At 50.2% G+C, this 46,851-nt stretch carries 51 protein-coding genes; 50 read left to right on the top strand and 1 reads right to left on the bottom strand.

Annotated elements, in window-relative coordinates; translation table 11 throughout:
- A partial coding sequence (locus tag M891_RS23990) for a UPF0236 family transposase-like protein (protein WP_198032038.1) occupies positions 1–213 on the bottom strand: 213 nt, incomplete at its 3' end.
- 561 nt (positions 214–774) lie between these two features.
- Here M891_RS23990 and sucC point away from each other — a divergent pair.
- The 50 genes from sucC (at position 775) to M891_RS0114600 (ending at position 46,752) form a co-directional block, all read left to right on the top strand.
- The gene (sucC, locus tag M891_RS0114845; protein ID WP_028539396.1) at positions 775–1,935 is read left to right on the top strand and encodes an ADP-forming succinate--CoA ligase subunit beta; all 1,161 of its coding nucleotides are present in this window, start codon (positions 775–777) and stop codon (positions 1,933–1,935) included.
- A 54-nt stretch (positions 1,936–1,989) separates the two neighbouring features.
- The gene (gene sucD, locus M891_RS0114840; protein ID WP_028539395.1) at positions 1,990–2,919 is read left to right on the top strand and encodes a succinate--CoA ligase subunit alpha; all 930 of its coding nucleotides are present in this window, start codon (positions 1,990–1,992) and stop codon (positions 2,917–2,919) included.
- A gap of 98 nt (positions 2,920–3,017) precedes the next feature.
- On the top strand, positions 3,018–4,106 hold the full coding sequence (gene dprA / locus M891_RS0114835; RefSeq protein ID WP_028539394.1) for a DNA-processing protein DprA: 1,089 nt from the start codon (positions 3,018–3,020) through the stop codon (positions 4,104–4,106).
- A gap of 109 nt (positions 4,107–4,215) precedes the next feature.
- The gene (gene topA / locus M891_RS0114830; RefSeq protein WP_028539393.1) at positions 4,216–6,315 is read left to right on the top strand and encodes a type I DNA topoisomerase; all 2,100 of its coding nucleotides are present in this window, start codon (positions 4,216–4,218) and stop codon (positions 6,313–6,315) included.
- Between the two features lie 68 nt (positions 6,316–6,383).
- Positions 6,384–7,706: an FADH(2)-oxidizing methylenetetrahydrofolate--tRNA-(uracil(54)-C(5))-methyltransferase TrmFO gene (gene trmFO / locus M891_RS0114825; protein WP_016312453.1), complete on the top strand. Its 1,323-nt coding sequence runs from the start codon at positions 6,384–6,386 to the stop codon at positions 7,704–7,706.
- Between the two features lie 176 nt (positions 7,707–7,882).
- Complete coding sequence (gene hslV / locus M891_RS0114820) at positions 7,883–8,425, top strand: ATP-dependent protease subunit HslV (protein ID WP_016312452.1); 543 nt, start codon at positions 7,883–7,885, stop codon at positions 8,423–8,425.
- 35 nt (positions 8,426–8,460) lie between these two features.
- Positions 8,461–9,864, top strand: coding sequence for an ATP-dependent protease ATPase subunit HslU (gene hslU / locus M891_RS0114815; RefSeq protein WP_028539392.1), 1,404 nt, complete (start codon positions 8,461–8,463; stop codon positions 9,862–9,864).
- A 392-nt stretch (positions 9,865–10,256) separates the two neighbouring features.
- Positions 10,257–10,664 (top strand): flagellar basal body rod protein FlgB, encoded by a 408-nt coding sequence (flgB, locus tag M891_RS0114810; protein WP_016312450.1) that lies wholly within the window; start codon positions 10,257–10,259, stop codon positions 10,662–10,664.
- Positions 10,665–10,670: 6 nt separating this feature from the next.
- A complete protein-coding gene (gene flgC, locus M891_RS0114805) occupies positions 10,671–11,120 on the top strand; it encodes a flagellar basal body rod protein FlgC (RefSeq protein ID WP_028539391.1) in 450 nt (149 codons plus the stop codon).
- 44 nt (positions 11,121–11,164) lie between these two features.
- Positions 11,165–11,473: a flagellar hook-basal body complex protein FliE gene (gene fliE, locus M891_RS0114800; RefSeq protein WP_028539390.1), complete on the top strand. Its 309-nt coding sequence runs from the start codon at positions 11,165–11,167 to the stop codon at positions 11,471–11,473.
- A 31-nt stretch (positions 11,474–11,504) separates the two neighbouring features.
- Positions 11,505–13,088, top strand: a complete 1,584-nt coding sequence (gene fliF / locus M891_RS0114795; protein WP_028539389.1) for a flagellar basal-body MS-ring/collar protein FliF — start codon at positions 11,505–11,507, stop codon at positions 13,086–13,088.
- Between the two features lie 11 nt (positions 13,089–13,099).
- Positions 13,100–14,116 carry a flagellar motor switch protein FliG gene (gene fliG, locus M891_RS0114790; protein WP_028539388.1) on the top strand — a complete coding sequence of 339 codons (1,017 nt, stop codon included), beginning with the start codon at positions 13,100–13,102 and terminating at the stop codon, positions 14,114–14,116.
- A complete protein-coding gene (locus M891_RS0114785) occupies positions 14,109–14,963 on the top strand; it encodes a FliH/SctL family protein (RefSeq protein WP_016312445.1) in 855 nt (284 codons plus the stop codon). Before fliG ends, M891_RS0114785 begins: the two co-directional genes overlap by 8 nt.
- Positions 14,944–16,263, top strand: a complete 1,320-nt coding sequence (gene fliI, locus M891_RS0114780) for a flagellar protein export ATPase FliI (protein WP_016312444.1) — start codon at positions 14,944–14,946, stop codon at positions 16,261–16,263. Before M891_RS0114785 ends, fliI begins: the two co-directional genes overlap by 20 nt.
- A gap of 10 nt (positions 16,264–16,273) precedes the next feature.
- Positions 16,274–16,717, top strand: a complete 444-nt coding sequence (gene fliJ, locus M891_RS0114775; RefSeq protein WP_009223006.1) for a flagellar export protein FliJ — start codon at positions 16,274–16,276, stop codon at positions 16,715–16,717.
- Between the two features lie 41 nt (positions 16,718–16,758).
- On the top strand, positions 16,759–17,697 hold the full coding sequence (locus M891_RS0114770) for a MotE family protein (RefSeq protein ID WP_028539387.1): 939 nt from the start codon (positions 16,759–16,761) through the stop codon (positions 17,695–17,697).
- Positions 17,698–17,737: 40 nt separating this feature from the next.
- Entirely contained in the window at positions 17,738–19,162 is a 1,425-nt protein-coding gene (locus M891_RS0114765; protein WP_028539386.1) for a flagellar hook-length control protein FliK, read from the top strand.
- Positions 19,163–19,196: 34 nt separating this feature from the next.
- The gene (locus M891_RS0114760) at positions 19,197–19,700 is read left to right on the top strand and encodes a flagellar hook assembly protein FlgD (protein WP_028539385.1); all 504 of its coding nucleotides are present in this window, start codon (positions 19,197–19,199) and stop codon (positions 19,698–19,700) included.
- Positions 19,697–20,077 (top strand): TIGR02530 family flagellar biosynthesis protein, encoded by a 381-nt coding sequence (locus M891_RS0114755; RefSeq protein ID WP_028539384.1) that lies wholly within the window; start codon positions 19,697–19,699, stop codon positions 20,075–20,077. Before M891_RS0114760 ends, M891_RS0114755 begins: the two co-directional genes overlap by 4 nt.
- A gap of 92 nt (positions 20,078–20,169) precedes the next feature.
- The gene (locus tag M891_RS0114750) at positions 20,170–20,994 is read left to right on the top strand and encodes a flagellar hook-basal body complex protein (RefSeq protein WP_009223011.1); all 825 of its coding nucleotides are present in this window, start codon (positions 20,170–20,172) and stop codon (positions 20,992–20,994) included.
- Between the two features lie 81 nt (positions 20,995–21,075).
- Complete coding sequence (locus M891_RS0114745; protein ID WP_016312439.1) at positions 21,076–21,300, top strand: flagellar FlbD family protein; 225 nt, start codon at positions 21,076–21,078, stop codon at positions 21,298–21,300.
- On the top strand, positions 21,297–21,770 hold the full coding sequence (locus M891_RS0114740; RefSeq protein WP_016312438.1) for a flagellar basal body-associated FliL family protein: 474 nt from the start codon (positions 21,297–21,299) through the stop codon (positions 21,768–21,770). Before M891_RS0114745 ends, M891_RS0114740 begins: the two co-directional genes overlap by 4 nt.
- Positions 21,771–21,813: 43 nt before the next feature.
- A complete protein-coding gene (gene fliM / locus M891_RS0114735) occupies positions 21,814–22,815 on the top strand; it encodes a flagellar motor switch protein FliM (RefSeq protein ID WP_016312437.1) in 1,002 nt (333 codons plus the stop codon).
- Complete coding sequence (gene fliY / locus M891_RS0114730; RefSeq protein ID WP_028539383.1) at positions 22,802–24,058, top strand: flagellar motor switch phosphatase FliY; 1,257 nt, start codon at positions 22,802–22,804, stop codon at positions 24,056–24,058. Before fliM ends, fliY begins: the two co-directional genes overlap by 14 nt.
- A gap of 27 nt (positions 24,059–24,085) precedes the next feature.
- Positions 24,086–24,451, top strand: coding sequence for a response regulator (locus M891_RS0114725; RefSeq protein WP_009223016.1), 366 nt, complete (start codon positions 24,086–24,088; stop codon positions 24,449–24,451).
- Between the two features lie 8 nt (positions 24,452–24,459).
- The gene (locus M891_RS0114720) at positions 24,460–24,996 is read left to right on the top strand and encodes a flagellar biosynthetic protein FliO (RefSeq protein WP_028539382.1); all 537 of its coding nucleotides are present in this window, start codon (positions 24,460–24,462) and stop codon (positions 24,994–24,996) included.
- Positions 24,993–25,760 (top strand): flagellar type III secretion system pore protein FliP, encoded by a 768-nt coding sequence (gene fliP, locus M891_RS0114715; RefSeq protein ID WP_016312434.1) that lies wholly within the window; start codon positions 24,993–24,995, stop codon positions 25,758–25,760. The genes M891_RS0114720 and fliP overlap by 4 nt, the downstream gene beginning before the upstream one ends.
- Before the next feature lie 37 nt (positions 25,761–25,797).
- Positions 25,798–26,067, top strand: coding sequence for a flagellar biosynthesis protein FliQ (gene fliQ / locus M891_RS0114710; RefSeq protein ID WP_009223019.1), 270 nt, complete (start codon positions 25,798–25,800; stop codon positions 26,065–26,067).
- A gap of 12 nt (positions 26,068–26,079) precedes the next feature.
- Complete coding sequence (gene fliR, locus M891_RS0114705; protein ID WP_009223020.1) at positions 26,080–26,868, top strand: flagellar biosynthetic protein FliR; 789 nt, start codon at positions 26,080–26,082, stop codon at positions 26,866–26,868.
- 14 nt (positions 26,869–26,882) lie between these two features.
- Positions 26,883–27,974, top strand: a complete 1,092-nt coding sequence (gene flhB / locus M891_RS0114700) for a flagellar biosynthesis protein FlhB (RefSeq protein ID WP_016312433.1) — start codon at positions 26,883–26,885, stop codon at positions 27,972–27,974.
- 21 nt (positions 27,975–27,995) lie between these two features.
- Entirely contained in the window at positions 27,996–30,032 is a 2,037-nt protein-coding gene (gene flhA, locus M891_RS0114695; protein ID WP_016312432.1) for a flagellar biosynthesis protein FlhA, read from the top strand.
- Positions 30,029–31,435 (top strand): flagellar biosynthesis protein FlhF, encoded by a 1,407-nt coding sequence (gene flhF / locus M891_RS0114690; protein ID WP_028539381.1) that lies wholly within the window; start codon positions 30,029–30,031, stop codon positions 31,433–31,435. The genes flhA and flhF overlap by 4 nt, the downstream gene beginning before the upstream one ends.
- Entirely contained in the window at positions 31,432–32,319 is an 888-nt protein-coding gene (locus tag M891_RS0114685; protein ID WP_016312430.1) for a MinD/ParA family protein, read from the top strand. The genes flhF and M891_RS0114685 overlap by 4 nt, the downstream gene beginning before the upstream one ends.
- Positions 32,320–32,350: 31 nt before the next feature.
- Positions 32,351–33,841: a protein-glutamate methylesterase/protein-glutamine glutaminase gene (locus tag M891_RS0114680; RefSeq protein ID WP_036700616.1), complete on the top strand. Its 1,491-nt coding sequence runs from the start codon at positions 32,351–32,353 to the stop codon at positions 33,839–33,841.
- 72 nt (positions 33,842–33,913) lie between these two features.
- Entirely contained in the window at positions 33,914–35,998 is a 2,085-nt protein-coding gene (locus M891_RS0114675; RefSeq protein WP_028539379.1) for a chemotaxis protein CheA, read from the top strand.
- A 33-nt stretch (positions 35,999–36,031) separates the two neighbouring features.
- Positions 36,032–36,493, top strand: a complete 462-nt coding sequence (locus M891_RS0114670; protein ID WP_016312426.1) for a chemotaxis protein CheW — start codon at positions 36,032–36,034, stop codon at positions 36,491–36,493.
- Positions 36,494–36,497: 4 nt separating this feature from the next.
- Positions 36,498–37,127: a chemotaxis protein CheC gene (locus M891_RS0114665; RefSeq protein ID WP_016312425.1), complete on the top strand. Its 630-nt coding sequence runs from the start codon at positions 36,498–36,500 to the stop codon at positions 37,125–37,127.
- Entirely contained in the window at positions 37,117–37,614 is a 498-nt protein-coding gene (locus M891_RS0114660; RefSeq protein WP_028539378.1) for a chemotaxis protein CheD, read from the top strand. The genes M891_RS0114665 and M891_RS0114660 overlap by 11 nt, the downstream gene beginning before the upstream one ends.
- Positions 37,615–37,616: 2 nt before the next feature.
- Complete coding sequence (locus M891_RS0114655; protein ID WP_028539377.1) at positions 37,617–38,039, top strand: hypothetical protein; 423 nt, start codon at positions 37,617–37,619, stop codon at positions 38,037–38,039.
- Positions 38,040–38,054: 15 nt separating this feature from the next.
- A complete protein-coding gene (locus tag M891_RS0114650) occupies positions 38,055–38,843 on the top strand; it encodes a FliA/WhiG family RNA polymerase sigma factor (protein WP_016312422.1) in 789 nt (262 codons plus the stop codon).
- Positions 38,844–38,884: 41 nt separating this feature from the next.
- A complete protein-coding gene (locus M891_RS0114645; protein WP_028539376.1) occupies positions 38,885–40,294 on the top strand; it encodes a DUF342 domain-containing protein in 1,410 nt (469 codons plus the stop codon).
- Between the two features lie 65 nt (positions 40,295–40,359).
- Positions 40,360–40,683 carry a hypothetical protein gene (locus M891_RS0114640; protein ID WP_028539375.1) on the top strand — a complete coding sequence of 108 codons (324 nt, stop codon included), beginning with the start codon at positions 40,360–40,362 and terminating at the stop codon, positions 40,681–40,683.
- 35 nt (positions 40,684–40,718) lie between these two features.
- Positions 40,719–41,336: a hypothetical protein gene (locus M891_RS0114635; RefSeq protein WP_028539374.1), complete on the top strand. Its 618-nt coding sequence runs from the start codon at positions 40,719–40,721 to the stop codon at positions 41,334–41,336.
- Positions 41,333–41,950, top strand: a complete 618-nt coding sequence (locus tag M891_RS0114630) for an endolytic transglycosylase MltG (protein ID WP_028539373.1) — start codon at positions 41,333–41,335, stop codon at positions 41,948–41,950. The genes M891_RS0114635 and M891_RS0114630 overlap by 4 nt, the downstream gene beginning before the upstream one ends.
- A gap of 219 nt (positions 41,951–42,169) precedes the next feature.
- Positions 42,170–42,868, top strand: coding sequence for a 30S ribosomal protein S2 (rpsB, locus tag M891_RS0114625; protein ID WP_016312417.1), 699 nt, complete (start codon positions 42,170–42,172; stop codon positions 42,866–42,868).
- A gap of 199 nt (positions 42,869–43,067) precedes the next feature.
- Positions 43,068–43,718 carry a translation elongation factor Ts gene (gene tsf / locus M891_RS0114620; protein WP_016312416.1) on the top strand — a complete coding sequence of 217 codons (651 nt, stop codon included), beginning with the start codon at positions 43,068–43,070 and terminating at the stop codon, positions 43,716–43,718.
- Positions 43,719–43,812: 94 nt separating this feature from the next.
- On the top strand, positions 43,813–44,541 hold the full coding sequence (pyrH, locus tag M891_RS0114615) for a UMP kinase (protein WP_016312415.1): 729 nt from the start codon (positions 43,813–43,815) through the stop codon (positions 44,539–44,541).
- Positions 44,541–45,095 (top strand): ribosome recycling factor, encoded by a 555-nt coding sequence (gene frr / locus M891_RS0114610; RefSeq protein ID WP_016312414.1) that lies wholly within the window; start codon positions 44,541–44,543, stop codon positions 45,093–45,095. The genes pyrH and frr overlap by 1 nt, the downstream gene beginning before the upstream one ends.
- Before the next feature lie 72 nt (positions 45,096–45,167).
- Positions 45,168–45,935 carry an isoprenyl transferase gene (locus tag M891_RS0114605; protein WP_016312413.1) on the top strand — a complete coding sequence of 256 codons (768 nt, stop codon included), beginning with the start codon at positions 45,168–45,170 and terminating at the stop codon, positions 45,933–45,935.
- 19 nt (positions 45,936–45,954) lie between these two features.
- Positions 45,955–46,752, top strand: a complete 798-nt coding sequence (locus tag M891_RS0114600; RefSeq protein WP_028539372.1) for a phosphatidate cytidylyltransferase — start codon at positions 45,955–45,957, stop codon at positions 46,750–46,752.
- Positions 46,753–46,851 lie beyond the last annotated feature (99 nt).

Genomic DNA, 46,851 nt, shown 5'->3' with positions numbered 1-46,851 from the left:
CCGCTTAAAGCGCACATTCCCGAACACTGTGTTGACGCTTGTTTCACGCTCGTCCTTTACTCGATAACGCTCTCGGTCCCGTTGCTCCAGGATCTGCTGATCCAGCGCCTCCAGTACCTGCTTCATCGCACGAGCGAATTCCTCCTGCATTTTCCGGAAAATCCATTGCTCAATCTCTTTCATCGTCGGCATTGTTGTGGTAAAGTGGCTCACAGGAGCTTCCTCCTTCTTGGTGTGTTGTGCGTCAAACATCACTTTACCAAGGGAGAAGCTCTTTTTCTATATCCGCTTTTTCCAATTCCTACACCCACAGAGATTTTACACTATCAACCTACGCTGCTAAGGCGAAGCAGGGGAGGTATCAGAATGTGATTTCGGGAGGAAGCTGGCAAGCATTTTTCTCACAACCTAAGATATTTTCATAAATTGCTGAAATTCGTCGAAATCCATCTCATGATGAGATGCGTGGGGCGCAGTGTCAATTTTGGGCTGAACAAATTGGCGCGAGTTTTTCCTGTCCCTGCAACTCCTTGAAACTTTGAAAGCGATTCATTGCACTTTGGCCATTCTCCCCTGCTGCGTCAATTATTCATCTCAACTTGAGATGAAAATGATATAAAAAAGTTGTGTATAAATGATGAACTTTTTGAGGAAAGCGTTTCAAAAAAGTGGTACAATAATCTGGGTTTCAGCTGATATTTTCGAGAAGGGGGACCACAAGCCGCAGGTTTTGGACCCTCTAAAATACCGCCTGTTGATAGGAGGATTTTACGCATGAATATCCATGAGTATCAAGGAAAAGAAGTCCTAAAGCAGTACGGTGTGGCCGTTCCTGAAGGACGCGTGGCGTTTACGGTCGAGGAAGCTGTCGAAGCGGCTCAAGCGCTGGGGACCTCGGTTGTCGTGGTCAAGGCGCAAATTCATGCCGGGGGCCGCGGTAAAGCCGGCGGCGTCAAAGTGGCCAAAAGCTTGGATGAGGTGAGAACCTATGCTCAGGAACTCCTCGGCAAGGTACTGGTCACCCATCAAACGGGACCAGAGGGGAAAGAGGTTAAACGCCTCTTAATCGAGCAAGGCTGCGATATCAAGAAGGAGTATTACGTTGGCGTTGTCGTGGACCGTGGTACAGGCCGCGTGACGATGATGGCCTCTGAGGAAGGCGGGACGGAAATTGAAGAAGTGGCAGCCGCAACTCCGGAGAAAATTTTCAAAGAAGTGATTGATCCGGCTATTGGCTTGACGTCGTTCCAGGCCCGCAGATTGGCTTACTCCATTAATATTCCAAATGAACTAGTAGGCAAAGCCACGCAATTTATGATGGCTTTGTATGAAGCTTTTGTGGACAAAGATTGCTCCATCGCGGAGATTAATCCGCTTGTCGTCACTGGAGATGGCAACGTCCTGGCGCTGGATGCGAAGCTGAATTTCGATTCCAATGCGCTGTTCCGTCATAAGGACATTTTGGCGTTGCGTGACTTGGAAGAAGAGGACGAGAAGGAGATTGAAGCTTCGAAGTACGACCTCAGCTACATTGCGCTTGATGGGAACATCGGCTGCATGGTGAACGGGGCCGGTCTGGCGATGGCGACGATGGACATCATTAAATATTATGGCGGAGACCCGGCGAACTTCCTCGATGTTGGGGGAGGTGCGACGGCAGAGAAGGTCACGGAAGCCTTTAAAATTATTTTGTCGGACGCTAAGGTGAAAGGGATTTTTGTAAATATTTTTGGCGGCATCATGAAATGCGATGTGATTGCTTCAGGGATCGTGGAAGCCGCGAAGCAGGTTGGTTTGGACCGTCCGCTCGTTGTGCGCCTTGAGGGTACGAACGTTGATCTTGGCAAGCAGATTCTTGCTGAATCGGGTCTGGCAATTGTTTCGGCCGACTCGATGGCAGATGGCGCTCAGAAGATCGTTTCGCTCGTTTCGTAATTTAGAGTGGTACCTCACATTGCAATCACCTATCCATAAGGGGAGGCTCGAAATATGAGTATTTTGGTCGATAAGAATACGAAGGTCATCACCCAGGGAATTACCGGGAAAACCGCATTGTTCCACGCCAAAGGAGCGCTTGACTACGGCACGCAAATGGTCGGGGGAACGTCTCCAGGCAAAGGCGGCACGAAGGTAGATATTACGTTGGAGAACGGCGAAACCGTCAGCCTGCCGGTGTTCAACACGGTTCGCGAAGCGAAGGAAGCGACGGGGGCTACTGCCAGCGTGATTTACGTACCGCCGGCATTTGCAGCCGATTCGATCCTGGAAGCCGTAGAAGCGGAATTGGATCTGGTCATCTGCATCACCGAGGGAATTCCGGTCCTCGATATGGTGAAGGTGAAGCGTTATATGGAAGGGAAAAAGACCGTGCTGATCGGTCCAAACTGCCCAGGCGTCATTACTCCAGGCGAATGCAAAATTGGCATTATGCCGGGCTATATCCATTTGCCTGGTCATGTCGGCGTCGTGTCGCGCAGCGGCACGTTGACGTATGAAGCGGTGCATCAATTGACGACTCGCGGCATCGGACAATCTTCGGCGGTTGGTATCGGCGGCGATCCGGTGAAGGGCTCGGAGTTTATTGATATTTTGCGCCGGTTTAATGACGATGACAACACGCATGCCGTGATCATGATCGGGGAAATCGGCGGAACCGCTGAAGAAGAAGCCGCCGAATGGATCCAAAAAAATATGACGAAGCCTGTCGTCGGCTTTATCGGCGGTGTGACGGCTCCTCCAGGGAAACGGATGGGTCATGCCGGTGCGATTATTTCCGGCGGGAAAGGAACGGCGAAGGAAAAAATCGCGAAGCTGGAGTCCTGCGGCATTAAAGTCGCGCCGACCCCATCGGAGATGGGCGCAACACTGGTCAGTGTTCTGGAAGAACGCGGCCTTTTAGAATTGTGCACGACACGATAAGCTATTTTTGATATAATCATATCCAAAGGTAAGCAACCTTCTTAGCCATACATGGCTCGAGGAGGTTGCTTTTTTTATTTTTCAAGGAGGGATTCGTTGTGGAGAAGAAATGGGTACTCGCGGGATTACATGAATTCCCCGGGGTAGGCTGGAAAACGCTGCAGCAAATCGTTGCATATGATGAGGACTGGGAGCATGCCATCGAGTTTACGGCAGCGGATTGGAGGAAGCGGGGACTGGGCCCAGGGCTGTCACTTCGGCTGTCGGAGCGGTTCACATGGGACTGGATTGAGGCCCAAATGGAACAGTATGAAGGTAAAGGGATACAGGTGATTACAAGGCTGGATTTGGAGTATCCTATTTTAATGAAGGAGACCGCTCAGCCGCCATGGGTTTTGTATTCACTGGGTGATACTAGGTTGCTGAACGGTCTTAATATCGCGATGGTAGGTACGCGGACGCCAACCGCCTATGGTCGAAAGGTAGGAGCCGCCTTAGCCGCTGACCTTAGCTCCTTCGGAGTAACGATTGTGAGCGGGATGGCCCGCGGGATTGACGGGGTTTGCCATGAAGCGGCTTTACAGGCAGGAGGAAGTACCATCGCCGTATTAGGTACGGCGATTGACGTAGCTTATCCACCGGAGCATGCCTCCATGTATCGACGAATCGCCGAGCAAGGGCTGGTCATCTCGGAATATCCGATCGGTACCCCTGGTCACCCTGGGATGTTCCCGCAGCGCAATCGGATCATTGCGGGAATTTCTTATGGTACGGTGGTTGTAGAGGCCGACGCTCGCAGCGGGTCCTTGATCACGGCGGATGAGACGCTGGATGCGAATCGTGACCTGTTTGCAGTCCCTGGGCCAATTACGTCGCCGAAGAGTCAGGGAACCCTGTCGCTTTTGAAGCAGGGAGCCAAACTCGTCACCGAAGCCAAGGATATTTGGGAGGAATATCAGGCCTTATTGCCTGTCGCGGAGGAGACGAAAAAGGAAGCGGTAACAGGAAACAAGTTGACAGATGAGGAGCGCCGCATATACCATATGTTGGAGCAGGGCATCACGAGTTTTGATGATCTGCTCGTACAAACCGGGTGGGATTTTGGACATTTACATTCAGTTCTGTTATCTTTAATCATGAAAAAAACGGCGGTTCAACTCCCCGGCTCAGTATACCAGCTAATATAGTCCATTCCTAACCGAGAGTGGCTTGAATATATGACTATATGAGTATTTTACCTGAATACAAGGAACACCAGTTTTAGAGTTTCGTATTGTTTGAGAGGAGGACGAACCTGTGGCGGATTCACTCGTCATCGTGGAATCGCCTGCCAAGGCGAAAACGATTGGCAAATACTTAGGCAGCAAATACATCGTGAAAGCCTCAATGGGTCATGTTCGCGATTTGCCCAAGAGCCAAATTGGGGTTGAAGTAGAGAACGACTTCAGTCCGAAGTATATTACAATCCGTGGGAAGGGTTCTGTATTAAAAGAATTAAAGGATGCCAGCAAAAAAGTGAAAAAAATCTATCTGGCAGCCGACCCCGATCGCGAAGGAGAAGCGATTGCCTGGCATCTGGCCCATGTGCTGGACGTGGATGAGAAGGATACATGCCGCGTCGTATTTAATGAAATTACGAAGCAAGCGGTTAGAGACGCCTTCAAAAATCCGCGCCCCATCAATATGGATCTGGTGAACGCGCAGCAAGCCAGACGGATTTTGGATCGGCTGGTTGGTTATAAAGTCAGCCCGCTGCTGTGGAAGAAGATCAAAAAAGGGTTGTCATTTGGCCGCGTGCAATCCGTAGCGGTGAAAATCATCTTGGACCGGGAGAACGAAATCTCTGAATTTGTTCCGGAAGAATACTGGAGTATTACGGCGAAGCTGAAGACGGGAGCCTCTTCGTTCGAAGCGAAGTTTCACCAGTACAAAGGTGAGAAGATCGAGCTAAAGAACGAACAGCAGGTACAGGAAATTCTGAAATCGATCGAGAAGGCCAAATTCAGCGTGGTCGATGTGAAGGAGAAGGAACGTCTCCGCCATCCGGCGGCGCCGTTTACAACCAGTTCCCTGCAGCAGGAGGCAGCGCGAAAACTGAATTTCCGGGCAGCCAAGACGATGTCGATCGCTCAGCAGCTGTATGAGGGGGTTGACCTTGGCAAAGAAGGGACCGTTGGTCTGATCACGTATATGCGTACAGACTCGACGCGGATCGCTACTTCCGCCCAAGAGGAAGCCAAGCAATATATCCTTGATAAATTTGGTGAAGCCTACGCGCCTGAAACGCCGCGTCAATATTCCAAGAAGGCCGCCAGCGCGCAGGACGCCCATGAAGCGATCCGTCCAACATCGGCGATGCGAGATCCGGAATCGGTGAAGGAGTTCACCACCCGGGATCAGTATCGGCTGTACAAATTGATTTGGGATCGTTTTATGGCCAGCCAAATGACTTCTGCCGTGCTGGACACGATGTCAGTGGATATTGCCGCTGGCGAAGCAACGTTCCGCGCGGTTGGGTCGAAGATCCGCTTCCCTGGCTTTATGAAGGTGTACGTGGAAGGCAACGATGATGGCAACGCCAATGAGGACGACAAGTTTTTGCCACCCCTGACGAAAGGGGAAGAACTGGCGAAAGAGTCGATTGAACCGAAGCAGCATTTTACCCAACCCCCGCCTCGCTATACGGAGGCGCGTTTGGTGAGAACTTTGGAGGAGCTCGGCATTGGACGTCCGAGTACGTACGCGCCAACCCTGGAAACCATTCAAAAACGCGGCTACGTAGCGATTGAGGACAAGAAGTTTGTCCCAACTGAGTTAGGCGAGCTCCTCATCGAACAGACGGAGCAATTCTTCCCGGAAATCCTTGATGTGGAATTTACCGCCCATATGGAAGAGGACTTGGACCATGTTGAAGAAGGTTCCGAGGATTGGGTAAGAGTGCTGAGCGAGTTTTATAAATCGTTTGAGAAACGTCTTCGGGTTGCCGAAGAGGAAATGAAGGAAGTCGAAATCGAAGACGAAGTCTCCAATGAGATTTGTGAAAAATGCGGAAGACCGATGGTCTATAAATTGGGACGTTTCGGGAAGTTTTTGGCTTGCTCGGGTTTCCCGGAATGCCGGAATACGAAACCGATCGTTAAGGACATCGGTGTCACCTGTCCGAAATGTAAGGAAGGGCATGTGGTCGAACGCCGGAGTAAAAAGGGACGGGTCTTCTATGGCTGCGACCGTTATCCGGAATGCGATTTTGTTTCGTGGGATAAGCCTTCACCAAAGCCTTGTCCAAAATGTGGTTCAATGCTCGTAGAGAAGCGAAATAAGCAAGGCGGGAAGCTGCAATGTACCTCCTGCGACTACGTAGAAGCCATTGAAGAAAGCGACGAAACAGATGAATAAGTTGAGCCCGCCGTTTGTGCGGGTTCTGAGACAGCTAAGAAATTCAGCATGAGATTTAGTAGGGGGACATGAACATGACGAATAAAGTAACGGTCATCGGCGCGGGATTGGCCGGCAGTGAAGCGGCATGGCAAATCGCGAGCCGCGGCATCCCCGTGGTGTTGTACGAAATGCGCCCGGTTGTGAAGACACCGGCGCATCATACCGATAAATTTGCCGAGTTGGTCTGCAGTAACTCTTTGCGAGCCAACGGGTTAACGAACGCCGTTGGCGTTCTCAAAGAAGAGATGCGAATGCTGAACTCGCTGGTGCTGGGAGCGGCGGATCGCAATGCGGTACCGGCCGGCGGTGCGCTCGCCGTTGACCGGGACGGGTTCTCGGGGGAGATCACCCGGACGCTGAGAGAGCATCCATTGATTGAAGTGGTGAATGAGGAAATCAAGGAGATCCCGCAGGACGGGATTGTCGTGATTGCCACCGGGCCGCTGACATCTCCTGCCCTTTCAGAGCAAATTAAGCGGTTGACCGGCGAGGACTATTTTTACTTTTACGATGCTGCCGCTCCGATTGTGGAGAAGGATTCCATCGATATGAGCAAAGTGTACCTGGCTTCCAGGTACGATAAAGGCGAAGCGGCCTACTTGAACTGCCCGATGACGGAAGAGGAGTTCGATGCTTTCTACGATGCGTTAATTAACGCGGAGGTAGCTCAGCTGAAGGACTTCGAGAAGGAGATTTACTTTGAAGGCTGTATGCCAATCGAGGTGATGATGCGGCGCGGCAAGCAGACAGCTCTGTTTGGGCCAATGAAGCCGGTGGGTCTCGTCAATCCGCACACCGGCAAGCTCCCATATGCTGTGGTGCAGCTTCGTCAGGATAACGCGGCCGGGACACTCTACAACTTGGTAGGCTTCCAGACCCATTTGAAATGGGGGGAGCAGAAGCGCGTCTTCTCGATGATTCCAGGCTTGGAGAACGCGGAGTTCGTCCGGTACGGCGTAATGCACCGGAACACCTTTATCAACTCGCCGAAGCTGCTCATGCCAACCTATCAGTTGAAAGCACGGCCATCACTCTTCTTCGCGGGTCAGATGACCGGTGTTGAAGGTTACGTGGAGTCCGCTGCGTCCGGTCTAATCGCAGGAATTAACGCAGCCCGAGCTGCCGCAGGTCAGGAGGGGATCGTATTCCCTGCAGACACTACTCTGGGCAGTATGGCACGCTATATTACCACTGCTGATTTCGAACACTTCCAGCCGATGAACGCCAACTTTGGTTTATTTCCGAAGCTGGATACCCGCTACCGCAAAAAAGCAGAGAAAAACGAAGCGCTTGCGAAGCGCGCGTTAAATAGCTTACGCTCCTTTATGGCAGAAGAACGGTTGGGTTAATCCACCGTTTTTTTGCAATCTAGGGGGGATACGGGTTATGCTGAAAACAAGGACGTTCATATGATAGAACTGGCCCATTAATATACGTAGTACTTGAACCCAATGCCTCAGTCCCTCCTGCGTATATCTAAAACGTAAGGGCTGAGAACCTACGAGAGAGGAAGGCGAAGTAACACATGGAGCTATCTTTTCACGCTACAACGATTTGCGCGGTACGCCACAATGGCAAGGGCGCCATTGCCGGTGACGGGCAAGTCACATTTGGGCAGAACGTCGTGATGAAGCAAACGGCGAAGAAAGTCCGCCGGTTGTACCGCGGTCAAGTGGTTGCGGGGTTTGCCGGTTCGGTCGCCGATGCCATCACGTTATTTGAGAAATTTGAGGGGAAGCTGGAAGAGCATTCAGGGAACCTGCAACGGGCAGCGGTTGAATTGGCCAAAGATTGGCGCCAGGATCGTGTGCTGCGTAAGCTCGAGGCTTTGATGATTGTCATGGATAAAACCGGGATGCTGCTGATTTCCGGCGGCGGGGAAATCATTGAACCGGATGATGATGTACTGGCGATCGGATCAGGGGGCAACTTTGCGCTATCGGCTGCGCGGGCGCTGAAACGGCATGCCACGGGGTTGGAAGCGAAGGATATCGCCCGTGAAGCCCTGCAGATTGCTTCGGAAATCTGCGTATATACGAACAACAACATTATAGTTGAGGAGCTTTGAGTATCGTTGATACTATCGTGTCAGGGGGACGAATCATGACCGAAAGAAACTTAACGCCAAGACAAATTGTAGCCGAACTGGATAAATATATCGTAGGACAGAAACAAGCGAAAAAATCGGTTGCTGTTGCCTTACGGAACCGTTATCGGCGAAGCTTGCTGCCGGAGGAGGTTCAGGATGAAATTGTACCCAAGAACATCCTGATGATCGGACCGACCGGGGTGGGGAAGACGGAAATTGCTCGTCGTCTCGCCAAGCTGGTTGGTGCTCCTTTTGTTAAGGTGGAAGCCACGAAATTCACTGAAGTTGGTTATGTAGGCCGGGACGTTGAGTCGATGGTACGTGATCTCATCGAAACGGCGATCCGTACCGTCAAGCTCGAGCGTACCGAGAAGGTGAAGGATAAAGCGGAGGAGCTTGCGAATGAACGTCTAGTTCAGATCTTGGTCCCTTCCGAAAATAAAGCCAAAGGCGTTCGTAACCCGTTCGAGATGTTGTTTGGGGGCGGTAACGGAGCAGGCTCCACCGCTCAGGAGCAGCCGGAGGAAGACAGTGCGCTGACCGAACGCCGGCGTCAGGTGCGCTTTAAATTGTTGTCTGGTCAGATGGAGAACGACATTGTGGAAGTTGAAGTTGAGGACAACACGCCAACGATGATGGATATGTTTGCCGGTCAGGGCAACGACCAGCTTGGCATGAACATGCAGGAAATGTTTGGAAGTCTCTTACCGAAACGGACCAAGAAGCGGAAGCTGACCGTCAAGGAAGCTCGTAAAGTGTTGACGCAGGAGGAAGCGGCGAAGCTGATCGATCAAGATGATTTGATTCAGGAAGCGATCACACGGGCAGAGCAATCCGGGATCATCTTTATCGATGAAATCGATAAAGTTGCCAGCCGGGGACAGGGCTCCGGTCCCGACGTCTCTCGCGAAGGCGTACAACGCGATATTTTGCCGATTGTGGAAGGCTCGACGGTGATGACCAAATACGGTCCCATCAAAACAGATTATATTTTGTTTATTGCGGCAGGAGCTTTCCATATTGCCAAGCCATCTGACTTAATTCCTGAGCTCCAAGGGCGGTTCCCGATCCGGGTCGAGCTTGACAGTTTATCGCTGGAGGACTTTGTGTCGATCTTAACGGAACCGGAGAACGCCTTAACGAAACAGTATATTGAATTGCTGCGCACAGAGGATCTGGAAATCGAATTCTCGGACGCCGCAATCCATGAAATCGCTCGTATTGCGGCCATGGTGAATGCAAATACGGAGAATATCGGTGCCAGACGCTTGCATACGATCCTTGAGAAGCTCCTGGAGGATCTCTCCTTTGAAGCACCTGAACTGACGTTGGATAAAATGGTCATCACTCCGGAATATGTGCGGGAGAAACTAGGAAATATTGCCCAAGATCGAGATCTGAGTCAATTCATTTTGTAATGAGAATCGTAAATTGTGGGTTAAAGCCTTGTTCTCCAAGGACCTAATCCATTTTCACAATTTTGACAAAAAATAGGCCACTCTGCCGTAATGGCGGGTGGTCTTTCTTTTTGGATTTTGCTGGATGATGGCGATAATTATGTAAAAAATAGTTTTTTGACCAAAAAACGAGATAAACAATTGAAAGATAGGGCTTTTTTCTTATTGTAAATATGTCGAATCTCCATGAAACTTAGGATATATGACATTATTAAACAGATTTCATGCTAGGACGTAAGAAAGACAAAAAGAAAGACAATAAATAACAATAAATTGTCGAAAAAAGAGGAATTATTCATTGTTTGTAGAATCATTAATGATTAAGATCGAATGAGACTAAGGGGGGAATTAAAGTGCAGTTGTTGAACGGACTGGGATTTGACAGGCTTGAGACTGCTATCCAGGCCGCAAATCTCCGGCAAGGGGTCATCGCTAACAATATTGCGAATGTGGACACCCCTTACTTTAAGCGATCCAGCGTGTCCTTTGAAAGCATGTTACAAGCGGAAATGAACGGTAATATGCCGGCGCTCCAAGGAAGGAGAACGGATGTAAGACATTTCGTTATAGGACCAATGACCGAGGTTCCTGAACCGGTGGTTAGTGTGGATCAGACGACAGCAATGAACAACAACCAAAATAATGTCGATATCGACAGTGAGATGACCAAACTTGCCGAAAATCAGTTGAGATACAATGCGTACATCGAACAATTGAACTATATGATCAAAATGAAACACACCGTCGTGGAAGGGAGATAATCGGACTTGAATATCAGTAATAGTTTTGGGGTTAGTTCTTCCGCCTTAACCGCACAGCGTCTTCGCATGGATGTGATTTCCTCCAACATCGCGAATGCTGAAACAACCCGGGCTAAGATTGTAGACGGCAAGGCCGTTCCTTACCGACGCAAAACGGTAGTCATGGCCCCCAAGGAAATGGATTTCGACAGTGCCTTGAATTCAGTAATGGGTAAGGAAGTGAGCAGTCAAGGGGTGAAAATTACCAAAATTCAAGAGGACCCCTCACCGCTTAAACCGGTTTACAATCCAACCCACCCTGATGCGGACAGTGAAGGATATGTCTATATGCCTAATGTTGATATTTTGAAAGAAATGGTAGATATGATTTCGGCAACTCGCTCTTATGAAGCAAACGTAACGGCGCTTAACGCCAGTAAGGCGATGTTTACCAAGGCCTTGCAAATCGGGAAATAGCCCAGAAGTAAACTTACATAAATTGTGATTGGGAGTGTTGCACGTTGATCGAGAGAATGAGTTTTGACTCCTTGAAGCCGCTAACCGGGATGCAGACGTCCGGTAATGAACAGAACCTCACGCCTGCGCAAGCGATAAAGCAATTTAGCTCCTATCTAAACAATGCTCTAGAAGGAGTTGCTGCTCAGGAAGCCAATGCCCAACAAGTGAACAATCAGTTCCTGTTAGGGAAAGTCAATGCCGACGAGATGATGATCGCCTCGGAGCAAGCCTTGTTAAGTTTGCAGTTAACTACGCAAGTCCGGAACAAAGTGATCGAAGCTTACCAAGAGATTATGCGTACGCAAATATAAGGATTGAAACATGCTCGGATGAGGTGACATTGTGAATGAGAGAATTACACAGTACCGGGATCGATTGTTAGGGTACTGGAACCAATTTAGTAAAAAACAAAAAACGTTATTAGTCTCGACGGCGACTTTTATCCTGCTCGCGATCATCTTGCTGACGATTCAATTTTCCAAAACGGAATACGATGTAGCCTTTACGGGTCTCGATTCGACTGATGCGGCAGGGATCATCAATTACTTGGAATCCAGCGGAATCTCGTACAAGCTTGGACCTGACGGTACAACCATTTCGGTTCCTAGCAAAGACGCAGCACGAGTTAAGGTTGATGTTGGTTCCCAAGGAATCGTCCAGAACGGTTCGATCGGATTGGAAGCTTTTAATGAGAGTTCTTCCTTGATCGGAATGACGGACAACGAATTTAACGTCAAGTACAAAAACGCCATTAACGGTGAGGTCGAACAGCTGCTAAAGAGAATGCAAGGCGTTAACGATGCCAAGGTTCTCATTAACTTGCCGGCAGAAAACGTGTTCGCCAGCCCGGATGAACAGGAGAAAGCGACGGCATCGATCGTCCTTACGTTCAAGCCGGGATATCGTCCAAATCAGGAAGCCGTTGATGGATATTTCAACTTGGTTAAAACGTCGGTCCCTAACTTGCCGGTGGAGAATATCTCGCTATCCTCGAGTGATGATACGATCTTACTTCCAAGCGGTCAAGGCGGGACGACAGGCTCTCTGACTTCGGCGGTTCAAGAGAACATGGCGTTGCAGAAGAAGTTTGAAAGCGACGTACGCCAAAGTGTAAAGCAATTCCTATCCAGACTGACCGGGCCGGATAAGATTGAAGTATTAGTCGCTTCCAAGTTGAACTTCGACCAGGTTAGCCAGAAAGACAATCTGGTCACTCCGGTGGATACCGAAAACATGAAGGGTATCGAGATCAGTGCACAAAAAGTGCAGAAAAGCTACACCGGATCGGCAACCCCAACGAGCGGGGTACCAGGAACTGGGGAAGAGGATGTTGTTAACTATCCTTCGTCGGAAACAAACGGCGGGTCTTCATCGGAAGAAAGTTCGTCGACGATTAACTACGAGGTTAATCGAATTACGAAGGACATTATCGCCAGTCCCTATGTTATTAAAGATTTAACCATCAACGTGGCCGTTGAACCACCCGAAGGTCAGGAAACTTTGGATGAAAATACTCGGTCTGCGATCGAAAATATTCTGAAAAATATCGTTGGATCCTATTTGGCTGACTCTGGTACTACATATACAGACGAAGAATTGCAGAGAAAAGTTTCAGTGTTGTCTCAGCCATTTCATTCGGATACTGTCCAAAAGGCTGGGTTGAGTTTATCGAGCCCGCTGGTATGGGGAGTGGGAGGCGCTGCTCTGTTGGCGCTGGCCGGCCTTGGGATCGTCTTGTTCCGCCGCCGCAAGCAAGCGCAAGAAGAGGAAGAAGAAATCGCGTTGCCTCTTACGCCTGAGTTTCCATCGATTAATTTGGATACAGTCACGAATGAGAACCAAGTGCGTAAACAACTGGAAACGTTGGCCAAGAAGAAGCCTGACGAATTCGTTAACTTGCTTCGCACCTGGCTGGCTGAGGAATAGAGGTGAATGTATTGTCCAAAACATCGAGTCCGGTTTTGACCGGGAGACAAAAGGCAGCCATTTTATTAATTACGTTAGGACCGGAAGTATCGGCTCAAATCTTCAAACATTTACGGGATGATGAAATTGAGCAGCTCACCCTGGAGATTGCTAACGTCCGTAAAGTCGACAGCGCCGAGAAAGATATGATTATGGCGGAATTCCACCAAATCTGTTTGGCGCAGGAGTATATCACCCAGGGGGGCATCACTTACGCCAAGGAAATTTTGGAGAAAGCGTTGGGCCAGTCCAAAGCGGTGGACATTATCAACCGTTTGACGGCAACCCTTCAGGTGCGTCCGTTCGATTTTGCCCGTAAGGCTGATCCAAATCAAATTCTGAACTTTATCCAGAACGAAAACGCGCAGACGATCGCTCTGGTGTTGTCCTACTTGCAATTTGAACAGGCGGCAGCGATCTTGTCTTCACTGCCTCAGGAGAAGCAAGCAGAAGTTGCACGGAGAATCGCGATGATGGATAGCACGTCGCCGGAGGTTATCGCTCAAGTTGAACGTGTGCTGGAGCAGAAGCTATCTGCTACGGTAACCCAGGATTACACCAGCGCCGGCGGCATCGAATCGATCGTCCAAATCTTGAATGGTGTCGACCGGGGGACGGAACGAACGATTCTCGATTCGCTCGAAATTCAGGATCCCGAGCTGGCTGAAGAAATCAAGAAGCGGATGTTCGTCTTCGAGGATATCGTCAATATCGACAACCGTTCCATTCAGCGGATTATCCGCGATATCGAGAACAGCGACTTGCAGCTTGCCCTCAAAGTGGCCAGCGAAGAAGTTCGCGAGGCGGTCTTCCGCAACATGTCGAAGCGGATGTCCGAGACGTTCAAAGAAGAAATGGAATACATGGGGCCGGTGCGGCTGCGTGACGTGGAAGAAGCACAAACCCGCATCGTAGCTACTATTCGCAGGTTGGAAGAAGCGGGTGAAATTATTATCGCCCGCGGCGGAGGAGATGACATCATTGTCTAATTTGATCAAGGTGTCTCAATACGTGCCGGTTGAAATCTTGAAGCAATTGAATGTAGCCAAGGTTCATCCGACAACCGAGGACCCGTCATCTGATCACGCCGAGAATCCGGTTATACAAGGTCCTTCCGCTGAAGATCTTGCGGCCGAAGAGACGAGACGTCAGATGTTGGCGGATGCGAAAGAGTTCGCCGAACGTCAAGTTAGGGAAGCGGCGGAGCAAGCGGAACGCATGCTGGAAGAAGCACAGCAGCAAATCGACACCTGGTGGCAGGAGCGCCGTGAGCAGGATGAACAGATGATTGAAGCTGTCAAAGCGGAGGGCTTCACTCAAGGTTACGAGGAAGGGAAAGCGCAGGCAGAAGCAACGATGCGCGCCAAAATTGAAGAGATGATGAATGAAGCGAGTTCCGTTCTCCAGCAGGCTTATGAGGAGAAAGAACGTATCATTCTGGAAGCCGAGCCGTTTCTGGTCGAGTTAAGCTGTGCGATTGCCGAGAAAGTCATCGATAAGCAGCTTGAGCTGAAACCGGAATACGTTATCGAGCTGATCAAGAAGAGTCTGGCGCGTAAACGCGAGCAAGGAACCTTGACACTGTGTGTTTCACCAAAGGATTTTGCGTTCGTGCAGGCGGCCAGGGAGGAGCTTAGTCTTGCAATTGACTCGCAGGCAGAACTTCAAATTTTGCCGGACCCAACCGTCAAAGATCGCGGTTGTGTTATCCGTTCTTCCTTCGGCAGTGTAGACGCCAGAATTGATACCCAATTGACGGAGATTAAGAAGGAATTGTTGCGGGTTTCTCTACAGATGGAGGAGCGGGGGCAAGCGAATGACGAGTTTGAAAGCTGAACGTTACATTGATCATCTCAGACAGCTTGATCCGATCCGAATCAACGGGAAGGTGACACAAGTCATCGGACTGATGGTTGAATCCGAGGGCCCTGATGCCAGCATCGGCGATCTTTGTTATATCTATCCGAGTAAAGGGGCTCAGCCTTTGCAGGCGGAGGTCGTCGGTTTTCGCGACAACAAGGTATTGCTGATGCCGCTCGGTGAACTGCAGTCGATCGGACCTGGTTGTGACGTTGTTGGGACCGGTAAACCTTTGACGGTACAGGTGGGGTCGGAGCTCCTAGGTAAGGTGCTGGATGGCTTGGGGCAACCGCTAGACGGTTCGTTGCTTCCTTCTCGGATGGGTCACTACTCGACCTATAATAAGCCGATGAATCCACTGGATCGTCCGCGAGTCTCCGAACCAATCGGCATAGGTGTACGAGCCATCGATGGTTTGCTCACGATCGGTAAAGGTCAGCGGGTGGGGATTTTTGCTGGCTCTGGGGTTGGGAAGAGCACCTTGATGGGGATGATTGCCCGCAATACCTCGGCCGATGTGAACGTGATTGCCCTCGTTGGGGAGCGGGGACGTGAGGTGCTTGACTTTATTGAACGGGATCTTGGTCCTGAAGGGTTAGAGCGCTCGGTTGTCGTGGTTGCAACCTCCGATCAGCCAGCATTAATTCGGATGAAGGGGGCGTTGATCGCCACAACTATCGCAGAGTATTTTCGGGATCGCGGGCTTAACGTCATGCTGATGATGGATTCCGTCACTCGTTATGCGATGGCATTGCGTGAGGTGGGGTTGGCTGTAGGCGAACCTCCTGCGATGCGGGGGTACACCCCTTCTGTATTTGCCGCTTTACCGAAGCTGATGGAGCGGGCAGGGACTGGACCAACCGGTTCAATTACCGCCTTCTATACCGTGCTCGTTGACGGTGACGATATGAACGAACCAATTGCGGATGCTGTCCGCGGGATCTTGGATGGACATATCGTTTTGAACCGCGGGATCGCCAATAAAGGGCACTTCCCGGCGATTGACATTCTAGCCAGCATTAGCCGGGTAATGAAGGATATTGTTTCGGATGAGCAAAATGAGGCAGCCGAAAATCTGAAACGGTTGATGGCTGTTTATAAGGATTCCGAAGATTTGATTAATATCGGCGCTTACCAACCCGGATCGAACCCGGATATTGATGAAGCTATTGGCGCCATTCAGCAGATCTGGAGCTTTACGAAGCAGAAGGTGAATGAGAAGGTGACGCTCGCCGAAGTTCAGGAACGGCTTATTTCCGAATTCGCAAGGAGATGAAACGTAGAGAATGAAGTTCCGTTACGTGTATCAGAAAGTAGTTGATTTGAAATCCAACGAAAAAACGCAGGCCGAATGGATGTTATCTGCAGCTATTGGGCGATTGCAGTCAGAACAACGCTCGTTGGAGCAGTTGCTGGAGGAGAAAGCCAATACCGCAGCGGTAATCGCTGCCGAAGCGGAGAGTACTGCCTCCATGATCAAACTGCAGGAACTTCAGCGATACATGGATTTTCTTGACCAAGCGATTGAGCGGAAGCTGGCGGATATTCGCGCAGCGGAGGTCAACGTCGAGCATAAGAAGACGATTTTGAAGGGGAAAATGCTGGACGAAAAGGTATGGCTTAAAGCGAAAGAGAAGGCCATGGATAAATTTCGGCACGAAATGCTTCTTCGGGAACAAAACGAGCTGGATGAAATGGCTACAGTCCGGTTCGCCATGAGAGCCCGATAAAGTAACGGGCGCCCATACGGTTGTTCGAAGGAGGGATAGAGATGGCAAAAACGGTGGTGGACGAAGAATTGGATGAGGAGACAGGGGGCGGATTTTCACGCTTTCTGTTCTTCATGACGCCTATTCTTTTTACGGTTGTTCTGCTAGGGGTGTTATTAACCTTATTTAATATCGACTTTCGTAACACCATGATTGATTGGGGGAACCGGATTCCGCTGGTGAAAAACCTGGTTCCGGATCCAATTGCTCCAGAGGGTGAAGCAAAGGATGCTGCGAAGGAAGAGCAGAAGCAGCGGGAGAGCACTGAAGCTACTGTGAAGGAACTAAAGGAGCAGTTGGCTAAGCAGCAAGCTGAGCTGCAAACCGCGAACCAACAAGCAGCCGAACAGCAGGAGAAGGTAAAGGAGCTGCAGGAGCAACTGGCTTCCGTTCAGCAGAAAGAGAACGATCAGCAACAAGCGGCAGAATTGGAGGCCTATCAGAAGGAAGTTAAGAAGCTGGCCAATCTGTATGCGGAAATGAGTCCTAGCAAAGCGGCAGCGATTTTTAATAAGTTGACAACGGAAGAGTCGCTGCAGATGTTAAGCGTTATGAACAATGAGAGTAAAGTAGCCATTCTAGAGAAGATGGATCCGCAAAAGGCAGCGGATATTTCGATTAAGCTGAAGGATGTGAAGACGTCCGAGGACTTGGCGATCGCCGCGCTGCAATCGAGACTCAAAATGGAATCAACAGCGGATACAGCAGCTGCTGCAAAAGGAGCAGGGCTAAGCGATACGGAGCTGGGGCAAACCTTCTCCTCGATGGCTGCAGCAGACGCCGCCAAGCTGGTGCTTCAGACGTACAAGCTAAGTCCCGAGAAGGGGCTGAAAATTCTGAAATCGGTAAACGGAACTGCTCGTTCTAAGATTTTGACGGAAATGGCGAAGTCCGACGAGAAGACATCGGTAAAGATCCTGAATCAGCTGGTAAGTAAGTAATATAATGAAGGTATTTAGTCTTGAAAGGAGGTGAAATAAAATGAATTCATCCATTTCGCAAATAAATGCAAGCAAAACCGGAACGGTAAACTCGTTGTGGTACGGATCGGCTGGCAAGGCGGAAACGGGGCAAGCGGCTGCTTTGTCATTTGATCAGAAGCTTCTCGCCATGTTGCTTGGTAATGCCCAGCCGCAGGAAGGACAAGCCTCAGCACAGATGATCTCGTTAGCTGGATTGCCAAGTGGTACGGAAGGTACATCTTCCGAAGCGACTGAAAATACGCTTGTCGCGACAATCGAAGGATTGTTGGAGCAATTGTCTAAATTGGACGATGCACTTCAAGCGGATCCTGCGTTGTTTTCGTTATTGCAAGGTTGGTTGCAAAGTGTTCAACCCCTATTGCAACAGGCAGGTTTGTCTGACAATGCGAGTTTAGGAGCTGAGGGCGACAACGCCCTGCCTGTGCTAGCTCAGCAGCCGGAGACGATGCGGTTTGCGGTTCAGGATACTCTTGTTCAACTATTAGCAGTTGCGGAGTCGAACGGAGGTGCCGCTAAGCTGACCGCAAGTGCACAGGGGCAAGCCGTTACTATGCTGGATTCTCTACAACAAGTGCTAGATGCAATATCGGATTCGGCGGAGGCGAAGTCTAATGGCGGAAAAGGGACGGAAGCAACAGGATTACAACCTCGTACCTTCACGACAGATCCAGGTGCAACAGCTAGCCAACAAGGACGTGCAGGCCAAAATGGGGACATGCTGAACAGAGGAGATGCTCGTGCTGTTCAATCGAGTTCACAATCTAGCAATTCGGCAGCATTCCGCGTCAATGATCTGGCATTCGAAGCCGATCCGGCAGTTGACGGGGGGACCTCGGAAGCTAAAGTACATGAAGATCCCGTTCAAACTGGTCAAGTCGTGACCGCAGGACAACTGGCACTCCGGGACAGTGGAATTAAGTCCGTGAAACATGTTGCCAAACCGGTACCAGTTGAAAATTTCGCGAAAGAAATGAGCGGTTTCCTGGTCAATAAACTGGAGATCGTGAATCTGAAGGGTGTGTCCGAGGCGAGAATTTCACTGTATCCGGAGCATTTGGGCCAGGTTGACGTACGCATTACGATGCAAAATGGCCAATTAACTGCCCAATTTATGACGGAGCACGCTTTTGCTAAGGAATCGCTGGAACAACAAATGGCACAACTTAGATCGGCATTGCAATCTCAGGGTCTTCAGGTTAACAAACTGGAGGTTACACAAAATACATCATTGTCGTCCCACATGTACCATGATGGCCGGCAATCCGGCGGAGGCACAGGACAACAACAAAGCGAAAAACGTCGTCCCGTAACAGAGGACGAAACCCTGGCCATCCATGACTTGAACGAAGAATGGAACGAATGGGTAGCTGAAGTCAGAGCCAAAGAGCAAAGCTACGGCAGTTCCTTTGTTGCTCGGGCTTAAATCACCTTTTATTTCGCAGAAAGGAGGTACCTCCGTGGCTGACACGTATTTTTCTTCGGTGTCGTGGCCGAATTACTCGCAAAATAACATTCAGAAGGCCAGTACGAAAAACAACGAGTTGGGTAAAGATGCTTTCCTTAAACTCATGATCGCCCAGATGCAAAATCAGGATCCGTTGTCCCCAATGGACAATACGCAAATGGTTGCACAAATTGCCCAGTTTACTTCTGTCGAGCAGTTGACTAACATTTCAGAACAGATAGCTGCATTGGGAGAGTCCTTAGGCAATGATTCCGGACTGATCGGAAAAGAAGTGACATGGGTGACTGAGACCAAAACAGGTAATTACGATGTTTCCACAGGTAAAGCTGAAGTCATTATTGAGAAGGAAAGTGGCATTGTAGAATCCATTATCGTTCGCAGTGGTGTCCACTACGTGAAAGTAGGAGATAAGGAGATTAAAATCTCCGATATTGAACAAGTAGGCGTACCTGCTGACGCGTCTGACGGCGCTGGCCAAGGAGCGGATCTGTTATGAACGAGCCGATCCGAGTAGGCCAGCTATATGCGGGCAGAATCGGGCCTAATGCACTAACGGCAAATAAAAGCATGCCGCTAAATGCTGCAAAAAGTAACTTTAAGGAGATGCTGGAGGATCGACTGGTCCATTTCAGCAACCATGCGGTAAAACGTTTGGAGCAGCGCGGAATCGAGCTGAAGCCGGAGCAGTTAAACAAGATTGAATCGGCGATTGACAGCGCGGCGGCTAAAGGAGCGAAAGAGTCCCTTATTTTATTGAAAGATATGGCCCTGATTGTGAACGTCCACAATCGGACCGTCGTTACCGCGATGGACGGAAGCAGCATGAAGAATAACGTATTTACTCAAATCGATAGCGCCGTCATCATTTCTTAAAATTGGCTGGACCGGTTACGGGAGCCAATCGGCTGCGGATCGACTGAAGCGGCCGAAGCAATCATTTTAATCAGTGGAAGGGATGAGAGCAAATGTTAAGATCAATGTATTCTGGCGTATCTGGAATGCGTGGTTTCCAAACCAAGCTTGACGTCATTGGCAATAATATTGCAAACGTCAATACGGTAGGCTTCAAATCAGGACGCGTTATGTTTAAGGATATCATGAGCCAGACGGTCTCCGGGGTTACGGCTCCAGTCGATGGTGAATCTGGCGGCGTGAATGCCAAGCAAATTGGACTTGGGGTCTCCATCGGCTCTATCGATACATTACATACTGGCGGCAGTGCGATGACAACCAATAATCCGCTGGATATGCGGATTGACGGTGACGGATTTTTTCTTGTAAAACTGACGCCCGATCAAGAGGTTCCTTTCCTGACTCGTGCGGGAGACTTTCATCTAGATGCTGCGGGCCAACTGGTCACTTCGGACGGTTTGCTCGTTTGCAACAGCGATGGTGACGTTATGGAGCCAATCGATTTCGAAGCGGTAACAGCCTTTACGATTGCATCTGATGGTACGATGATGCTGAAAAACCCTGAAGGGGGAACAGATCCTGGTGAGATTATTGGGGTAGCTCGGGTCACGAACCCGGAAGGTCTGGAGAAGATTGGTGGTAACCTTTATCGGGTCACCTTGAATGCCATCGCAGACGGAGAATTGACGTATACGAACCCGAATAACGCAGAAGAGGGGACGGGTGCTCTGATTGTCGGCCAGTTGGAAATGTCCAACGTCGACTTAACGGGCGAGTTTACCGAAATGATCGTAGCGCAGCGGGGGTTCCAAGCGAATTCGCGGATCATCACGACCTCGGATGAAGTGCTTCAGGAAGTTGTTAATCTGAAACGTTAAGCGAAGGGGTAGTCGGGGAAAGGGTTAACCGCCGTTCCCCGACGGCTCTCCCCGCTTCCTTGATCGCTTAGGAGGGAAATCATGATTTCAGTAACACGCCTTAACGGTTCTCAAATGTGGCTAAATGCCATCATGATTGAGACCGTGGAAGAAACACCGGATACATACGTCACCCTGGTCACAGGGAAGCGGATTATCGTGCTGGAGAAGGCGGCCGATGTGATTCAGATGATAAGCGATTATTATCGTGAGATCGGCATCCACGCAGCAACTATTAAAGTGCAACAAACGGAGGAATGGTCATGAAAAGAATGCTGCCATGGTTAATTACGATTTTGCTCGCCATCACATTGATCGTATTGGCCGCCTTCCTGCTGGTGAATCAAATGAATAAACCTGCACCAGGTACCGAAATGAATGCTGCTGTTGACAGTGTAGCAGTACCGAAGAAATTGTCGGCCGACGAACTCGTTCAGGTGACATCTACGATTGACGATATCAAGACGAATTTGTCCGATCCGGATTACGTGGTAGTCATTGATTTTGCGTTCCAATTGGATAGTGCGACTTCCAAGGAAACCTTCGATAAAATCAAGGATTACAAAATCAAGCCGATTATTATCAAAACGTTGGCGGATACCAAACCGGAGGAATTGACGGGGGCATTGGGAAAAGACAACCTGAGTTCCAAATTGCTCAACCTGATCAACAAATCGCTGCCGGAAGGGAAATTGATTCAGATCGATATTACTGACTTCATCATGTCAACGATCTAACGAATATCGAACGAATAGAGATTTTTCTAAGGGGGTGAGATGGTTGGTTGATGTGTTGTCGCAGAACGAAATTGATGCGTTGCTAGCTGCGTTATCGTCGGGTGAAATGGACGCCGAAGAACTGAAAAAGGAAGATACGCAGAAGAAAATCCGTTCGTATGATTTCAAAAGAGCGGTGAGATTTTCCAAAGATCATATTCGAAGCTTAACCCGAATACATGAGAACTTTGCCCGTTATCTCACTACCTATTTTTCGGCTCAACTGCGCACGTTCGTGCAAATTAACGTTGTTCAGGTCGAGCAGCTTCCTTATGACGAGTTTATCCGCTCCATTCCCAAAATGACGATTTTGAACATTTTTGAAGCGGAGCCGCTGGAAGGAAGAATGGTGCTGGAGGTGCATCCCAACGTCGCTTTTGCTATGCTGGACCGGCTGTTGGGCGGTCTCGGAACAGCTCCTTCGAAAATCGGATCGCTAACGGAGATCGAAACAATTATTATGGAGCGGATTTTTAGCCGGGCTTTTGAAAGCTTGCAAGAAGCTTGGAAAACCGTTGTGGACATCAATCCACGGATGGAGGCGCTGGAAACCAATCCTCAGTTCATGCAAATCGTATCGCCTAACGAAACGATTGCGCTGATCTCACTAAGCACGAAAATCGGGGATACCTCCGGGATGATCAACCTCTGTATACCACATGTTGTAATTGAACCGATCATGCCAAAGCTTTCGGTTCACCATTGGTTTGTCTCTCAGAAAAAGTCGCGTGCTCCAGAAGAAGTTGAAGCGTTGCGAAACCGAGTGAACAAAGCTAAGCTTCCGATCATCGCGGAGTTGGGCGAATCACAGATTACGGTCCGTGAATTCCTGGGATTGTCCGTTGGGGACGTCATCTCATTAAATAAACCGGTCCAGGAAGGACTGCAAATCCGGGTTGGCGATCGATTGAAATATATAGGCAGCCCGGGTACAGTAAAGGATCGGATTGCGGTCCAAATCGATGAAATTGTCAGCGAAGGAGTTGAGGAACTTGACGAGCAATGATTACTTGTCCCAGGAAGAGATAGACGCATTATTAAAACAAGCCAATCAAGAGACGCCCCAAGAGCTGTCGGTAAACGACGTTCTAACTCCGCTAGAGCAGGACGCCTTGGGGGAAATCGGGAACATCACGTTTGGCAGTGCTGCCACGGCGCTCTCCACGCTGTTAAATAAAAAAGTGGATATCACAACGCCGAAGGTTTCCGTGATCACTCGTTCCCAGTTTGAGTCCGAATTTCCAAAACCGCATGTTGCGATTCACGTTCAATATGTGGATGGCTTTGAAGGCATGAACTCTTTGGTCATCAAGACGAGAGATGCCCAAGTGATTGCAGATTTGATGCTGGGCGGGGAAGGGAACCCGGAAGAGGAAGAGTTAAATGAGATTCATATCAGTGCCGTGCAGGAAGCGATGAACCAAATGATGGGGTCTTCTGCGACATCAATGTCTACCATTTTTAATCGCTTCGTCAATATCTCGCCGCCAGGCGTTGATATTTTGAACATGTCCAATGGGAACGGCTTGAACAGCTTGCCAGAATCGGACCCGCTAATCAAGATCTCCTTCCGTTTGACGATTGGGGATTTGATCGATTCGACGATCATGCAGCTGCTAACCGTGAAGTTCGCAAAAGAGATGGTAGATAGTCTGATTAGTGGATCAGCGGCAGAAACAAAAGCCGGCGCGAAGGAAAGCGCCGCAGCGGCCGCGCCTCCTGCACCAGCGTCTGCACCAACGCCAGCTCCGTCGCCTGCGCCTCAGGCCCCAACGTATCAGCAGCCGCCTGCACCGTCTCAACCGATGATGCAGCAACCGCCGATGCAAGAGAGTTATGGTTACGGGCAGCAAGCGCCATACGGGTATCCTCCACAAGGTCAACCTTACGGCGAACCCCATCATTATGGGCAGGCACCTGGGCGAAATTTGAATGTACAACCTGTACAATTTGCAAATTTGGGGAACTCATCATTTAACCAGGTTGACGAAAATAATTTGAACTTACTGATGGACATACCCCTTAGAGTCACCGTAGAATTAGGTAGGACCCAACGGCAAATTAAAGATATCCTGGAATTGTCCCAAGGATCGATCATCGAATTGGACAAGCTTGCTGGTGAACCGGTAGATATTCTGGTGAACAACAAACTGATTGCTAAGGGCGAGGTTGTCGTCATTGATGAAAACTTCGGCGTACGCGTCACGGATATCATAAGCCAGTGGGACCGCATTCAAAAATTACAATAGTAGAAGTTTAGGGAGGATTTTAGATCAATGGCTAACCGAATTCTTATCGTAGACGACGCAGCATTTATGAGAATGATGATCCGGGATATTTTGACGAAAAACGGGTTTGAAGTCGTAGGGGAAGCACAGGATGGTGCGCAAGCGATCGAGAAATTTAAAGAACTGCATCCGGATTTGATCACGATGGATATTACGATGCCCGAAATGGACGGAATTGCGGCGTTAAAAGAGATCAAGAAGCTGGACCCGAACGCGAAAGTGATCATGTGCTCTGCGATGGGGCAGCAAGCGATGGTTATCGATGCGATTCAAGCGGGTGCGAAGGACTTCATCGTGAAGCCATTCCAATCGGATCGGGTTATTGAAGCGATCAACAAAACGCTTGGGGTGTAAACTGAGCGATGAATAACTCGCAAGATTCTTCCCCGTTTTCTGGGGACGTCAACCTTTGGGGGAACTTGTTTACCGTCATCGTAGTTCTTGGCCTGCTCATTGCATTAATTATTATACTGGTCCGTTTTCTTGGGAAAAGGAACCGGTATTTGTCCCAGAGCCATGCGATTCGCACTTTGGGCGCGATTGGCCTTGGACCCAACAAATCCCTGCAAGTGATCGAACTCGGGGGGAGCATCTATCTTGTGGGTGTCGGTGAGGACATTTCGCTGGTGGACAAAATATCCAACCCGGACGAAGTAGCCTCTCTGGTTCAAGCCTTCGAACACGAAGGAATGGAACTTGCCGGATTGTCATCGACTTTGTCCGGCTTGATCTCCCGGTTTCGAAAGGAACCACCTCGGGAGGAAGAAGAACTGGACGGTGTCGCTTTCCACGAGGTGTTTCAATCGCAACTGCGGAAGATGCCGGACCGAAAACGACAAATGGAGGAACTCTTGCAGGATTCGGAAGAACATTCTACAGATCGGTCGAGGGAGTCATGAAGAGAAAATTGTTAATTGTCGGCTTGCTGCTGACGATATGGAGCATACTCGCGGTCTCCGTAGCATCGGCCGAACCGGTTGACCCGATTCCGAGCATCGGCATTCAAATCGGTAATTCGGATTCGGGCGGGGCGTCAGGTACCACTTCGTTGTCGATTCTCTTAATGATTACGGTACTCAGTATCGCGCCGGCAATATTGGTGCTGATGACGAGCTTTACTCGCATCGTCGTGGTACTGGGGTTTGTCCGCAGTTCATTAGGGACGCAACAAATGCCGCCAAATCAGGTATTAATCGGCTTAGCTTTGTTCTTAACATTATTTATCATGAGCCCCACGCTAACCACGATTAACGAGGTGGCAGTGCAGCCTTATATCAAGGGAGAAATCACCCAGACCGAAGCGTTGGACAAAGCGGCGGTTCCCATGAAGAAGTTCATGTACTCGCATACGAGAACGAAAGATCTTCAGCTGTTCATGGGATATACCAAAATGGAAAAGCCGAAGAGCTATGAAGACATCCCACTTTCGGTGATGGTGCCTGCTTTTGCGATTAGTGAACTCAAGACGGCGTTTCAAATGGGCTTTATGATTTTTATTCCTTTTCTGATTATCGATATCGTCGTTTCCAGTGTACTGATGGCTATGGGGATGATGATGTTGCCGCCGGTCATGATCTCACTGCCGTTCAAGATCTTGCTGTTCGTGCTGGTAGATGGTTGGTATCTGATCGTCAAATCACTGTTAGTCAGCTTTAATACCTAGAGGATAGGTTCAGGTTCAGGGAAGGAGAAAACGGTGTATGAGTTCGGAATTTATTATCGGTTTGGCCGGACAAGCCGTATATACCGTGTTGAAGGTCAGCGCACCGATGCTGGTGATCGCCCTTGTGGTGGGCCTCTTGGTAAGTATCTTCCAAGCGACAACGCAAATTCAGGAGCAAACCCTTGCCTTCGTTCCCAAAATCGTCGCTGTTTTACTAGCGTTGTTGTTGTTTGGCCCTTGGATTTTGACGACGCTGGTCGACTTCACCTACGGAATTCTAAATAACCTATCTAGTTATATCGGTTAGGTTGCCGAAGTTATGGATACGATACTGCACGGAATTTCTATTTTTATGCTAATTTTTTGTCGAATGACAGCCTTTTTTGTAGTTTCGCCTATATTTTCATCCCGATCGGTGCCGAATACGTTTAAGGTTGGATTTGCCGGTATCATCGCGGTTGTCATTCTGTTGACCATTGGTCCAAATCAGTCGATACCAAACGACTTAGGATACATATTGGTGATTATTCGTGAAGTGCTGGTAGGTCTGTTGATGGGGTACGTGGCAAATCTGATCTTCTCCGTTATCCAAATGGCGGGCTCATTTATCGATATTCAAATCGGTTTTGGGATCGCGAACGTGATCGACCCTATGACCGGTGCGTCGGCGCCCGTTTTGGGGAATCTCAAGTATATCATTGCCACATTGGTCTTCCTCAGCATGAACGGCCATCACTACTTACTGGATGCGGTCATTCGGAGCTACAACTGGGTTCCTTTATCCAATCAAGTATTCCAACAAATTTATAACGGGAACTTGTCCGAATTTTTAGTTCAAACCTTCAGCCAGGCGTTTATGCTGGCATTTCAAATGTCAGCTCCGCTGGTGGTAGCTCTGTTCGTCACCGACGTAGCGCTTGGATTCTTGGCTCGAACTGCACCGCAATTCAACATTTTTGTTATCGGGATTCCGGTCAAAATCATCGTGGGGTTACTTGTGCTGTTGGTGCTTGTGCCGGGCTTTATCGTTGCGTTTCAAGCTTTGTTCGAGGTGCTGTTCCGAGCGCTTCATGATCTGCTCGGAACGATAGGACAAAGGCCGCAGTAGGATGGAGGATCGCTATGTCATATCGGTATTCGCTTGATCTGCAGCTGTTCGCTGGCGAAAAGACGGAAAAAGCGACTCCGAAGAAACGTCAGGAGGCCCGGAAGAAAGGTCAGGTGGCCAAGAGCCAGGAACTGACCGGCGCCTTGTTATTAATGGCCGGATTCCTATGCTTGACTGCATTTGCTGGTTATTTCAAGGACCGGTTGATTGGCTTGTTTGTTGACGTGTTTTATCATCGGCTGTCCATGGAAGTAACGAAAACGAACGTGATGGCGATGATGGGGGAGTACGCAGTGCAGGTGTTGTTGCTGTTGGCTCCAATCTTCCTGGTTGTCATCGTCGTGGCTGTTGTCGCCAACTATGCCCAGATCGGTTTCATGTTGATCGGAGAACCGCTCAAAATCAAGTTCAGTAAGCTGGATCCGATCAAAGGGTTTAAAAACATCTTTTCCATGCGGTCGTTGGTTCAATTTATCAAAACGCTTTTTAAGCTGTTGATCATCGGGTATCTCGTCTACTCCACGATTTGGGGGTACCGCGGGAGCTTATCCGCATTAGGGCATGTATCGGTGGATGATACGTTTCATTTTACCGCCCAGTTAACGATGAATTTAGGGTTAAAAATCGCAGCCGCTCTAATCGTACTCGCGGTACTGGATTATATGTATCAGCGATATGAACATGAGAAGAATCTGAAGATGTCCAAGCAGGATATCAAAGATGAATATAAGAAAATGGAAGGCGATCCGCTCATCAAGGGGAAAATTCGGGAACGTCAGCGGCGGATGGCCCTGCAGCGGATGATGCAGGAAGTGCCGAAAGCCGATGTAATTATCACCAACCCGACTCACTTTGCGGTCGCTCTGAAGTACGACGGATCCAAAATGGATGCCCCGCAAGTCATTGCCAAAGGGCAGGATTATGTGGCGCTGCGCATTAAGGAAATCGCCAAAGAACATGGCGTAATTACGATGGAAAACAAGCCGCTGGCACGGGCGTTATTTCAACGAACCGAAATCGGGGAGACGATCCCTGCGGATTTGTTCCAAGCTGTTGCTGAAGTGCTGGCTTACGTATACCGAATCAAAGGCAGACCCAAATCATAATGGGATCGGAGGGGAACTTACGTGAAGAAATTTAAAGATTTATTTATTCTAGTTGGTATAATTGGCATCGTTTTGCTGATGATCGTTCCGATCCCGACTTGGCTGCTGGATATTTTGTTGATCATCAATATTTCCCTCGCTCTGATCATTTTGCTTGTTGCAATGAACACCAAGGAGGCCTTGCAGTTCTCCATCTTTCCAGCCATGCTGCTCGTGACGACCTTATTCCGTTTGGCGTTAAATGTATCGACGACCAAGCTGATTCTGGGACAGGCCAAAGCCGGCCACGTGGTGGCTACTTTCGGATCATGGGTATCCCACGGTGAACCCGTTGTCGGTTTTGTCGTCTTCCTGATTCTCGTGGTCGTTCAGTTTATCGTCATTACCAAGGGGTCGGAACGTGTTGCTGAGGTTGCTGCACGGTTTACCCTCGACGCCATGCCAGGGAAACAGATGAGTATTGATGCCGACCTGAATGCGGGGCTCATTAATGAGCAGCAAGCCCGTGAGCGCCGAGGGAAGATTGAGCGGGAAGCCGATTTCTACGGTGCCATGGATGGTGCGAGTAAATTCGTCAAAGGGGATGCCATTGCGAGTATCATTATCCTCCTGATCAACCTGATCGGGGGCTTTATTATCGGGATGACGATCCATGGTATGAGCTTTGACGAAGCGCTTTCGACATATTCACTCCTGACGATCGGGGATGGCTTGGTCAGCCAGATTCCGGCGTTGCTGATTTCTACCGCAGCTGGTTTGATCGTAACCCGGGCTTCTTCGGAGGGCAACCTGGCAGACGATATTACGGGGCAGTTGTTCACCTATCCGAAGCTGTTATTCGTTGTAGCCGGGACGATCGCCCTACTTGGCACCTTTACGCCGATCGGTATTTGGACAACTTATCCGTTCGCGATATTGATGGTCTTTGCTGCAATTAAGATGCAGAAAAATATGGACCGGCGGCAAGTCGAACAGGAGCAACAGGAGGAGGAACAGCAAATCGAAGAAGTTCGGAGCCCCGAGAGTGTCATCAACCTGCTTCAGGTAGATCCTATCGAATTCGAATTTGGTTATGGGCTGATTCCTCTTGCCGATACGGGGCAAGGCGGGGATTTGCTGGATCGGATCATCATGATCCGGCGTCAATGTGCGCTTGAACTCGGTTTGGTTGTTCCCGTCATTCGCATTCGCGACAATATTCAACTAAAACCGAATGAATATGTCATCAAAATAAAAGGAAATGTCGTAGGCGGTGGTGAATTATTACTTAATCACTATTTAGCCATGAGTCCAGGGGTGGATGATGACTCGATTACAGGTATCGAGACCCGCGAACCTGCGTTTGGCTTACCGGCCCTTTGGATCGATGAAGCGACCAAGGATCGGGCAGAATTGGCGGGCTATACCGTAGTTGATCCACCGTCTGTCGTGGCAACGCATTTGACAGAGCTGATTAAGAAGCATGCGCATGAGCTGCTGGGCCGTCAAGAGACGAAAGCCCTGGTCGACAACCTCAAAGAAAATTATGCGGTTCTTGTCGATGAATTAATACCGTCGGTGTTGTCGATTGGTGACGTCCAGAAGGTGCTGGCCAAATTGCTTAAAGAGAAGATCTCGATTCGCGATATGGTGACCATTTTCGAGACACTGGCAGATTACGGAACCTATACCAAGGATCCGGACGTGCTCACCGAATACGTCAGACAAGCGTTATCCCGACAAATTACCCAGCAATATACCCAACCGGGTGAAACGATGCGCGTAATTACTGTGGGACCGAACCTGGAGAAGAAAATCGCCGAGAGTGTGCAGCAGACCGAACAAGGCAGCTATCTGGCCCTGGACCCAGCTTCAACGCAAACGGTCTTCCAGAAGCTGACCGAACAAATTAACCGTTTGGTCCAAACGGGCCATCAACCGATCCTGCTCACCTCGCCAACGATCCGGATGTATTTGCGCCAAATCATCGAGCGCAGCATGCAAGATATTCCGGTGTTATCTTACAGCGAGTTGGAACCCAATGTTGAAATTCAAAGTGTCGGGGTGGTGAATTTATGAGAGTAAAACGATATATCGTCGACACGATGCCTGACGCCATGTTGAAAATTCGCAGTGAGCTGGGTTCGGATGCGGTCATCTTGAGCACAAAGGAAGTGAAGCTCGGCGGTTTCCTCGGCATGTTCCAGAAAAAGAAGATTGAAGTGATTGCTGCGACGGAGGAAAAGGCGGCACCGGCACCCAAAGCCAAACCGCCTTTGCCGGCACAGCCGTCGGTTCCGGCTCCTGTGGCACGCCAAGCCGTGCCGGAGGCATACCGCAAAACGTCGCAGTTAGCCCAGCCTGCTGCCTCGCCGCAGGCTGTGTCTGCTTCCCCGGTTCTCACGACAATAGGCGGTCAGGAACGAGAGGAGCCGATCATCACCGCGGTCATGCCGCCAGCACCAGTGACAGAGACGGAACGCCAAACCTTTATTGAACCGGCTTCCAGTGAGCCTTCAGCTCGATTGGAGGCAGCGATCGCACGAGCGGCAGATTCCGAGCAACTCCTAAGCAAGACGGATTTAGGGGGCGCCAACTCCGAAAAAGAAGAGCGCTTGCTGGAAGAAATTCAGCAAATGAAGATGTGGCTCAGCGAGCTGGCGAAGAAGCAAGCTGACAGCCGGGTATTCCCGCCGGGTTTACAGGCGATCCAACAACAGCTGATGAACCAAGAAGTGGGCATGGAGCTTGCCGGTCGGTGGGTAGAAGAAATTTACGAAGCCTGGTTAAGCTCAGGCAAGACATTAAGCGATGACGACATGCGGGCTAGGCTTCAGACCATCGTTACCAGCTTCCTAGATCACCGAATTGATGCGGGGATCGGCGATCAGACAAAGATCGTATATATCGCCGGACCGACCGGGGTTGGGAAGACGACAACCATTGCCAAGCTTGCGGCGGATCAAATTTTCCGGTTGCACAAAAAGGTAGGGTTCATCACGGCGGACACTTATCGAATTTCGGCCATAGAGCAGCTGCGGACGTACGCAACGATCTTAAATGTGCCTCTGGAGGTCGTTCAGTCCCCCGGTGATGTACAACGAGCTATGCAACGCTTAGAGCACTGTGACTTGATCCTGATGGATACGGCCGGAAGGAACTATCTAAATGAGCTGTTTGTGGCGGAGCTGCACAGCTTACTTGCTCCTTCGGATGTCAGCGAGACGTATTTGGTCCTTAGCTTGACCTCCAAAGTGCAGGACATGAAACGGATTACCGAGCACTTTAGCAAATATAAATTGGATAAGTTGATTTTTACGAAGCTGGATGAAACGGAAACGACCGGCGCGATCTTTAATTTGTTAAGCGAGTACCCGTTCAAGGTGTCTTTCCTGACCAATGGTCAAAATGTACCTGATGACCTGCTGCAGGCGGACGCTAAGTTAATGGTTGAACTGCTGCTGGGAGAGCGGAAGCCATGAATGACCAGGCCCAAGCACTCAGACAATTGGTATCTTCGCATCGAGAGGCGGCAGGAGCAACCGCCCGCAAGGATTCAGCCCGGATCGTGACAATTAGCAGCGGCAAGGGCGGCGTAGGCAAATCCAACTTCACGTTGAATTTTGCTTTAGCGCTAAAGTCGCTTGGACGCAAAGTACTGATCTTTGATGCGGATATCGGTATGGCAAATATCGACGTGTTAATGGGCATCAGGCCGAGATATAACTTGTACCACCTGCTGAAGGGAGAAAAGAACATTACGGAAATCGTGGAGCTGGGCACGCATGCATTACCCTTTATTGCGGGCGGCTCCGGGCTCGCCGAACTGTTCACCCTGTCCGAAGGGGATCTGAATTACTTCACCTCGCAGATCGAGATAATTTCCGAGGAGATGGACTTCATCCTTTTCGATACAGGTGCCGGTTTGTCGAAGGAAACCCTCAAGTTCATCACCGCTGCCGATGAGTGTCTGGTCGTTACGACACCGGAGCCAACCTCGATCACCGATGCGTATGCCTTGATCAAGGTTGTTCATGGAATGGATCAAAATTTGCCGTTCCGGTTAGTCGTTAACCGGGTTTCCGGGGAGCTTGAGGCGAAGCAGGTTGCCGATAAAATTTCGTTGGTCGCCAGCCGTTTTCTCGATATGGAAATTCCCGTGTTGGGCTACCTCAACGACGATCCGCATGTGATGCAGGCGGTCAAGAAGCAAGTTCCTTTCTCCATCGCTTTCCCCGGTTGCTCGGCAACGCGCGATATTCAGCGATTGGCGTTGGCTTATCTGAATGTTCCGCAAACCAAGCCGAAGGATACTTTATCGGGAATCAAGGGATTTATGCAGAAATGGTTAAAACTGGCAAAATGATTCTTCGTAAAGGAACAGGAGTGGAACGTTGATGTCTTATCGAGTGATGGTGGTAGACGATTCGGCGTTTATGCGTAAGATTATCTCGGATCTGATCGAACAGGACGAGGCTTTTCAGGTCTCGGCAACGGCCAAGAACGGACGTGAAGCCATCGAGCAAATCGCACAGGTTCGACCGGACTTGGTGACGATGGACGTGGAAATGCCGGAAATGAACGGTCTGGACGCGCTCAAGGTCATCATGAAGGAACATCCGTTGCCGGTCATTATGTTATCGGGTATCAATGAACAAGGCATGCGGGAGACGATCATGGCACTGGAGCTTGGCGCCTTCGATTTCATCCGCAAACCATCGGCCACGACCAGCGAGCATGACATCCTGCAGGTCGGCCGCGAGCTGCGCGAGCAGATGCGCGCCGCGATGCAGGCGAAGGAGCGGCGCGATGCCTGGACGGCGGCGCAACTCCGCAGCGCGCCGGTGCTGCCGGCGGCCGGCAAGCCGCCACAGGCAGGCGTTGCCGCGCTAAAGCCGCCGGCGCGGAAGCCGGCGGCGCCCAGCCCGGGCAGCGCAGCGGCCGCGTCCCCGGCGCCGCCCGCCGGGTCGGCGCCTACCGGCGGCACCGCCGCTGCGCGCGCGCCGCTCGCGGGCTCGCCTCGTCTGACGACGAGGCTGCCCGCAGCGAACCCGGCCGCGCCGAGCGGCGGCCGGGATGGCCAGGGCCGGCGCCCGGCGAAGGCGCCGGCGGAGCGCGCGCGGCCTGCGGCGCGGCCCGCGTCTGGCCTTAGCGGCGGCACAGCGCCTGCCGCCCCGCCGGCCAAGCCCGCATCGCCGCCGCGGCAGGCGCCGGCGGCGGAAGTGGCCGCCGCTCGGGAGAAGACGAGCGGCCATGCAGGCAGAGGGCGTCCCCGTTCCGTACGCCCTGCAGGGGAGTTCACCGATCTCGTTGCGATCGGTACTTCAACCGGGGGCCCCAAGGCGCTTAAAGCCGTCTTGGAGAAAATCCCCGGGGACTTTCCGGCGCCAATCGTCATCGTGCAACACATGCCGCCAAACTTTACCAAGTCGCTCGCTCAGCGGTTGAACAGCTTATGCGAACTCAACGTCGTTGAGGCAGAGCAAGGCCAGGAGCTGCAAAGTGGGACGGCATACATTGCTCCGGGAGGTTTCCATATGAACGTCGTACCAAGTCCGACAGGCGGTTATCGCGTCCATTTGACGACCGACAAGCCATGTAACGGACATCGACCTTCGGTGGACGTCTTGTATGAATCGCTGCTCCCGCTGCAAGCACTGAAACGTCATGTTGTACTGCTAACGGGGATGGGCAGCGACGGGGCGAAAGTCATGAAGCGGCTTTATGACGCTGGCGTGACTTCCACTATTGCCGAGAGCGAAGAGACGTGCGTCGTATTCGGTATGCCGCGCTCGGCAATCGAACTGAAATGCGTCAGCCATGTATTACCGCTATACGAGATTGGCCCTAAGCTTGTACAAGAAGTAGCTAAAAAAGCCAGCTTGTAAAGATCCTAACCCTTTTTTAGCTCACCACGAAAATGAGTTATTAACGGAATCTCTTGGAGGAGGTGCCTCACCATGGACATGAATCAGTATTTATCCATGTTTATCGATGAGTCGAACGATCATTTGCAATCATTAAACGAAAAAATGTTGGAGCTGGAAAACAACCCTGAGGATATCAGCATCGTTCAAGTCATCTTCCGATCGGCGCATACGCTGAAGGGGATGGCAGCGACGATGGGGTTCGAGGATTTGTCCTCGCTCACGCACCAGATGGAGAACGTGCTGGACCTCGTCCGGAACGAGAAGCTGAAAATGCAGGAGTTTATCTTCGACACTCTGTTTAAGAGCTTGGATGCGCTGCAAATGATGGTGCAGGACATTACCCAAGGCGGCGAAGGGAAAGCGGACGTCAGTGAGATCGTTGACGCGCTGCAGTCCATCGTACGCGGGGATTTTGCGGAAGGCGGAAGTGCGGCGGCAAGCAAGCCGGCAGCAGGTGGATCCGCGGCGAACAGTGCATCGGCCATCCAACTGGATCAATATCAATTTTCCGTCTTGGAGCAGTCCATCACGGAAGGACATAAAGTGTTGTACATTGAAGTGGCGATCCGAGAGGATTGTCAATTGAAAGCAGCACGCGCCTACCTCGTCTTTGATCTCCTGGAACGATTCGGGGAAATCGTGAAGTCTTCGCCATCTGTACAGGATATTGAGCAAGAGAAATTTGATCGAAGCTTTTCCCTTTATTACATAACTCAAAAAGATTCTGCCGAGATTCAAAGCATGATTATGAATCTGTCGGAAATCGATACGGCACAAGTTGCAGCGCTGGATCATGAAACTTTGGCACAACTGAATGCCGGTTCGAAGGAGGCAGCTGCGGCAGCCGAAGCTGCAGCGCCAGCTCCTGCTCCAGCTCAGACCAAAGCCCAATCCGCTCCAGCTAAACCAGCTGCAGCACCTGAAGCAAAAGCAAATGCTCGCCCAGCTGGAGGTGCCTCCGCTCCTGCCCGTACAATTCGGGTAGATATCGACCGGCTGGACGTGCTCATGAATCTGCTCAGCGAATTGTTGATTGACCGTGCTCGCTTGGAGCAGCTGGCTACCGAAGTCAAACGAAGCGACTTAACGGAAACCGTTGAGCATATGAGCCGTGTCGGCAGCGACTTGCAGAACATCGTGTTGAAGCTGCGGATGGTTCCGGTCGATACCGTGTTCAACCGCTTCCCGCGGATGGTTCGCGACCTGGCGAAATCGCTCGACAAGAAAATCGATCTGAACATCGTCGGGGCCGAAACCGAACTGGATCGCACGGTCATCGACGAAATTGGAGATCCACTCGTGCATTTGCTTCGGAATGCCGTCGACCATGGGGTAGAATCTACGGCTGAACGGATTGCTGCAGGCAAACCGGAAACCGGGACAATTCAGCTGCGGGCTTTCCACAGCGGCAACCATGTGTTTATTGAAATCGAAGATGACGGACACGGCATTGACCGTAATAAGGTTCTGCAAAGAGCGCTTAAGAACGGCATCGTCAAGGAGAGCGAAGCTGCCTCGATGACGGACGAGCAGGTGTACATGCTCTTGTTCGCTCCGGGCTTTAGTACAGCCGAGGTCATCTCCGATATTTCTGGACGCGGGGTTGGACTTGACGTCGTCAAATCCAAAATCGAATCCTTAAGCGGCGTCGTTTCGGTGGAATCGAAGCTGGGTGTCGGCACGAAGTTTTCCGTACAGCTTCCACTGACTTTGTCGATTATTTCGGCAATGCTCATTAAGGTTGGGGAAGAAAAATATGCGATTCCGCTGTCCTCCATCGTCGAAACCGGCTTAATCCGGCGCGACCAGATTCGAGAAGTCCACGGTTATACGATGGTGGCTTATCGCGATACCCATATTCCATACATGTCGCTTGCGAAGCTGTTTGACATACCGGGCTTCTCTGAAAGCGATGAAGAGGAGACAGAAATCGTCGTGATCCGCAAAGGCGACAGGCTAGCTGCCCTAGCGATTGAGGATTTCATTGGCCAAAGCGAAATCGTCATTAAGAACCTGGGCAAATATCTGCCTTCGATTCAAGGGGTTGCTGGTGCAACGATCTTGGGGGATGGTCAGGTAGCGCTCATCATCGATCCAAACGCCTTCATTAAATAAGGTCAGTTATACACTCTAAGGGAGGGTTTCCACATGGGAGAGGAATTAAAAGTTATCGTATTTAAGTTGGGGCATGAAGAATACGGGATCGACGTGGACAAAGTCCAAACGATCGAACGCATGATGCCGATCACGCGCGTTCCGAAGACCTATTCATTTGTTAAAGGCGTGATTAATCTGCGCGGCGTCGTCATTCCGGTGATCGATTTGCGCGGTCGCTTTGGATTGCCGGAGACGGAATATACGGATCAAACCCGGATCATTATTGTCTCGGCTAATGAAATGGAGGTTGGTTTCATCGTTGACTCTGCTAATGATGTGATCGACCTGAATACTGACTTGATCGACTCGCCGCCGGATGTTGTTGGCGGTATCAAAGCGAAATATCTGCATGGGGTAGCCCGGATTTCCGAGGATCGGCTGTTGGTGATGTTGAATTTGTCGGAAGTGCTCAGCCGGAAGGAAATTATTCAATTAGAAAGCTTAGAGGGCTAGTACCGTGGATTTGTTCAGAGGGTTCGAAGACTTCAAAATCGATATTTTGAAGGAGGTCGGCAATATCGGGGCGGGAAATGCCGCTACGGCTTTGTCCAAGCTGCTGGACAAGCCGATCGATATGGCCGTTCCGATGGTCCAAATGCTCCCGTTTGAAGCGATTGCCGATCGTGTTGGCGGCGCGGAAAACTTGGTGCTGGCTGTATTCTTCCGAGTAGAAGGCGATGCGCCGGGCAATTTGTTTTTCATCCTAAGCCCGGAAGCGGCGAAGAAGCTGCTGACTCGCTTGGCCGGCATCACGGTGGATAATGGTGAAACCTTCTCTGAGATGGAATGGTCGGCGTTATCGGAAATCGGTAATATTTTAGCCGGCTCGTATTTATCCTCGCTCGCCGATTTCACCTCCTTGCAAATGTCGCCTACTGTACCTGCTTTAGCTCTAGATATGGCGGGTGCGATCTTGAGTTACGGACTCCTGCAATTTGGTGAAATGGGGGATTCCGCCCTGCTGATCGACACGAAATTTATTGAAGGTCAAGATGAGGTGGAAGGTCAGTTCTTCCTCATTCCGGATCCGGATTCATTCGCCAAAATTTTTGCAGCGCTTGGAGTACCAATTGATCATGATCGATGAGCAGTACGTCGTCAAGGTAGGCATGGCCGAGTTGAATGTCATTACTCAGCAGGGATTGATACGTACAACCGGCCTAGGCTCCTGTGTAGGATTAACCTTATACGACCCGCAGCTTAAAATTGCCGGTCTTGCGCATGTGATGTTGCCTTCCTCGGACATCGCCCGGGAAGGGGCGTTAAATATCGCTAAGTATGCAGATACAGCCATTCCGGCACTCTACCGGAAACTGCTGGATCTTGGTGCAGGGCCAAGCCGACTGGTAGCCAAGATGGCTGGAGGATCGCAAATGTTTACCTTTGCCGGCAGCAATGACACCATGCGGATTGGTCCACGTAATGTGGAGTCCTGTAAAGAGCAGCTGTCTGAGCTCGGCATTCCATTGCTTGCAGAGGATACGGGCGGCAATTACGGCCGAACGATCGAACTGGACAGCATGACAGGGATCTTATATGTGCGAAGTGTACAAATGGGGATAAAGGAATTGTAGCCATGCCAGGAAAATTGAGATATTACTTGTTGTCGGGCTTTATCGGTTTTCTAATTACGTATGCCGTTTCGGCAGGAAACAATTTGTTCATGACCAGCTTTGTACGAGGGCTTATTTCGTTTGCCGTTTGGTTTCTGTTGGCGTTTGCGGCCAACTGGATGTTGGGGTTCCTGAAGGAAATGCCAGGGGATTATGCTCCTGCTCCGGAGGTTGACCACGCATCTGAGGAGGGCAAGGGCACGAATCTCGACTTGCTGACGCCGGACGAAAGCGAGCAGCTCAATGATCTGTTAAAGCCAACTCCGGCTGCTTCGGATGTGGAGAAGCAATTTGCGCCGCTAAATCCGCCAAAATTAGTGAAGACACCTGACGGCAAAGATCCTGAAGAGCTGGTTAAGGTCGTTCGTCACCTGACAGAACAATAAGGAGGGTGAAGGCAATTGAACGAGCGGAAGACATCCACTCTAAATCATGCCGACCTTTGGGAAAGTTGGAAAGAGCACGGTGATTTAGAGGCCAAGAAACAACTTATCGAGAAATATCTGCCCATTGTCGACTACGTTTCAGGACGTCTCGCTGTCGGTTTGCCCAAAAACGTATCCAAGGACGATCTCGCCAGCAACGGTGTTATGGGATTGATCGATGCGGTCGAAAAGTTTGACTACAAACGGGGACTTCAGTTCGAAACCTATGCATCTTGGCGGGTACGGGGGGCGATTTTGGACGGCCTGCGGCAAGGGGACTGGGTTCCCCGATCCGTGAGAGAGAAAGCCAAGAAAATCGAAGAAGGTTATCAACATTTAGAGCAGCAATATCTCCGCTCCGTCACTGACGCTGAGATGAGTTCCTATCTCAATGTAAGCGAGAAGGAATTTCAAAGTATGCTTCAGGAAGTTGCCGTGATGACCCTATGCTCGCTGGAGGATCCTATCCGCGAAGAAGAATCGGAGACTCGTCTTACTTTACTCGTTGACGAAAAGGCAAAAAACCCGGATTATAAGGTTAGGGAGTTCTATCTTCGTGAATCCCTTGCGAAAGGGATTGAGAAGTTGACCGAGAAGGAACGTACAGTAGTCTCCCTACTCTATTATGAGGATTTATCCTTGAGCGAAATCGCCGAGGTCATGTCTTTGTCACCCTCGCGGATTTCGCAATTACACTCTAAGGCGATTTTACGCCTTCGGGGCAGTTTGGAGAAGCAACGCGATTTGTTGCTGGCTGAAGACTGACGAGTTATTTTAAGCGAGTGAATGATGAGGGGGACGGCTTCGTGGAGCTTTTGGATAATTTAAAACAGATCTTGAGCGTGACGTTAAACGATGATAAGACTGTAGCCTATCTGCAATTTCTGAAGAAAGAAGATGATTTTTCATGTACCCCGGATGAGCTGCTTCACTTCCTGCGGAGCGAAGGCATTAAATATGGGGTTCAGGAGGATATCGTCAAGCGATTTGCAGCCAATCCTAAGGAATACTTCTTTAGCAAAACGCCGATCGCGATGGGGCAAGAGCCGGTTCATGGGGAAAACGGGTTTATCCGCTATGCCATCTCCATCGACGAGGAGAATCAACATCGGCCGGTTGAAACGGAAGACGGCAAAGTTGATTTGAAGGATGTGACGCGGCTTAATAACATCCGTAAAGGACAACTGATTGCTGAGTTGGTACCCCCAGTTCCAGGGCGCCCTGGAACGGCGGTGACGGGCGAAGCGATCCCCTGCCGAGAAGGTAAAGAAGCACGATTTAAAGTGGGCAAGAATGTTGTGTTAAATGCGGAACAGACCGCAATGTATGCCGCCATCGACGGTCTGGTGACGCGAACGGAAAAGGGGAAGCTTAATGTGTTCCCGGTTTACGAGATTAACGGAGACGTCGATTACGGTGTTGGAAATATCGATTTCGTCGGAACGGTTGTTGTCCGCGGGAATGTGCTGACAGGCTTTCGCATTAGTGCTGCCGGGGATATTCGCGTCATAGGCGGAGTAGAGGGAGCTGAGTTGATTGCAGACGGTTCTATCGAAATCTCCGGAGGTATCATCGGATATAATAAAGGCCTGATTAAGGCGGGGCAAAACGTAAAAAGCTCGTTTATCCAAGATGGTAATGTCCATGCGGGAAAAGACGTGATCGTGTCCCAAAGTATTATGCACTCCAACATTAGTGCTGGTCAGGATGTTATTTGTAACGGAGCTAAGGGATTGATCGTTGGCGGGAACATTCAAGCTGGGGAGAAAGTGGTTGCCCGAGTTATTGGGAATCCGATGTCGACATTAACCTCAATCGAAGTTGGTGCATTACCTGAATTACGGAATGAACTGCTGGAACTTCGGCAGCAGGTCAAGGACCAGTTGGCCAACTTGGACAAGACGGAGAAGGCGCTTACGCTGCTTGATCAGCTGGCTTCCATGGGTAAATTGCCGCAGGACAAGCTCGAGATGCGTGCGAAGCTGAATATGACCAAGAAATCGAACACCCAGGAACTGAACCTGATGAAGGAACGCATTCTGACGATCGAGAAGGCACTTGAGGATACGGGGAAAGCTAGAGTTGAAGTCCTTAAAATGATTTACGGCGGTTCCAAGATCGTCATTGGACGATATACCAAGTACATTAAGGAGCCCATTTCGCGAATGACTTTCTATTTTAGCGAAGGGGATATTTCTATGTCTCCTCTCATCTAGACCTGGTATGCCAAGGAAGCTTTTTCGATTTATCCATTCCCTTCGTTGAATCATGAGGTGATCCCATGAATATGAAACCCGTGGAAATGCAAATCGCAGTCCCTCGGACAAGCGAGGCGGGGCGTGTACAACATGATCAGCAGCAACGGCCTCTTCATGACCAAAGTCTGCTATCGCTTCAAGGGTTAAAGGACAGCGAGATTGAGCGCCGGCGCAGCGCTAACGTTGATGAGAGTGCTCATAATACGACGGTAAAGCGCGAAGGGAAAGGTAATTTCACATCGGAGCAGGAACACGGCAGCTCCCAGGACAAGCCGGACGAGCAAGGACAAGGACATCATAAGGCGGAACATCCTTATAAGGGCAAGCATATCGACTTGTCTTTATAAAGGAGACCACATGAACGCAAAGGGTGAGGATTAGATTGTCATTTGGAGAGCCTTGGTTTTACATTGTGTTGCTTGGGGCAGCGGCGCTTGTCTATGCCCTGCTGTTGCCAGGACGCCAAGCAGCGGCACCCAAAGCGGAAATGGCCAGGGAGCTGGAGGCCACTTTGGAGCAGTACATGGCGGAAATCGAAAATGAAAACCAAGAATTAATTGATATGGTTGCGAAGATGAAGCAGGATTTAACCTCCAAACAGTTAGCTCAGCAGGAGCAGATTGCCGAGTTGCGTCAACGTTTGGGGGATGCAGAAGCTTACGCCAAGCAAACGGAAGCACGGCTTGAACTTGTGGAGCAAAACTTGAAGGAGAAGCCGATTCATGCTGCATCCTCAGGACCTGTGGATGCCCCGCTAGTTATCCAACCTCAACTTGAGGCTGCGGTTGCTGCGGAGTCCGATCATTTGCCTGCAGAACCAGCTCCGGAACCGGATGAACCGGAGCTGCCGCAACAAGATCTGGTTCGGGATCGTTATCCCGAACTGTTCGAGTTGTATGACAAAGGGAAGTCGATCGATATGATCGCCAAAGCGACGGGCTTACAACGTGGGGAGGTTCAGCTGATCCTGCAGCTGGCCAAGAAGGAGGAGTCCCGATGATGAAAAACCGCCAGTTTATGCTTGGTTTGGGGTGCGGACTCATCGCCGGGGCTTTACTGCTGCAGCTTATGCTGATTGGACAAGGCAGCAAAAATGATCTCCAATCGAAGGAGGAAATCGAACGCGCTGCCGTGCTGGCCGGTTTGAAGGTCGTGGAGGCGGATCAGGAATTGTTCACGGAAGAGGAATGGTTGGAGCGTTCCGGGCAATCATCGGATTCGGCTGGGAATGAGGGTGAGAACGATGATGCAACACCGGCGGATCCTAATCAGCCAGATGCACCTGCGTCTCCGAAAGCTCCTGACGCTCCAGAAGCAGGGGAAGGATCGGCATCTTCTGATCCCAATGCCGGAGGAACGAACGAGCCCGCTGCTCCAAACCCGCCACAACCAGCGACAGTGGAATACAAGATTGTGGCTGGGACAACGCTGGAAGGCGTAGCTCAAGGCCTGGAGCAAGCCGGGGTAATTGAGGATCAAGATGCGTTTCTGAAAACTGCAATCAATAAGAAAATCAACCGCAAGGTTCGCGCAGGCACCTATACTTTTCAAGTTGGCGAAAGTTATGATTCGATTATTTCAAAAATCTCCATAAAGGCTTCCGGAAGCAAATAAATAGATGTATAAAAAGGCGCCTGAGGCGCCTTTTTATGTTGCTGTCATTTTGCGTCAAACTTTGGTTGCATCCCTATTTTAGTTATGGTATATTAATTGACGGTGTTATAACGCACGCAGGATGATTTCGCTAAGGGTGCTCGCGATTGAGGGAGTCTTAGCGGGAAATGAAACCTGCGGAGGAAGCATCAAAAAAACCAAACTAGGAGGTGCGTGAAGATGGCAGTAATCTCCATGAAACAACTGCTTGAAGCAGGGGTTCACTTCGGTCACCAGACTCGTCGCTGGAACCCGAAAATGGATCGTTATATCTTCACCGAAAGAAACGGTATTTACATCATTGACCTGCAAAAAACGGTCAAGAAAGTGGAAGAAGCTTATAACTTCGTAAAAAGCATTGCTGAAGAGAATGGCACCATTCTGTTCGTAGGCACGAAGAAACAAGCTCAAGATTCTGTTAAAGAAGAAGCTGAACGCGCTGGTCAATTCTACATTAACCAACGTTGGTTGGGCGGTACGCTGACGAACTTCCAAACGATCCAAAAACGGATCGAACGTTTGAAACAACTTGAAACTTGGGAAGAAGACGGTACTTTCACGGTTCTGCCGAAGAAAGAAGTTATCATTCTTCGCAAAGAGAAAGAACGTCTTGAGAAATTCCTGGGCGGGATCAAGAACATGAAGAGCTTGCCAAGCGCTCTGTTCGTAATTGATCCTCGCAAAGAACGTATCGCAGTTGCCGAAGCTCGTAAATTGGGTATCCCAATTGTAGGTATCGTTGACACGAACTGCGATCCAGACGAAATCGACTACGTCATTCCGGGTAACGACGACGCGATCCGCGCCGTAAAACTGTTGACGGGTAAAATGGCGGATGCCGTGATCGAAGCTCATCAAGGCGAACAAACGACGGCTTAATGGCTTTGGCCATACGCTAAATCGATAAATTAAATGAAAAGGGTGGTTGGTAGGTGTCAAACCTCTCACTACCCTTTTTTTAAAGGAAATGGACGGGATAGAAGCTTCTGCAGTACGATCTTATTCCATCTGCAGATGGTTTTATGCCTACACAGTTACAGGGGATATCCCCGATATATCGATATGGAGGGAATTAAACATGGCTGTTGATGCAAAATCGGTCAAAGAACTACGTGAAAAAACCGGCGCGGGAATGCTGGACTGCAAAAAGGCGTTGGAAGAAGCTAACGGCGATATGACGAAAGCTGTTGAACTCTTGCGTGAAAAAGGTCTGGCTGCTGCAGCGAATAAAGCTGGCCGGATCGCGACAGAAGGCGTTGTTGAATCTTATATCCATGCAGGCGGCCGTATCGGCGTTCTGGTTGAGATCAACACAGAAACAGACTTCGTTGCGAAGAACGAACAGTTCAAAGAATTTGCACGCGACGTTGCAATGCATATCGCTGCGATGAGCCCTCGCTACGTTCGTCGTGAAGAAGTTCCACAAGAGGAAATCGAGAAAGAGAAGGAAATTCTGAAAGCTCAAGCGCTGAACGAAGGCAAACCTGAAAAAATCGTTGAAAAAATGGTTGAAGGCCGCATCGGCAAATACTACGAAGAGTTCTGCTTGATGGAACAAGCTTTCGTTAAAGACCCAGACAAAACGATTGAGCAATTGCTGAAAGAAAAAATCAGCACGATCGGTGAAAACATCTCCATCCGTCGTTTTGTTCGCTACGAACTGGGCGAAGGTCTGGAAAAGAAAGTGGACAACTTCGTAGAAGAAGTTATGTCCCAAGTGAACAAGTAAGCAAAACGATCTCACATACATGTGAAGGAAAGTTGGAACACGCCGTGTTCCTTCTTTTTTAACCCGCGAAAGAGTTCGATGTGGAGGTATACATTTGGAACAGCCAGTGTTTAAACGTGTTGTCTTAAAGGTTAGCGGGGAGTCATTAGCCGGTCAAAACGGTTACGGGATCGACGCTGATACGATCGCATCCATTGCCCAACAGGTGAAGGAAGTCGTCGAGTTAGGCGTACAGGTTGCCATCGTATGCGGCGGTGGCAACATTTGGCGCGGGATTGCCGGGAGTGCCAAAGGGATCGATCGCGCAACGGCGGATTACATGGGAATGCTCGCGACCGTAATGAATTCCCTGGCCCTGCAGGACGCACTTGAGCAAATCGATGTGCCAACTCGGGTGCAAACCTCGATTGCGATGCAGCAAATTGCCGAGCCTTATATCCGGCGCCGGGCGATTCGTCACTTGGAGAAGGGGCGGGTTGTGATTTTCGCGGCGGGTACGGGTAATCCGTTCTTTTCCACGGATACTACTGCAGCGCTGCGCGCAGCTGAAATTGAGGCAGAAGTCATCCTGATGGCAAAGAATAAGGTGGATGGCGTTTACTCCGCAGATCCGTTTGTAGATCCAAACGCGGTGAAGTACGAATCTCTCACGTATTTGGATGTGCTGAACAAGAACCTTGGTGTCATGGATTCTACGGCGTCCTCGCTGTGCATGGACAATGATATTCCGTTGATTGTTTTTGCGATTACCGAACAAGGGAACATTAAACGCGTCGTTCTCGGTGAAAAAATCGGGACGATCGTCAAAGGGAGTGTAGATTAATGCCGCAAACGATTAAGAAACATGCCGAAGAACGCATGGAGAAAGCGATTCAGGCGCTGAGAAGAGATCTTTCGACGCTGCGCGCCGGTAGAGCTACGCCTTCGCTGCTTGATCGCATTCAGGTTGATTATTACGGTTCGCCGACGCCAATCAACCAGTTGGCCAATATCAACACGCCGGATTCCCGGACGTTGCTGATCCAGCCTTGGGACAAATCGTCGCTATCGGAAATTGAGCGGGCGATTCAAAAATCCGATCTCGGATTAACGCCTGCAAACGATGGTTCGTCTATTCGCTTGACGATTCCTGCCTTGACGGAAGAGCGTCGGGTCGAACTTGTGAAGATGACGAAGAAATTCGGTGAGGAAGCGAAAGTGGCGATCCGCAACATTCGCCGCGATGCGAACGACGACATCAAGAAGCTAGAGAAAACCGACATTTCTGAGGATGAATCGCGTCGGCATCAAGAAGACATTCAGAAAACGACAGATAAATTTATCGCGGAAGTGGATAAGGTCCTCGCTGCGAAAGAAAAAGAGATCATGGAAGTCTAAGAGACAAAAAAGCTGCCCCTCCTATTACGGTGGGGTTTTGTCTCTTTTTCATCATCGGCTGGAGGAAAAGGAATGATCAAGTTATTTCAACCTTGGCGGAAAAAGAAAAATCCTGGGGCATCCGTCAGCCTGTCCCCGGACAATATCCCGAAACATGTTGCGATTATTATGGACGGGAACGGAAGATGGGCGCGCAGGCTTGGTATGCCGCGAATCGTCGGCCATCGATCGGGGATGAAAGCGGTAAAGCGGGCAACGATCGCTGCTGACGAACTTGGCATTTCCATTTTGACGTTGTATGCTTTCTCAACGGAAAATTGGAAACGGCCGAAGGATGAAGTGGACTATTTGATGTCGCTTCCGCAGGAGTTTCTGGCGATCGAGCTGGATGAATTGGTTGAAAAGAACGTCCAGGTTCGCATGATGGGACATACGGATGAGCTGCCCGCGCATACGATTGCGGCAATGGAGGAAGCGATTGAGCGGACGAAGCACAATACCGGCTTGATCTTGAATTTTGCTTTAAATTACGGCAGCCGTCGCGAGATTACGGAAAGCGTCAAGGGGATTGCGAAGGCTGTGCAATCCGGGGAACTGTCGGTGGAGGACATTACGCCAGAGACGATTGAATCCCGGCTGTTATCCGCCGGGTTGCCTGATCCGGATTTGCTGATTCGTACGAGCGGAGAGCTGCGGTTAAGTAACTTTATGTTATGGCAAACGGCGTATAGTGAGCTTTGGTTCACGGATATCCTGTGGCCGGATTTCAGCAAGGAGCATTTGGTTCAAGCAGTGGCGGAGTATCAACGCCGCACGCGGCGGTACGGCGGATTAACCTAGCGATGGAAGGTGTAGACTGGTGAAACAGCGTTTGATAACGGGGATCATTGCCGGCGGCTTTTTCCTCGGAATGTGCTGGCTTGGCGGAACTCTCTATCATGTACTCATTATGCTTATGGCGCTCATCGGATATTACGAATTCGTACGTATGACGCGCATCCCAGCATTCCAGGGCACGGCCATCCTGGGTTATTTAGGCGTGGTTTATCTTACGTTTCCGTGGCGGCTGCTTGAGATCGACCGACCGCTGAGCGATATGGCGGTGCTGTGGTTATTTATGCTGCTCTTCCTTGCGGTAACCGTGATCAGTAAGAACGAGATCCCAATCGGTCAAATCGCCTTGCTCTATCTTGGTATGGTTTACGTCGGCATCGGATTTGCGGCGATTGCAGAAACACGCAATACACCCGACGGTCACGGCTTATTCTGGACGTTTCTGATGCTGGCGTCGATCTGGAGCAGTGATGCGGGCGCTTATTTTGCCGGGCGGCGGTTCGGGAAGCATAAGCTCTGGCCTGCGATCAGTCCGAATAAAACCGTTGAAGGGGCGCTGGGCGGCGTTTTGCTGGCGGTCATCGTTGCGGTGATCTTTGCGCTCGCTTCCGGCGGGTTGCTTACGATTGGACGAGCCGTCCTGCTCGGGATATCTGCGGCAGTTGTCGGCCAATTTGGCGACTTGATCCAATCGGCTTACAAGCGTGTATATGGCATCAAGGATTCCGGCAATTTGTTGCCGGGGCACGGCGGAATTTTGGACCGGTGCGATAGTTGGGTTACGGTATTCCCGTTCATACATATCCTAACCCTTCTTCCTTAAGGTGGATTTAAAATCGGCTTCCCATCACGAAGCGAAGTCAGGGAAGTGGAAGCGGCGTCGAATCTTGAACTCAGCCGGGCCTTCCGTTGCTCACGTACA

Source organism: Paenibacillus sp. J14, from assembly GCF_000518465.1.
In the GTDB taxonomy this organism is placed as follows: domain Bacteria; phylum Bacillota; class Bacilli; order Paenibacillales; family Paenibacillaceae; genus Fontibacillus; species Fontibacillus barengoltzii.
Note: the sequence above shows the minus strand (reverse complement) of the source record. Positions and strands in the feature narration are given on the sequence as shown.

Bases quoted from the DNA above. Each gene is read 5' to 3' on its own strand.
- M891_RS0114765 (WP_028539386.1), top strand. From the start codon at position 17,738: ATGAATTCATCCATTTCGCAAATAAATGCAAGCAAAACCGGAACGGTA.
- sucC (WP_028539396.1), top strand. From the start codon at position 775: ATGAATATCCATGAGTATCAAGGAAAAGAAGTCCTAAAGCAGTACGGT.
- fliI (WP_016312444.1), top strand. From the start codon at position 14,944: ATGACGAGTTTGAAAGCTGAACGTTACATTGATCATCTCAGACAGCTT.
- M891_RS0114725 (WP_009223016.1), top strand. From the start codon at position 24,086: ATGGCTAACCGAATTCTTATCGTAGACGACGCAGCATTTATGAGAATG.
- frr (WP_016312414.1), top strand. From the start codon at position 44,541: ATGCCGCAAACGATTAAGAAACATGCCGAAGAACGCATGGAGAAAGCG.
- M891_RS0114685 (WP_016312430.1), top strand. From the start codon at position 31,432: ATGAATGACCAGGCCCAAGCACTCAGACAATTGGTATCTTCGCATCGA.
- M891_RS0114770 (WP_028539387.1), top strand. From the start codon at position 16,759: ATGGCAAAAACGGTGGTGGACGAAGAATTGGATGAGGAGACAGGGGGC.
- M891_RS0114680 (WP_036700616.1), top strand. From the start codon at position 32,351: ATGTCTTATCGAGTGATGGTGGTAGACGATTCGGCGTTTATGCGTAAG.
- M891_RS0114720 (WP_028539382.1), top strand. From the start codon at position 24,460: ATGAATAACTCGCAAGATTCTTCCCCGTTTTCTGGGGACGTCAACCTT.
- fliQ (WP_009223019.1), top strand. From the start codon at position 25,798: ATGAGTTCGGAATTTATTATCGGTTTGGCCGGACAAGCCGTATATACC.
- sucD (WP_028539395.1), top strand. From the start codon at position 1,990: ATGAGTATTTTGGTCGATAAGAATACGAAGGTCATCACCCAGGGAATT.
- M891_RS0114655 (WP_028539377.1), top strand. From the start codon at position 37,617: ATGCCAGGAAAATTGAGATATTACTTGTTGTCGGGCTTTATCGGTTTT.
- M891_RS0114670 (WP_016312426.1), top strand. From the start codon at position 36,032: ATGGGAGAGGAATTAAAAGTTATCGTATTTAAGTTGGGGCATGAAGAA.
- M891_RS0114755 (WP_028539384.1), top strand. From the start codon at position 19,697: ATGAACGAGCCGATCCGAGTAGGCCAGCTATATGCGGGCAGAATCGGG.
- trmFO (WP_016312453.1), top strand. From the start codon at position 6,384: ATGAACATGACGAATAAAGTAACGGTCATCGGCGCGGGATTGGCCGGC.
- M891_RS0114675 (WP_028539379.1), top strand. From the start codon at position 33,914: ATGGACATGAATCAGTATTTATCCATGTTTATCGATGAGTCGAACGAT.
- M891_RS0114640 (WP_028539375.1), top strand. From the start codon at position 40,360: ATGAATATGAAACCCGTGGAAATGCAAATCGCAGTCCCTCGGACAAGC.
- fliJ (WP_009223006.1), top strand. From the start codon at position 16,274: ATGAAGTTCCGTTACGTGTATCAGAAAGTAGTTGATTTGAAATCCAAC.
- rpsB (WP_016312417.1), top strand. From the start codon at position 42,170: ATGGCAGTAATCTCCATGAAACAACTGCTTGAAGCAGGGGTTCACTTC.
- M891_RS0114740 (WP_016312438.1), top strand. From the start codon at position 21,297: ATGAAAAGAATGCTGCCATGGTTAATTACGATTTTGCTCGCCATCACA.
- flhB (WP_016312433.1), top strand. From the start codon at position 26,883: ATGTCATATCGGTATTCGCTTGATCTGCAGCTGTTCGCTGGCGAAAAG.
- tsf (WP_016312416.1), top strand. From the start codon at position 43,068: ATGGCTGTTGATGCAAAATCGGTCAAAGAACTACGTGAAAAAACCGGC.
- M891_RS0114605 (WP_016312413.1), top strand. From the start codon at position 45,168: ATGATCAAGTTATTTCAACCTTGGCGGAAAAAGAAAAATCCTGGGGCA.
- flhF (WP_028539381.1), top strand. From the start codon at position 30,029: ATGAGAGTAAAACGATATATCGTCGACACGATGCCTGACGCCATGTTG.
- fliP (WP_016312434.1), top strand. From the start codon at position 24,993: ATGAAGAGAAAATTGTTAATTGTCGGCTTGCTGCTGACGATATGGAGC.
- hslU (WP_028539392.1), top strand. From the start codon at position 8,461: ATGACCGAAAGAAACTTAACGCCAAGACAAATTGTAGCCGAACTGGAT.
- hslV (WP_016312452.1), top strand. From the start codon at position 7,883: ATGGAGCTATCTTTTCACGCTACAACGATTTGCGCGGTACGCCACAAT.
- fliR (WP_009223020.1), top strand. From the start codon at position 26,080: ATGGATACGATACTGCACGGAATTTCTATTTTTATGCTAATTTTTTGT.
- M891_RS0114750 (WP_009223011.1), top strand. From the start codon at position 20,170: ATGTTAAGATCAATGTATTCTGGCGTATCTGGAATGCGTGGTTTCCAA.
- M891_RS0114660 (WP_028539378.1), top strand. From the start codon at position 37,117: ATGATCGATGAGCAGTACGTCGTCAAGGTAGGCATGGCCGAGTTGAAT.
- M891_RS0114630 (WP_028539373.1), top strand. From the start codon at position 41,333: ATGATGAAAAACCGCCAGTTTATGCTTGGTTTGGGGTGCGGACTCATC.
- M891_RS0114745 (WP_016312439.1), top strand. From the start codon at position 21,076: ATGATTTCAGTAACACGCCTTAACGGTTCTCAAATGTGGCTAAATGCC.